Source organism: Microbispora cellulosiformans (assembly GCF_008728085.1).
Lineage (GTDB): Bacteria > Actinomycetota > Actinomycetes > Streptosporangiales > Streptosporangiaceae > Microbispora > Microbispora amethystogenes.
Map to the genome: position 1 here is coordinate 57,672 of NZ_VYTZ01000018.1, position 56,068 is coordinate 113,739.

Consider the following 56,068-nt stretch of genomic DNA (forward strand, 5'->3'; position numbering starts at 1 on the left):
CCCTGGCGGTCGACGACCACCGCGAAGACGCCCGTGACATCCTCGTACGGCGGGTCCACCGCCATGTGCCCCCGCTGGGCGTCGATCCACAGGACCTCCCCCCGGCAGTTCACGGCGTTCCACGCGTGGCTGCCGCCCCCGGCCCACCGGGTGATGAGGACGGCGGCCGCGCCGTGCCCGCCGAAGATCAGCCGCTGGGCGACGGCCACGTACGCCCGGCGGCCGTGGCCCACGTACTCGAAGCGGTGCCCGAGCCACTTCTCGGCCCGCGCGACGCCCCCGGTCTCCCCGGTCAGCAGCGGCCGGCCGGACGGGTCGTACTCGGGATGCCTGCGCGCCGCCACCACGGGCTCGCCGTGCCAGGTCGACATCACCGACAGCGCGCAGTCGACGGCGTTGTTGGACCTGAACGCGTCCTCCGTGGGACCTTCGGCGTTGATGAGGCGGATCCAGGTGCCGCGCGGGTCCGGGAAGCGCCCGTTCACCGCCTGCGCCAGACTCGCCTGCCCCTCTTGGTCCGCCTCGGCCAGGCCACCCGGCCGGCCGTACGTGCGGGTCTCCTCCAGCCGCCGGGGACGATCCGGGCCGTCCAGCCAGTCGCGCTCCGTCTCGTCCCGCAACACGGCCGACCAGAAGTCGTCGCCGGACGCCCCGTCCTGACGGGATTCCGCGGTCTCGCCGGAGTGCCCGAGATGGTGGGCCTCCGGGACGGCCTCGTCCGGCCACCCGCATTCGGCCGAAGCGACCACGTCCGTTTCCCCGGGGACCGGCCGCTCACCGTCGCCCGCGTCCGTCGCACTGCCGTCCATCACGCGGTCCGTCGCACCGCCGTCCACTGGGCCGTGCGGTGACCCCGAGGCGCCGGCGGACGGGTAGCCACCGGGCACGGCCGGTGCCGCGCCGCCGTCCCCCTCGCCCTGGTTCGCCTCGCTGTCCTCGGCGTACGGAAGCGCGTCCTCGGCGTACGGAAGGGCCTCCTCGGCATCGGGGAGAGCGGTCCCGCCGCAGGTGCCCTGGCCGTCGTCCGCGGGCGGGAGCGCGCCGGTGTGCTCCGCGCCAGGTGCCGGGCCATCGGGAACGACGTCGGCGGCGGTCCCCCCGGCCGCCGCCTCCGCCGTCGTCCCGATGATCGCCTCAGTGATCGCCTCACTGATCGCCTCGTTGATCGCCTCACTGATCGCCTCGTTGATCGCCTCGGTGGTCGCCTCGGTGGTCGCCTCGGTGGTCACGGCGGCCTGAGGATCGCCGTCGTCCTCCGCGATCCCGGTCTCCTCGGCGGGTGTCGTGGCGGGGACGGCGTCCCGGATCACCGGCGGCCCGCCGCGGCGGCCGATCGACATGCTCAGGCCGTGGCCCGCGTTGTCGCCGTTCCTGGCGGCGGGGACGACCGGCACGGCCCCGGCCTGCACGCCCAGCGGCAGTGCCGCGATCCGCACCTCCAGGCGGCGGTCCCCCAGCGAGGGAGCAGGCGCCTCGGCGGCCTGCTCGTAGTCCCGCCATCGCCGGCCGTCGGCCGCGACGACCGGGTTGTACACACCCGACGGCAGCCGCCACCTCGCATGCCGGCGCGCCTTCTCCTGGTTCACGCGTTTGGCCCCCCTCTTCGCGCCCCATCAGGGTGCCGATGGTAGGGGCGGGCCGTACGAGGCGCGGCGGGTTTTCCCAACTCCAGACCCAGCCGGTTGTGAGCGCCCGTGGCGTGTCTCAGCGGGCCGTGACGGTGACGGAGTGATACCCGGTCGCGCCGTCCGGCGCGGGCGGCGCCTCGTCCGCGGTCTGGGTGTAGCCGGTGGCGTCGGTGGCCCGCACCGCGATCGTGTGTCTGCCCGGCGTCAGGTCCACCTCGAGCGACCACTGCCGCCAGGTGTCGGGCCCTGTCGTGCCGGCCAGCCTGGCCTGCTGCCATCCGGCGCCGTCCACCCGCACCTCCACCGCGTCGATGCCCCGGTGCTGGGCCCACGCCACCCCCGCCACGGTCGTGCGGCCCGCCCGGACCTTGTCCCCGCCGCGCGGCAGGTCGATCCTCGACTGGGTCTTGATCGGGCCCTTCGCGGCCCATCCACGAGGCGTCCAGTAGGCCTCGTCCCGGTCGAACCGGGTGACCTTGATCTCGGTCACCCACTTGGTCGCCGAGACGTACCCGTACAGTCCGGGGACGACCTGGCGGACCGGGAAGCCGTGCTCCTCGGGCAGCACCTCGCCGTTCATCGCGACGGCCAGCAGCGCGTCCCGGCCGTCCATGACCACGTCGACGGGTGTGCCGCAGGTCCAGCCGTCCTCGGAGACGCTGAGCAGCATGTCGGCCTCGCGCCGGATCCCGGCGTCGCGCAGCACGTCGGCCAGGCGCGCGCCGAGCCAGCGCGCGTTGCCGGCGTACGACCCGCCGACCTCGTTGGACACACAGGTCAGCGTGACGTCGGCCTCCGTCAGGGGCCGTTTGAGCAGGTCGGCGAAGGTCAGCTCGACCGGCCGGTCCACCAGTCCGTGGATCTTCAGCGTCCAGCGGGCCGGGTCGACCGTCGGCACCACGAGAGCGGTGTCCACCCGGTAGAAGTCCGCGTTCGGGGTCACGAACGGGGTGAGGCCCGGGATGCGCAGGTCCGCCCCGGCCGGGATGGGCGCGGCCGGCCGCGCCGCTCGCGGGAGGACCTTCGCCACGCCGCGCCTGGCCAGTTCGCCGTTCTTGCGCCCGGACAGCAGCCATCCGCCGAGCCCGCCGGCTCCCGCCACCACGACACCCGCCGTCACCCCGTTCAGCAGCCTGCGCCGGTCGAACGCGTACGCCTCCGCGGCCGGCGCGGTGAACGGCGCGGACGCGGAGGACACGGTTCCCGGCCGCATCACGGCGGGCTTGGCCGGGCCGGCCGGGCTGCTGACCGGGACGACGTCGCTCACCGGCTGGGCCGGGGTGCGGCTTCGGGCATCGGCGGCCCTGCTGGCGGCGACGTAGTCGTCCTCGTCGCTCCGCGTGGCACGCCGCCACAGCCGCGACAGGGCGTACGCCCCGGCCGCGGCCCCCGCGAGCGAGGGCAGCACGTGCGCCGCTCCCGCGTCCGGCCGGGACAGCGCCGCGGCGGCGCCGACGAGCCCGAAGACGGCCAGCCCCGCCATGCCGTACGCGGTCCGGCGGCGGGCGAGCAGTCCGAGCCCGGCGGCGATGAGCGCGAGCACCACGACGATCCCGGTCAGCAGCACCGGCTTGTCGCCGGAGCCGAAGGTGCGGATCGCCCACTCCTTCAGACCGGCGGGCGTGGCGTCGATCACGGCGCCGCCCACCGCGACGACCGGCGCCGCGGCGGGATCGACCAGACCGGCGACGAGCTGGGCCGTCCCCAGCGCCACCGCGGCGGCGACGAGGCCGGTCAGAACGGCGGCCCAGGTGGGCACGCCGGTGCTCTCGCGGGTGCCTTCGCGGATGCCTTCTGCGTTCACGGTCCGAACGCTACGCCCGCCCCCGCCCCGGCGGTCTTACGGCCCGATTACGAGACGACTTGGCCGATCACCGGAGCCAGCGCGCGGAAGGCCCGGCCCCGGTGGCTGATGGCGTCCTTCTCCTCGGCCGACATCTCGGAGGTCGTCCGGGTGTCGCCGTCCGGCACGAAGATCGGGTCGTAGCCGAAGCCGCCCGTGCCGCGCCGCTCGCGGATCAGGAAGCCGTGCATGGCCCCCTCCACCACGTGTTCCTCCCCGCCCGGCAGCGCGAGCGCCGCGCAGCAGGCGAAGTGGGCCTGGCGGCGGCCGTCCGGCACGTCGCCGATCTGCGCCAGCAGCAGGTCGAGGTTGGCGTCGTCGTCACCGTGGCGGCCCGACCAGCGGGCGGAGAAGATGCCCGGCATGCCGTTCAGAGCCTCCACACAGAGGCCGGAGTCGTCGGCGACGGCGGGCAGGCCGCTCTGCGAGGCCACCGCGTGCGCCTTGAGCAGCGCGTTCTCGGCGAAGGTGAGGCCGGTCTCGGCCACGTCGCCGATGTGCGGGAAGGCCTCCAGGCCCAGCAGTTCGACCGGCACCCCGGCGTCGGCGAGGATCCGGCGCAGCTCGACGATCTTCCCGGCGTTCCGGGTGGCCAGGACCACCTTGTTCATGCTCTCGTCCTCGGTGCTCGTCGGGAGAGGGGTCAGGAGAGGGCCTCGGTCTGCAGGCGGGTGAGCTCGGCGCAGCCGCTCGCGGCGAGGTCGAGCAGGCCGTTCAGCGTCGTGCGGTCGAAGGGCGTGCCCTCGGCCGTGCCCTGGACCTCCACATAGTCGCCCCTGCCGGTCATCACCACGTTCATGTCGGTCTCGGCCTTGACGTCCTCGCTGTAGTCGAGGTCGAGCATGGGCTCGGTGCCGACGATCCCGACCGAGACGGCGGCGACCGAGTTCACCAGGGGGTCGCCGGGGCACATCCGGCGCTGCCGCATCCAGGTGATCGCGTCGGCCAGCGCGACGTACGCGCCGGTGATGGCGGCGGTGCGGGTGCCGCCGTCGGCCTGCAGCACGTCGCAGTCGAGCAGCACGGAGTTCTCGCCCAGGGCCTTGTAGTCGACGCAGGCGCGCAGGGAGCGGCCGATCAGCCGGGAGATCTCGTGGGTACGCCCGCCGATCTTGCCGCGGACCGACTCGCGGTCGGTGCGGGTGTTGGTCGACCGGGGCAGCATGGCGTACTCGGCCGTCACCCAGCCCAGCCCGCTGCCCTTGCGCCAGCGGGGCACGCCGCTCTCGACCGTCGCGGCGCACAGCACCTTGGTGCCCCCGAACTCCACCAGTACGGAGCCCTCCGCGTGGGCGAGCCAGTTCCGGGTGATGGTCACGGGACGTAGCTGGTCGGATCGACGACCGTGTGAACGAGCCATACGGGTCACCCTAGGTCATACACGGCGCCGCTCCGCGCCAACTCCATCGGCCCGTCGAAACCGCCGCGTGAGGCGTCCTCCAGGACGCGGGCCTTGTCGTACCACGGCACGAGGTGGGTGAGGACGAGCGTGCCCGCCCCGGCCCGCGCGGCGTGCTCGGCCGCCTGCCTGCCGCTGAGGTGCAGGCCGGGCACGAGGCCCGGCTCGTCGAGGAAGGAGGCCTCGCACAGCAGCACGTCGGCGTCGTGGGCGAGCTTGACCAGTTCGGCCGACTCCCCGGTGTCCGCCGAGTACGCCACCGAACGGCCCCTGTGGGAAACGCGGAAGCCGTACGTCTCCACCGGGTGGTTCATGGGAGCGGCCGTCACCTCGAACGGGCCGACGTGCCGCGTGCCGGGCGACAGCCGCAGGAAGTCGAAGGAGTTCTCCAGCACCGGCTCGTCCGGCATCGCGTACGCCGCGTTGAGCCGCTTGGAGGCTCCGGCGGGGGCGTGCACCGGGATCTTCGGCAGGGGGCCGTCCGGGGTGTAGGTGCGGACGACGTGGTAGGCGCACAGGTCGAGGCAGTGGTCGGCGTGCAGGTGGGACAGCAGGACGGCGTCGACGTCGTAGAGCCCGGCATGCCGCTGGAGGGCGCCCAGCGACCCGCTGCCGAAGTCGACGAGCATCCGGAAGCCCTCGGCTTCGAGGAGATAGCAGGAGGACGGGCTGTCGGGGCCGGGGAAGCTGCCCGAGCACCCGACGACGGTCAGCTTCATCGCGGGCTCCCCACGCCGGTCGCCTCGCCGAGCCCGGGGGCGGTCCGCTCCACCGACTGAAGCTCCGGGCCGAGGAACCGCTGCCCGAGCCGTTCGAACAGCTCCGTGTCGCCGGTCGCCCGGAAGCGGTGCCCCGGCACGCCCGCGCCGTTGGACAGCCCCCGGTCGTGCAGGATCCGGTAGACGTCCTTGGCGGTCTCCTCGGCGCTCGACACGAGCGTGACCCCGTCCCCGGCGACGTACGACAGCGCGCCGGTGAGCAGCGGATAGTGGGTGCAGCCGAGGATCAGCGTGTCGCAGCCGGCGTCCTGGATCGGCTTGAGGTAGCCCCGGACCACCTCGATGAGGTCGTCGCTCATGGTCTCGCCGCGCTCGACGAACTCGACCAGCAGGGGGGCGGCCACCGCGACCAGTTCGACGTCGGGGGCGGCGGCGAAGGCGTCGTGGTAGGCCATCGACTCGATGGTCGCCCGCGTGGCGATCACGCCGACCCTGCCGTTCCTGGTGGCCCGCACGGCCCGCCGCGCGGCGGGCTGGATCACCTCGACGACGGGGACGTCGTAGCGCTCCCTGGCGTCCCTGAGCACGGCGGAGCTGGCGCTGTTGCACGCGATCACCAGCATCTTCACCCCGTGCTCGACCAGGTGGTCCATCACCTCCAGCGCGTAGGCGCGGAGCTCGGCGATGCGCTTGGGCCCGTACGGCTGGTTGGCCGTGTCGGCCACGTAGAAGATCGATTCGTGGGGCAGCTGGTCGATGATCGCCCGGGCGACGGTCAGGCCGCCCACCCCGCTGTCAAAGATCCCGATCGCCCTGCTGTTGTCCTCCGGCACGCTTCCCAAGGTTAGGGGACCCGTCCCCGCCGCCGACGGTAAGAAACCTCACAACGCGCGGGCCGCGAGGGGCGCGGCCGTGCTCTGGACTGAGGAGCGCCCGGAGCGAGGCACGAGCGAGGACGCGACGAGAGCCCTGCCCATCGCGCGCCTCCGGCACGACCCACGGCCTGGAGCGCCCCGAGCCGCCTTGCCGAAGGCACGGCAGTCGGACACGGCTCAGCCGCGGCCGAGCCGGGCGAGCTGGCGCGACTGGGCGACCAGCCGGCCCGCCGAGTCCCACACCTCGACCTCCTCGTCGAACCAGCCGTCGCTGATCAGCCGCCCGCCGCCGATGAGGGTGAGCCACCCGGGCGCGGGCAGGGCGCGCAGGTGCCAGGTCAGCTCGACCGTGGGAGCCCAGCCCCGCGCCCCCGCCGAGAACACGACCGGCGGCAGGGCGTCCACCGCCATCGCGAGCACGAACGGGTCGGGGTCCTGCGGCTCGGCCAGCCGGAAGTAGGCCCGCGACTCGGGTCGTCCGGTGGGCTCCCCGGTCAGCCACCCGATCGTGGGCGGGTCGAACAGCATCTCCATCCGCGCGCTGAAGTTCATGGCCGACGCGGCCTTGGGATCGGGCAGGCGCACGCAGCCGTCCAGGCCGGGCATGTCCGCCGACGGGCCGTCCGACCAGTCCGGGGCCGCCGATCCGTCCAGCGTGGCGGTCGTGACGAGCATCTCGACGGACGTCTCGCCGTCCCGCACGAGCCGCGCCCGGGTCATCGCGGCGGTACGGCCCGACTTGAGCCGGTCGAGCACGACCTGGGCCGGGCCCGGCCGGGCCACCCGCAGGAACTGGGCGCTGGTGGAAACCGGATGCGGGTGCGGTGAGGCGTCCGTCACCGCGCGCAGCACGGTGGCCATGAGATAACCGCCGTTCAGCGGCCCGCCCATGGAGTATCCGTCGTCGAGACACACGTCGTAGGTGGTGTCGTCGACCCGGATCGCCCGCGTGGCCTCGTCGAACTTGGTCATGCGCCCCTCGCCGCTCTACCGAATGATGTTCTGCTCGTTACTGTAGCGTGGCGCTCTTCGCCGTCGCGGGCGGGGATCACCCGAGACCCCCCGACATGGGCATCACGGTCAAGCGGGCTGCAAGCGCCCTTCTAGCGGCCGCTTCTAACCTCCGGGCTACGACGCCTCCGGGCGTACGACCCCGACGACGCTTGTGAGTGAGCCAATGCCCGCCGACCGCTCCCCCCGGCAGCCGGATTCCCGGACTCCGCACCCGCGACACCCCGAACCGGCACCGGGCCCCTGGGGCCCCCGTGACGAGAGCGAACTCGACCGCACCATCTCCTACCGGTTCCCCCGTCCCCCGGGCCGGGAGGCGCACACCGTACGCCTGCCCGCGTGGGGCGAGCAGGAGGAGATCGGCTTCACCACCGTGGCCGAACCGCCGCCGTCCGCGTCGGCGCCGGCTCCGGGGGGCCGGCGGGGGGCGCGCGGCTGGATCCTCGCGCTCGTCGCCGCCGTGCTCGTCGGGGTGGTCGGCGGAGGTGGCGTGTGGGCGGCCTCGAAGCTCAGCGGCGGCGGCACGCAGCCGCAGGACGTGCTGCCCGCGAGCGCGATCGCCTACGTCCGGCTCGACCTCGATCCCTCCGCCGACCAGAAGCTCGCGTTGTTCGGCATCGCCCGCAGGTTCTCCGCGACCCGGGACGCCTTCGGCGGCGACGACCCGCGCGAGGCGCTGGTCAACGCAGTGGGGAAGGCACAGGGGAACGACGGCACGGGCCTCGCGAAGGTCGACTACGCCAGGGACGTCGAGCCGTGGCTGGGCGACCGCGCCGGCCTCGCCGTGCTCCCCTCGGCGGACGGCGGCGACCCCGTCGGGGCGATCGCCGTACAGGTGAGGGACGAGGCGGCGGCCAGAGCGGGCATCGCCCGGCTGGGCCTGCGCGACGGGAAGGGCGGCCTCGCGTTCCGCGACGGATACGCCGTCATCGCTCCGAGCCAGAAGCTGGCCGACCAGTACGTCACGGCGGCGCCGCTGTCCGGCGAGCCCCGCTTCGCCGGCGATCTGCAGGCGCTGGGCGAGCCGGGCGTGCTGTCGTTCTGGGCCGACGTGGAGAAGGCCGTCGAGGCCGCGTACCCCAGGCGGGACGGCGCGGAGCCGCTGTTCGACCGCGTGAAGGGCATGCGCGTCGCCGGCGCCCTGCGGTTCTCCGGCGACTACGCGGAACTGGCCGGGCTCGCCCGCGGTGGGAAGACGGCGCCGGGCCGTCCCGAGCCGGCGCGGATCGGCGACCTGCCCGCGACCACGGTCGCCGCGGCGTCGTTCTCCGGTCTCGGCGACCTGCTGCGCGAGCAGTGGCCCTCGATCGAGCGGGCGGCGGACGGCGCGGACGGCGGGCCGTACGCGGAGACGCTCGACGCGGCGCGGCAGTACGGCCTGTCCCTGCCGGACGACCTCGTGACGCTGCTGGGCAGGAACCTCACGCTCGCCCTGGACGAGCACGGCCTGGACGGCTCCCAGCCCGACTTCGGCGCGGTGCTCACGACCGACGCCGACAGGGCGCGGGACGTGGTGGACAGGGTGAAGATCTATCTCGACGGCATCGAGCGGCCGGCGGACTTCGGCACCGCGAGCGGCGACGGCCGGTTCGTGATCGCGACGACGCCGGAGTACGCCGGCGCTCTCAACGGCGGCGGCGCGCTCGCCGAGTCGGAGACGTTCCGCCTGGCCGTCCCGGACGCCGGGAACGCCACCTACGCGGTGTACGCCGACCTCGACCGGCTGGAGAAGCTGTACCTGAGCGGCGCCGGGGACGCCGAGCGGCGGGACCTGGAGAAGCTGCGGGCGGTCGGGCTGAGCGGCACCTCCGGCGAGGCCGGATCGAGCTTCACCCTCAGAGTCGTCTTCGGCTGAGCTGCCCGCCCTGAGCTCCCGGCCCGCACGGCCGCGCCGCGGAAGGGTGGCGCGGCGGGCGGGCGGGAGTCAGGCCCAGAGCTGGCCTTCCAGGCGGTCTTCGGCCTCGTCGAGGGTGCCCTCGTAGGCGCCGGTGGACAGGTACTTCCACCCGCCGTCGGCCACGATGAACACGATGTCGGCCCGCTCCCCCGCCTCCACGGCCTTGCGGGCCATGCCGAGGGCGGCGTGCAGGGCGCAGCCGGTCGAGATGCCGGCGAAGATGCCCTCCGACGCCAGCAGCTCACGGGTGCGCCGCAACGCGTCGGCCGAGGTCACCGAGTAGCGGGTGGTCAGCACGGACGCGTCGTACAGCTCGGGGACGAACCCCTCGTCCACGTTGCGCAGGCCGTAGACCAGCTCGCCGTACCGCGGCTCGGCGGCCACGATCCGCACGTCCGGCACGTGCTCGCGCAGGTAGCGCCCGACACCCATGAGCGTGCCGGTCGTGCCGAGCCCGGCGACGAAGTGGGTCACGCCGGGCAGGTCCGCGAGGATCTCCGGCCCGGTGGACTCGTAGTGGGAGCGCCAGTTCGCCGGATTGCCGTACTGGTAGAGCATCACCCAGTCGGGGTGCTCGGCCGCGAGGCCCTTGGCCACCCGTACGGCCTCGTTGGAGCCGCCCGCGGCCGGCGAGGAGATGATCTCCGCGCCCCACATGCGCAGCAGCTGGCGGCGCTCCTCGGAGGTGTTCTCGGGCATGACGCAGATCAGCCGGTAGCCCTTGAGCCTCGCCGACATGGCCAGCGAGATGCCGGTGTTGCCGGAGGTCGGCTCCAGGATCGTGCAGCCCGGCGTGAGCAGGCCATCCTTCTCGGCCTGCTCGATCATCCACAGCGCGGGCCTGTCCTTGACCGACCCGGTCGGGTTGCGGTCCTCCAGCTTCGCCCAGATCCGCACGTCGGCGGACGGCGAGAGCCGGGGCAGCCCCACCAGCGGGGTGTGCCCGACCGAGTCGATCAGCGAGTCGAAGCGCATCTAGCGCGCTCCGCCCGCGACGGCCGGGAGCACGGTCACGGTGTCGCCGTCGGCGACCGGGGTGCCGAGCCCGCCGAGGAAGCGCACGTCCTCGTCGTTGAGGTAGACGTTGACGAAGCGGCGCAGCCCCGAGTCGTCCACCAGCCGGTCCTTCAGGCCGGGGTGACGCGACTCCAGGTCGCCGAACAGCTCTTCGAGGGTCGATCCCTTGGCGTTGACCGCCTTGGCGCCATCGGTGTAGCTGCGGAGGATGGTAGGAATGCGGACCTCGATGGCCATCTCGGCTCAATCTCCTTGATCTGTGGTCGTCATTGGGGTGGGCGTCCGTTCACTCACGTCCGCCCGCGCGCGTCCGTGCGGAGCGCGCGTCCGTTCATCTGGATGGAACATGGCCGGGCGGGCGCCGATTCCAGCCGGGATCCGGCCGGGGTCGGCCGGGCGGCGGCAGGCGGCCGGGACTCAGCGACAGTCGTAGACGACGACGGACGGCGTGTGCGCGAAGAGGAACGCCTGAACAGGAGATTCCGGGCGTACCCGGCGCATCAGGACAGCCGGTGACGACACAGGACGGGCGTCATCGTAGGGCATGGCTCAAGTTTAACCGTACGCCTCGACGATCTTTACGTCCTCCTCCGTAACGACGCCGTCATTGATCCGGAACGACCGGAACGGCGTCTCCTCCTCGGAGGCGGTCGAGACCAGCACGTAGTGGGCGTCGGGCTCGGAGGCGTACCCGATGTCCGTGCGGGAGGGGTACGCCTCGGTGGCGGTGTGGGAATGGTAGATCACGACGGGCACCTCGTCCCTGTCGTCCATCTCCCGCCACACGCGGAACTGCTCCATGGAGTCGAAGCGGTAGAACGTCGGGGACCGCTCCGCGTTCTCCATGGGGACGAAGCGCTCGGGACGGTCCGACCCGGCCGGCCCGGCCACGATGCCGCACGCCTCGTCCGGGTGATCGGCCCGCGCATGGGCCACGATCTTGTCGACCAGCTCGCGTGAGATCGTCAGCATGCCGGAAAACCTACCAAAGCGCCCTGACGAGGGTGTCCTGCAGGTAGGTCAGCCAGTCGTAGGTCACGAACGCGGGATAGCGCGGGTCGTCCTCGGACATCGAGGCGATCTCCTCGTGGACCTCCTCGGTCACCTCCAGGCGCACGCCCAGCGCGAGGCGGACGTCGTTGAGCGCCCGCAGCCACGCCTGCCCCTGCTCCGAGGTCAGCGTCAGCCGCCCCGGCGCCGCCGTCTCCAGCAGGGTGGTCGCGTCGGCCCGCTTGCCGTCGCGCAGCGTCGCCTCCGTGTACCGCCGGAACTCCCCCGCCGCCTCGTCGTCCTCGGCGTACGCGGAGGGGAACAGCCGTGCGAGCACGGGGTCGTCCGGCGGGGTGGCCGAGCCGATGCCGAGCGCGCGCTCCAGCGGGTCGTCCCCCGTGGCGCCCGGCTCCACCAGGCCCAGCACCTGCGACACCAGCGAGCGCAGGATCGACACCTCGCCCGCGTCGAGGTGGACCGAGACGCCGTCGCGCGCCGCCCTGAATCCCGCGCTCATCACTTGTCCTGCTGGACGGTCGCCCACAGGCCGTAGGAGTGGAGTATCTGCACGTCCCGCTCCATCTCCTCCCGGGTGCCGTTGGAAACGACGGCCCTGCCCTTGTGATGGACGTCCATCATCAGTTTCTCGGCCTTCTGCCGGGGATAGCCGAACACGGTCTGGAAGACGTACGTGACGTACGACATGAGGTTGACCGGGTCGTTCCACACGATCGTGAGCCACGGCAGATCGGGACGCACGTCCGACGACGGACGCTCGACCTCGGCTGGAGCTGTGCTACCCACGTAACCATCCTGCACCACGACCGTCGTAGTCTTCGACACGTGCGCATGACCACGGGCACGGCCCTGCTGACCGACCAGTACGAACTGACGATGCTCCAGGCCGCGCTGGCGGGCGGCGCGGCGCACCGGCGGGCGGTCTTCGAGGTGTTCGCGCGGCGGCTGCCCGGAGGACGGCGCTACGGCGTGGTGGCCGGCACCGGGCGGTTCCTCGACGCGCTGGAGGACTTCCGCTTCGACGAGCAGGACATCGAGTTCCTGTGCTCCGCCGGGATCGTGGACGGGCCGACGGGCGACTTCCTCGCGGGCTACCGCTTCTCCGGCAACGTGTACGGCTACCGCGAGGGCGAGGCGTTCTTCCCCGGCTCCCCGATCATGGTGGTGGAGGGGACCTTCGCCGAGGCCGTGCTGCTGGAGACGCTGATCCTGTCGATCCTCAACCACGACTGCGCGATCGCCGCCGCGGCGTCCCGCATGGCGCAGGCGGCCGGCGACCGGCCGCTGATCGAGATGGGCTCGCGCCGCACCCACGAGTACGCCGCGGTCGCCGCCGCCAGGGCCGCCTACCTGTGCGGCTTCGCCTCCACCTCCAACCTCATGGCCGGTCACCTGTACGGCGTGCCGACCGCGGGCACCGCCGCCCACGCGTTCACCCTGCTGCACGACTCGGAGGCGGAGGCCTTCCGGATCCAGCTCGAGTCGCTCGGGCTCGGCACCACCCTGCTCGTGGACACCTACGACGTGGAGAGGGCCGTACGGACGGCGGTGGAGCTGGCCGGGCCGGACCTCGGCGCGGTCCGCATCGACTCCGGCGACCTCGCCGTGGTGGCCGTCGAGGTGCGCCGCCTGCTCGACGACCTGGGCGCGGACCGGACCCGGATCGTCGTCACCAGCGACCTGGACGAGTTCGCGATCGCCGCGCTGGCGGCCGCGCCCGTCGACGCGTACGGCGTCGGCACCGCCCTGTCCACGGGCTCGGGCCATCCGACGGCCAGCCTCGTCTACAAGCTGGTCGCCCGCGAGGACGGCTCGGGAGGCCTCCAGGCGGTCGCCAAGGCGTCGGTGGGCAAGCCGAGCATCGGCGGGCGCAAGTGGGCCTACCGCAGGACCGGCGGCGGCGCCGCCACCGCCGAGGTTCTCACCCGCGAGCCGGTGGAGTCCGGCGACCGCCCACTGCTGGCCGAACTCGTCCGGGACGGCAAGGTCGTGGGCCGCGAGAGCCTCCTGACCGCCCGCGAGCGCCACCGGGCGACTTTGGCGGAGTTGCCACTCGAAGCCCGCAGCCTCTCCCCTGGAGACCCCGCAGTCCCTACTATCTTCAAGTGATCGCGGAGGACCGGCGCATGAGGACGACGCCGGTCCTCCGTGATCGCGCCGGAGGGTGATCGGATGAAGACCGCGCTCATCGTGGTGGACGTGCAGAACGACTTCTGCGAGGGCGGCAGCCTGCCGGTCGGCGGCGGCGCCGGGGTGGCCGCCGCGATCAGCCGCCACGTCGACGACCACGGGTACGACCACGTGGTGGCCACCCGCGACTATCACATCGACCCCGGGCCGCACTTCGCCGCCGAGCCCGACTACGTCGACACCTGGCCGCCGCACTGCGTGGCCGGGACTTCGGGGGCGGCCTTCCATCCGGCCTTCGACACGGCGAAGGTCGAGGAAATCTTCAGCAAGGGCGCGCGGCAGGCGGCCTACAGCGGGTTCGAGGGCGCCACCGCCGACGGCGTCGGGCTGGCCGCATGGTTGCGCGAGCGGGGGGTGGAGGCCGTCGACGTGGTCGGCATCGCCACCGACCACTGCGTCCGGGCCACCGCCCTCGACGCCGCGGCCGGCGGCTTCGCCGTACGGGTCCTGCTGGACCTGACCGCCGGGGTCGCCAGGGAGACGACCGAGTCGGCGCTCGCCCGCCTGGCCGAGGCCGGCGTGGAACTCACCGGGGAGCCCGTCCTCCAGTCGTGATCCGCCGGTCCTGATCCGCCGGCCTGATCCGCCGGTCCCGATCCACGCCGCGCCGGACGTCAATGCCCGCACCACGAAGTGTCATGGGTGTATTACCTGGAGTGACGACCCTTCGTGGATTGGCGGCCCGATGATCGCGTTCTCGCTCGGCCTGTGCTGGCTCGTCCTCACTCCGGTCTCCGTCTGGCTGATCTTCGGCCGGGGTCACCGGAGTGCGCTTCGCGCCGCGGGCGCGCTGACCCTGGCGGCGCTGCAGACGGCCACGATCGCCCTGGGGTTCGCCCAGAGGCCCGGCGCCGTGCCCGCACAGACGGTCGCCGTACGGGACCCCGGCGCCGCCACACCCGGGGGACGCGCGCCGGCCGCGCCCGGGCAGGACGAACCGGGCGAGCAGAGCGGCCAGGAGACACCGGGCGGCCCTGCGGGCCCCACCCCCTCGCCGGCGTCACCCCCGCCCGCGTTGAGCGGCGGGCCCGCCTGCGACCAGCGCGTCGCCACCCCCGACGCCGTACGGCTGTCGTTCCGCGGCCGGGCCCTCCACGGTCTCACCCTCTACTGGCCCGCCACCACGGGACAGTGCGACACCGCGACCGTGGCGGTGCACCAGGCCGGTCACCGTTTGCGCATCTGGGTGCAGGAGGGCGCGGAGGGTGAGAGCCAGGAGGGGACACACCACGTCCCGATCCGCGTGGAGGGCGGCGTCGCCTCCCTCAGCCTCCGGCTGAGCCCTGTCACCCGGACTGTCACCCGGCACCATCGCCGCTACGTCGCCATCGACGGCCACACCGGCGACCGAATTCCCCTTCGGTCGCCCATGTCATAGTGAATGGCGATTCGCGTTTCTCGGCTTTCCGGTGCCGGTGGAAAAAACACAGGTGCCGCTCCCGCTTCCGGTGGCCATTCATACACCGGTAAGGACAACCCTTATCCCGTGCGGGACGTCCCGCGACTTTCCCGAATCCTCGCCCTCCCATGACGGTTCGAAGCTGATAGCAATGTCCTCCGCGCATCCCGCTCTCGCAGCGCGCCCCCGCTGCGCTGCCCTACAGTTGGAGGACGCCCTATGGCCATGCCCACCCTCAGACAACGCGTCAAGCGCTTGGAGAACGACTTCATGGAACTCAGCGTTTATTGCCGTAAGCAGGCGGCAGAGCACGCGTACGACGCGACGCAGATGGCTTGGGACAAAATCGATGAGATGAGCGACCGCCTGCTCCGGGTGGAGCAGGTCGCCACGGAGACGAGAGCGGACGTCGGCATCCTCAAGCGGCAGATGGGCGTCGTCACCATCCGGCTCGACCGCATCGACGGCGAGATCAGCCGCCTGGACGGCAACGTCGAGGCTCTCAACGTCCGGGTCGACCACCTCACCGACCGCGTCGACAGCCTCCACGGCCGGGTCGACCACCTCAGCAAGCGCGTCGACACCCTCCACGACCGCGTCGACGGACTGACCGAACGCGTTGACGCCCTCACCAAGCGCGTCGACAGCCTCCACGACCGGGTCGACCACCTCACCGACCGCGTCGACAGCCTCCACGACCGCGTCGACCACCTCACCGAGCGCGTCGACACCCTCCACGACCGGATGGACAAGATGGCGGAGTCCAACGCGACGATGTTCGAGGCCGTTCTCCAACGGCTGGACGACCTGTCCGCCCAGGTCCGCATGAACCAGCACGCCTCGCGAAGTGGGGCTCCGCGCGGCGGAGAGTGACGGCGTCCCTCGGTTCGCCGCCCTGTCAGGGGCGGCGGACCGAGGGCCGAGGTCGGGTCACCTGCGCTGGGTGGCCCATTTGCGGATCATCGCGATCCGCTCACGCACCTGCTCGGCGGTGGCCTGGGCGATCGCGGGGCCGCCGCAGGCTCGGCGCAGCTCCGCGTGGATGACGCCGTGCGGCTGGCCGGTGCGGTGGTTCCACGCCCCGACGAGGCCGTTGAGCTCCTTGCGGAGCTCCGCGAGCTGCTCGTGCGGCGCGAGGGCCGGCGCCTGCTCCTCGCTCTTGCGGGTCTTGCGCATCGCCGCCTGCTGGTCGGCCTGACGCTTACGCAGCAGGGACGCCACCTGGTCGGGCTCCAGCAGGCCGGGAAGGCCGATGAAGTCCTCCTCCTCGGGTGAGCCGGGGGCGGCGGCGGTGCCGAACTCGCCGCCGTCGAACAGCACCCGGTCGAAGGTCGCGGACGCCTCCAGCGTCTGGAAGGGCAGCTCGTCGCCGAGCGCGTCGGGCTGCTTCTTCTCCTGCTGCGCCTGCTCCAGCAGCATGTCGTCGAGGCCGTCCTCGTCGCGGCGGCCCAGCACGTGGTCTCGCTCGGTCTCCATCTCCCCCGCCAGGCCCATCAGGACGGGCACCGACGGCAGGAACACCGAGGCCGTCTCGCCGCGCTTGCGGGCGCGGACGAAACGCCCGACGGCCTGGGCGAAGAACAGCGGGGTGGAGGTGCTCGTGGCGTACACGCCGACGCAGAGCCGGGGGATGTCGACGCCTTCGGAGACCATCCGGACCGCGACCAGCCAGCGCCGCTCGGAGGTGGCGAAGTCCTTGATCTTCTTGGACGCGCCGGGGTCGTCGGACAGGACGATCTCCGCGCCCTCGCCGGCCACGGCGCGGATGTGCCGGGCGTACGCGCGGGCGGACTCGTGGTCGGAGGCGATGACCAGGCCGCCGGCGTCGGGGACGCCGCGCCGGACCTCGGTGAGCCGGCGGTCGGCGGCGTGGATGACCTGGCGGATCCAGTCGCCCTTCGGGTCGAGCGCGGCGCGCCACGCCTGGGAGAGCTGGTCCTTGGTCAGCGGCGTGCCGAGCGTGGCGGCGATCTCGTCCCCGGCCCGCGTGCGCCACTTCATCTCCCCCGAGTAGGCGAGGAAGATGACCGGCCGGACGACGCCGTCGCCCAGGGCCGGGCCGTACCCGTAGGAGTAGTCGGCGACGCTGCGCAGGGCACCCTCGCCGTCCTCGACATAGGTGACGAACGGGATCGGGCTCTCGTCGGACCGGAACGGCGTGCCGGTCAGCGCCAGCCGCCGGGTCGCCGGCTCGAACGCCTCACGGACACCGTCGCCCCACGACTTGGCGTCGCCGGCGTGGTGGATCTCATCGAAGATCACCAGGGTTTTGCGCGCCTCGGTGCGGGCGCGGTGCAGCGCCGGGTGCATCGCGATCTGCGCGTAGGTGACCGCGACGCCGGTGTAGTCGCGGGAGGTGGCGCCCTGGCTGTTCTTGAACTCGGGGTCGATGCCGATCCCGACCCGCGCCGCCGCGTCGGCCCACTGCCGCTTGAGGTGCTCGGTCGGCGTGACGATCGTCAGTGCGCGCACGACGCCGCGGCTGAGCAGTTCGCTGGCGATCCGCAGCGCGTACGTCGTCTTGCCGGCGCCGGGGGTGGCGACCGTCAGGAAGTCTCTCGGCTCGTGCCGGAAGTAGAGGTCGAAGGCCTCCTGCTGCCAGGCACGCAGCTTGGGGGCGGTGCCCCAGGCGGCTCTGTCGGGGTAGGACGGGGAGAGGTGGGACGCGGCCGAAACGCTCAACGACGCCTCCCCGAACTCATCGGAACACTGGTGTCTCTATCGGTTCGCTCCCTCACAGTGCCATCAGAGTAGCCCGCCACACCGACAGAACGCGCCGACCACACGCATGGTGGTCCGAAATCGCATGGTGTGGGAATCGCCACAGCCACCGATCGGGACGCCGCCGGACGTGGCCCGATCCGTACCGGCCGGCGCCGCTCGCCGGTACGGATCGCGGCCCCGGCCGGTATGGCGGAGACGCGAAGGGCGGGTGGCCCGCGGAGCTTCCACGCGTCCGCGGGCCACCCGCCCTGTCGTCTAGCCGGCTTCGCCCGTCGTCACAGACGCGTCGGCGTGGTGCAGTCCGCGGCCGTCAGCGGCAGCGTCGAGGCGCCGCTCGTGGTCGCGACGCTGCAGTCGGAGGCGAAGATGCTGCCGTCGGCCTTGCGCACGGTGACCCTGAGCCGCCCCACGGGAATGCCGCTGGTGGTGAGGCTGGTCAGAACGCCGCCGGTGCCCGCCAGAGCGGTGCTCGGCGACGGCGACAGGGTCACGTCGTACAGGAAGCCCGGGGAGAACACCGAGGTGAGGTCCGCCCAGGCCGTGCCGTCGTTGACGAACACGTGGCCCCTGCGCGCCGACCCGGTGAAGGTCTGCGAGGTGAGCGGCTCCACGCTCGTGGTGGCGCCCACCGCCGGCAGCACGCTGAAGGTTGTGATGATGTTGGTCGAGTCGAGGCGCGGAAGGGGAATGAAGCTCTTCTCCCCGCCCTGCGGACTCGTCGCCTCTTGCGTGACCGGGGTGGTCTTGGTCGAGGTGGCGCTCGCCGCGATCGAGCCCGACAGCCCCACGGTCGCGCAGGTCACCGCCACCGCGGCGGACCAGGTCAGCAGGCGACCGGCGCCACGCGAACCAGAGGCAGAGCTGCTCTTACGAGAAATCAATTTGATTTCCCCCCATGGTGAGAATTGGTCTTTCCGGGTCACCGCGTTTTTCGTGCGATGCGACCTCGAAGATACCCGTCCGGAGAAACGCGGGCAGCGAGCCACTTATCGGATACCGGCAAACAGATGTTACGCCTATCTCAAAGCCGTTCCGGCGATTGTCGCGATCCCCTACATCACACGACGGAACCGCCGACTGGGAACTCGGCCATTCATATGCCGATGCGTCCGGGCATAGAGGACAGCACGCTCGGCCGTTATGACGCCCCGTTTTCCGCTTGAGCCGATATATCGGGTAGAACGCCGTCAAGAAGCCATTTTCCTGGCATCCCATGTGCCGGCTCCGCCGTACGAAGAAGGCCCGGCGGAACGTGCCACAGCCGTCAGCGGGCGCCCCACATGAGGCCCTCGATCTCGGCGCGGGACCGCGGCTGGTCGGGATGCGCGAGCCCGAGCAGGACGGTGCTGCCGCCGTCGGACCGGGTCAGCAGGGTCACCCGCATGAAGGCGGGCTCGTTCACGACGTCGCTGTACTCGGCCCGTACGGCCCGCGTGTGGCCCGGCCGCCCGCCGACGGTCACCGCGCGGTCGTCGAGCACCTCGACCTTGTCGCCGTGCAGCAGCAGGCGGGCGTAGAGATCGCTCAGGTCGATGACCTCCGAGCGGAGGCCGGGCGGATCGACCGGGTCCCCCGGCCGTGCCATGACCGTGGCGCTGTCCCCGCGCGCGGCGACGGTGGTGAAGCCGCTCACCGGGGCGACCACCCCCTCCCGCCACTCGGGCGGGAGGGTGTAAGCGACTCCGGCCACCTGGTCGTGGATCACGGTGGGCGGCACGCGCTCGGCCCGGTTCAGGACCGTGACCACCACCGCGCCGATGACCGCCGCCGAGCACGCCAGCGCGAGGCCGCCCACCAGGAGCCGCCACAACCACCGGGGCATGCGCCGGGGCGGTGCGGCGGGCGCGCCGTACCGGCGGGCGGCGGGCGGAAGCTCGTCCTCCTCCTCGGCGGGCGACGTCAGCGGCCACACGGAGGGCTCGGCCGTCGCCCGTCCGGGGACCGGCGCGCCGTACGGGGCCGTGCGGTCGCGTCCTCCGGCGCCACGCGCCGTGCGGGGCCGGCCGGAGGCGCTCCCGGCGTCCTCCGCACCCGTGTCCCCGCCCGTTCCCGGGATGCCGTACGGACGCGTGAGGCCCCTGCCGGTGGTCTCACGGCCCGCCTCGCCCGGTCCCGGGGGCTGTTCGGCGGGCGGCCAGACCCGGCGGGTCCACTCGTCATCCACAAAGCCTCCCGGGCGACCTGGCCGGGCGTGCGTGGGACGGAACCGGCGAGTGACGAAGCGATCAGGGCCACCCGCGGAGCCCTGTGACCATGAACGCTGCTGTGGAGTTACTCACACACGCGCCGCCGCGTCAACGCTTCCCAGCGGATTCGTCATCGGACCGCTCGGCGAGAGCGCCCGGCGTCGCCTCCGGGTCGGCGCCCTGCGGAGCCGGGCGACGGTAGACGTCCCACATCTGCCTGATCCGTACGGCCTGGCCCGGCGTGAACTCGCGCATGCACCGGTCCTGGGAGTAGTCCATGAAGTTGTGCATCGGGTCGTCCCCCGGCGCGGGACAGGTGTCCTTCCGCGGCGGGCAGCCGTTGGTCGGGCGGGCCTCGGCGGGGGTGTCGTCCACCGCGTCTCCTGAGGAGGCGCAGCCGTTCTCGAAGGTGTGCAGCAGGCCGAGCCAGTGGCCGATCTCGTGGACGGCGGTGAAGCCCCTGGCGAAGTCGCGCAGCGGGCCGCCGGGCACGCTCCGCCAGTCGATGACCACCCCGTCGAGGCCGGGGTCGTCCTTGTACCAGTAGGGATAGGTCGAGTATCCGAGTACGAGCCGGCTCATCTGGGCGATGAACAGGTTGAGCGTCTCGGGGCCGCCGGTCCGCAGTTTCTCCTTCAGCGGCTCCTCGAATCCCAGCGGGTCGCGGAACCAGGCGCGGTTGTCGGTGTGGGTGACGCCCTCGAGCTCGAACCTGACCCCGGTGTCGGCGCCGCCGTACCCGCCGGAGTAGGCGGTGTTGAGCACGGCGATCTGCCTGGCCACGGCGGCGTCGGGCAGGCCGAGCGCGCCGTCCCTGACGATGTGCACCCACACCGGCACGGTGATCCGTTCGACGGCGCCCGGGTCGCGCCGGGCCGGGCCCGCGCCGCCGCTCGCCTCCGCCGCCTGGAGCCTGCGGCCGAGATCGGCCGACATGCGGGCGACCTCGTCCGGCCCGGGGTCGCGCGGCTCCAGCGCGTGCGTGAGCCCCCGGGGAAGCGCGGCCCTCGAGCCCCGGCGCGGGGCGACGCCGGGCCGGGCCGGGCAGTCACCCGGCCGGGAAGCAGGCACACGTGCGGCAGGCACGCGGGCAGCACTCCCACGGGCGGCGGCGGGCACACGGGCAGCGGACGGCCCGCGCGTCGTGGTCGCGGCGTGGCGGTCCGGCGGGAGGCCCGTGACCGGCCCGCGCGTCCCCCCGTGACGGGGCGGCGGAGAGGCGGCGGACGCCGGGACGGCGAGGACGCCGCCCAGCGCGTAAAGGCATGCGAGGACGACGGCGATCGGTCGCCGAACCATTCTTTCCCCCGATACGGCTGGTCAGAAGGCTGACGTTAGCCGTCGGGGGAATGGTCATCCCGTACCGACACTCACTCGCTCGGCGGCTCGCCCTTCGGCAGCCCTTCGTAGATCTCCTTGCACTCCGGGCAGACCGGATACTTCTTCGGGTCGCGGCTGGGCACCCAGACCTTGCCGCACAGGGCCCGCACCGGCGCACCGGTCACGTAGCTTTCAGTGATCTTGTTCTTGTCGGCGAAGTGCGAGAAGCGCTCGTGGTCACCGTCGCCGTGCGAGAGCCGGGGTGTTACGTCGCTCTCGGGAAGAATCTTCGTGCCGCTCACGAGCACCAAGTCTATTGCAGCGGGCGCGCTCCCCCCGGCCCGCGAACCGGTCGCCTTGACACGCGTACGGCCCCCGCGTGGTGGCGGGGGCCGTACGAGGAACGGGTGGCCGTGCCGTCAGCCCAGGTGGACCGGGGCTCCCTCGGTCTTGCGGCCGGCCCGGACGAACAGGGCCAGGCCCGCGGCGAGCAGGGCGACCGCCGTGCTCACGAGGAAGCCGAGGTTAAGTCCGTCCATGAAGGACAGGTGCGAGGCGTCCGCCAGCACCTTCGCGATGGGGCCGGTCCCCGGCGGGGCCGCGCCGACCGACGCGGCGGCCTCCAGCAGGCCCATCTGCTCAGGCGGCACGGCCGCCGCGGCCGGGCCGAGGTGGCCGGGCAGCACGTCGGCCACCCGGGCGGACACGATCGCGCCCAGGATGGCGGTGCCGAGCGCGCCGCCGACCTGCATGGCGGAGTTCTGCACGCCGCCGGCGACGCCGCTCAGCTCCTCCGGCGCGTTGCCGACGATGATCTCGGTGGCACCGACGAACACCGGCGAGAGGCCGAACGCGAGCAGCACGAACGGGATCGCGGTGTCGGCGAAGGCGGCGTCCACGGTGAGCCGCGACATGAGGAACATCGCGACCGCGCTGATCACCATGCCGCCCGCGATGGTGATCCTGGGGCCGAGCTTGCCGATGAGGACGCCCGCGATGGGAGAGGCGACGATCATGCCGGCGCTCATGGGCAGCATGCGCAGACCGGAGTCGAGCGGCGTGAGCCCGTGCACGCCCTGGAAGAAGAACGTCAGGAAGAACATCGCGCCGAACATCGAGAACGCCATCAGGATCATCAGCACGGTGCCGATCGAGACCGACGCGTTGCGGAACAGGCTGAGCGGCAGCAGCGGCTCGCGGGCCCGGGACTGCCAGAGCACGAACAGCGCTCCGATCAGCACGGCGGCGGCGAGGAACGCGAGGGTGCGGATGTCGCCCCAGCCCCACATGGGCGCCTTGATGATGGCCCACACCAGGTCGAACATCGCGAACGACAGCAGCAGCACGCCGAGCCAGTCGACCCTGGACAGCGCCCGCGCCCTGCTCTCCCTCAGCGCCCACAGCCCGAACGCCAGGGCGGCCGCGCCGACCGGCACGTTGATGAAGAACACCGACTGCCAGCTCACGTTCTCCACCAGGAGGCCGCCGATGATCGGGCCGCCCGCGCTCGACAGGCCGATGATCGCGCCCCACGCGCCCATGGCCATGTTCAGCCTCTCGGCGGGGAACGCCGACCTGAGCAACGCGAGCGCGGCGGGCTGGAGCAGCGCGCCGAACAGTCCCTGCAGCACCCGCAGCGCGATCAGCATGCCCACCGAGGACGACAGGCCGATCGCCAGCGAGGTCAGCGCGAAGCCGGCCACGCCGACCAGGAAGACCCGCTTGTGCCCGAAGAGGTCACCGAGCTTGCCCGCCGTGATCAGGAAGACCGCGAGGGCGAGCAGATAACCGCTGGTCACCCATTGCAGGTCCGACAGCGTCGCCTTGAGCTCCACCTGGATCACGGGGTTGGCGATGGCCACGACCGTGCCGTCCAGCATGACCATGATGACGCCGAGCGAGACGGCGAGCAGCGTGAGCCACGGACGTCCCTGGCCCCGTCCTGGAGGCGCGTCCGCGCCCACCGATACGGCTTGTGTCATCGAGGTTCCCCCTTAGCGCCACTGAGCAGACCCCTAGCAATTTAATGTCAGTCGATGACAGATGACAAATCCTTTTATCCGACATACGGTGACATCTGAGGGTTGCTACCGGCAGTTTTCGAAGGAGGTGACGCCGTGGGGCTCCGCGAGCGTAAGAAGCAACGCACCCGGGACGCTCTGTTCGACGCGGCTCTCGACCTCTTCCTCACCAGGGGGTACGAGGCGACCACGGTCGAGCAGATCGCCGCCGAGGTGGACGTGTCGGCGAGGACGTTCTTCCGCTACTTCGCCTCGAAGGAGGACGTGGCGCTCTCGCTGACCGCCGAGGAACAGGACATGTTCCTCGCCGAACTGGTCACCCGCCCGGAGTCGGAGCCGCCGTTCACGGCGCTGAGTCAGTCGATGCGGGCCATGCTGGGCATCCTACGGGGGCTCGACGAGGCCGGGACGACCAGGATCCTCAAGGCCCGCCGCCTCATCCACTCCACTCCGTCCCTGCTCGCCGGTGGCATGCGGCTGGTCCGGGAGAATGAGCGCAGGCTCGTCGCCGAGGTGGCCCGCCGGATGGGAGTCCCGCCCGACGACCTCCAGCCGCAGTTCGTCGTGTCGCTGTTCGTCGGCATCGGCCTCCTCTGCCTCAACGGACCGACCGAGGATCTGGGCGACATGGCACGGCGGTACGAGGACCTGCTCACGCTCGCCGAGCGCTCCCTCCAGCCCGGCTGGGACCTGCCCGTACGCCCCGGGACGACCGGGGCCGTTCCTCCTCAGCGCTGAGCGCCCCTCACAGGGGGAGACTCACAGGAGGACGACGCAGCCGCGCTCGCGCAGCGGCCCGACGCAGGCGGGCACCTCGCCGAGCTTGAGCCAGCGCAGGTCGAGCTTCTCCAGCAGGGGCAGCTCCGCCAGCCCGGCGGGCAGCGCGGTGAGGCGGGTGGCCCGCAGGTCGAGGTGGGTCAGCCGCGTCAGCCGTACGACGGACTCGGGCAGCCGTTCCAGGGGGTTGCCCCGCAGGTCCAGGTGCCGCAGCCCGCGCAGCCCCCCGATCGACTCGGGCAGCGCGGTGAGGCGGTTGTTCCTGAGGTGCAGCTCGCGCAGCCCGGCCAGGCGGCCGATCGTCTCCGGCAGCTCCGTGAGCCGGTTGTCGTGCGCGCGCAACTCGTGCAGGGCCGCCATGCCGCCGATCGACGCGGGCAGCGCCGTCAGCCGGTTCTCGGCGAGGCTGAGATAACCGAGGCGGTCGAGCCGTCCGATCGAGGCGGGCACCGTCGTGAGCCCGTTGTCGCCCAGGTAGAGGTAGTCGGTCAGGCCGGGGAGATCTCCGACCTCCGCCGGCACCTCCCTGAGCCGGTTGTGCGCCAGGTCGAGCATGCGCAACGCGCCCAGACGGGCCAGGCCGGGAGGCAGATCGGTGATCTCGTTCTCGGCGAGGACGAGCGTCCGCAGCCGCCTCAGCCGCCACAGCGCGGCGGGCACCGAGGTCAGCGCGTTGCGTCCGAGGCCGAGGTGTTCGAGGGCGGCCAGCTCTCCCAGCTCCGGCGGGACGGCCGTGAGCCGGTTGCCGTAGAGCGACAGGACGCGCAGGCGTCCGAGCCGCGCGACCCATCCGGGCAGCGACGTGAGCGCGTTCCCGTCGAGGTCGATGTGCTCGATCGTCTCCGGGCCCCGGACGGCGGCGGGAAGCGACGACAGCCCGGCGTCCGGCGCCACCAGGGCGACCGGGACGTCACCGGCGACTCTCACGGCGTCCTCGGGCAGCCGGCTGGGTTCGGGCACGCGCCGACCCTATCGGCGCGAGGGCCGGTGAACGTTTCATCGGGTCGCGGAGGCCCAGGTGAAGGGTGGCGGGGAACGATCGCGCTGGTCCGGTGGCCCATCTTGCCGAACCGGTTCAGTTGAGGCGGATCCGCGCGGCGGCCCCGCCGCTCCGTCTCCTGTACGGTGCCGGGCCGCGCCGCCTATGGTGCCGGAGGCGCTCCCAACGGCGTCGCTCCCCCACCCGAGGTACAGAATGAAAACACGTCTCATCGCCGTGGGCGCGGCACTGCTCGCCCTCCTGCTGTCGGTGGTCGCGATGAACCAGACCGCGCAGGCCGCGACCGGCCTCCACGTCAGCGGCACGAAGATCGTCGAAGCCAACGGGAACAACTTCGTGATGCGCGGCACCAGCCACGCGCACACCTGGTACGCGAGCCAGACGAGCTCGTTCGCGAACATCAAGTCGCTGGGCGCGAACACCGTGCGCGTCGTGCTGAGCGGCGGCCGCTGGACGGCCAACACGGCGAGCGACGTCGCCAACGTCATCTCGCTGTGCAAGCAGAACCGGTTAATCTGCGTGCTGGAGAACCACGACACCACCGGGTACGCCGAGCAGGGCGGGGCGTACACGCTCGACCAGGCCGTCGACTACTGGGTAGGCCTGAAGAGCGTGCTGACCGGCCAGGAGAACTACGTCGTCATCAACATCGGCAACGAGCCGTACGGCAACAACAACCCGTCCGCCTGGACCACCGCGACCAAGAACGCGATCGTCCGGATGCGCGCCGCCGGCTTCCAGCACCTGCTCATGGTGGACGCGCCGAACTGGGGCCAGGACTGGCAGTTCGTCATGCGTGACAACGCCGCCTCCGTCTTCGCGAGCGACACCCAGAAGAACACCGTCTTCTCGATCCACATGTACGGCGTCTTCGACACCGCGGCCGAGATCACGAACTATCTGCAGGCGTTCCAGACCGCGGGCCTTCCGCTGGTCATCGGCGAGTTCGGCAACATGCACTCCGACGGCGACCCGGACGAGGACACGATCATGTCCCAGGCCCAGTCGCGGGGCGTCGGCTACCTCGGCTGGTCGTGGAGCGGCAACGGCGGCGGCGTCGAGTATCTGGACCAGGTCACGAACTTCAACGTCAACCAGCTCACCTCCTGGGGCCAGCGGCTGTTCAACGGCGCGAACGGCATCAAGCCGACCGCCAAGGAGGCCACGATCTACAGCGGCCAGCCGCCGGTGAGCCCGTCGGCCAGCCCGTCCGGCTCGCCCAGCACGTCGCCCAGCGCGTCTCCGAGCCCGCCCCGCAGCCCGTCCGCGTCCCCCAGTGCGTCCCCCAGTGCGTCGCCCAGTGCGTCCCCCAGTGCGTCTCCGAGCGGCAACGGCCGGGGCTGCTCCGCGACGTACCAGGTGACGAACCAGTGGGGCGGCGGCTTCCAGGCCGAGGTCACCGTCAAGGCCGGTTCCGGCGCGATCTCCGGCTGGACCGTCACCTGGACGTACGCCAACGGCCAGACGGTCACCCAGGCGTGGAACGCCACGCTGACGTCGAGCGGCTCGTCGGTCACGGCCAAGAACGTGAGCTACAACGGCGGCCTCGGCGCCGGAGCGTCCACGTCGTTCGGCTTCCTCGGCTCCTGGAACGGCGCCAACCCGGTGCCCGCGGTGACCTGCACCGCGAGCTGAGACACCGCGAGCTGAGAGACCGCGATCCCCAGCACACGGCCGGGCGCGCACCGCGCCCGGCCGTCCGCCATACGGGCCCTGAGAAGGCCGGTGATTCAGTTGAGCATCGGGTCGTCCGGGAACGTGGCGACCAGGGCGAGATCGCCCTTCTGCCGGCGCAGGACGGTGCGCCACAACGCGGAGGGGTCGGGATCGAAGGTGTCCCCCTGCTCCGAGTCGACGACGTACCAGGCGCCCTCCTTCAGCTCGTTCTCCAGCTGCCCCGCCGTCCAGCCCGCGTAGCCCGCGAAGATCCGCATCTGGGAGATCTCCCCCGCCAGGATCTCCGGGGGCGCGTCGAGGTCGACCGTGCCGAGGCGCGACACCGCGGCCCTGCCCTGCAGCCGGCGCCAGCCCAGCGGCTCCTCCCCGCTCAGCACGACGGCGAGCGCGAGCGCGCTGTCCGTCTGCACCGGACCCCCCTCGAACAGCACCGGAGGACCGGTGACCAGAGGGTCCCACGAGGGCAGGACCTGGGTCACCGCGATCTCGCTGGGCCGGTTGAGCACCACGCCCAGGGTGCCGCCGTCCTCGTCGTGCTCCAGGACGAGCACGACGCTACGCCGGAAGTTGGGGTCGTCGAGCAGTGGCGTCGCCACAAGCAAACCGCCGACGTAGATCGCCTCCGCCATACATCCCATCATGAGGGAGGAATGCGAATTCGTGTACGTCGCCCCCGGTTTGCCGCGGCATGTGACCCACCGCGACCGGAGCGTCGCCGTCGGTTCCGGGCGCCGGTCAGGCCTCCGTGAAGCCGCGCGGCCTGCCCCCGGCCGACTCCCGTACGGCGGCCGCCACCGCGTTGGCCACGTCGGGGTGGAAGACGCTGGGGATGATGTAGTTGGGCCCGAGTTCCTCGGGGCTCACCACCGCGGCCAGCGCGCGGGCCGCCGCGAGCAGCATCTCCGGAGTCACGCCGTCCGCCTGCGCGTCGAGCAGCCCGCGGAACACGCCCGGGAACGCCAGCACGTTGTTGATCTGGTTGGGGTAGTCGGACCGGCCGGTCGCCACGACCGCCGCGTGCTCGCGGGCGTCGTCCGGGGAGACCTCGGGCTCGGGGTTGGCCAGCGCGAACACCACGGCGTCCCGGGCCATCGCCGCGACGTCGTCCCCGGTGAGGATCCCGGGGGCGGAGACGCCGATGAAGACGTCGGCGCCCTTGACCGCGCCGCGCAGGTCGCCGCCGTACCCGTCGGCGTTGGTGTGCTCGGCGATCCACCGGAGCGAGTCGTCGAGGTCGTCGCGCCCGAGGTGGACCGCGCCCCGGTAGTCGCAGACGACGACGTTGCGCGCTCCGGCGTCCAGCAGCAGGCGCAGCACCGCGGTGCCCGCCGCGCCCGCCCCGGCCATCGCGATCCGCACCTCGGAGATCTCCTTGCGGACCACCTTCAGCGCGTTCGTCAGCGCGGCGAGCACGCAGATGGCGGTGCCGTGCTGGTCGTCGTGGAAGACCGGGATGTCGAGCAGTTCGCGCAGCCGCCGCTCGACCTCGAAACAGCGCGGCGCGGAGATGTCCTCCAGGTTGATGCCGCCGAACCCCGGCGCGATGGCCCGCACGGCCGCGACGATCTCGTCCACGTCCTGGGTGTCGAGGCAGATGGGCCAGGCGTCGATGCCGGCGAACCGTTTGAACAGGGCGGCCTTGCCCTCCATCACCGGCAACGCGGCGGCGGGGCCGATGTTGCCGAGCCCGAGGACGGCGGAGCCGTCGGTGACGACCGCGACCGAGTTGCGCTTGATGGTGAGGCGGCGGGCGTCCTCCGGATTGCGCGCGATCGCCAGGCTGACCCGCGCCACACCGGGGGTGTAGGCCATCGACAGCTCGTCGCGGTTGCGCAGGGGGACCTTGGACTGCATCTCGATCTTCCCGCCGAGGTGCATGAGGAAGGTGCGGTCGGAGACCTTGTGGATGGCCACGTCCTCGACCGCGCCGAGGCTGTCCACGATCGCCTGGACGTGGTCGGCGTCCTTGGCCGCGCACGTCACGTCGATGCGGAGTTTCTCGTGCCCGGCGTTGGTCACGTCGAGGGCGGTCACCACGCCGCCCGCGTTCTCCACCGCGTGGGTCAGCAGGCTGACGGCCTTGCCTCCCGCGGGCACCTCGAGGCGCACAGTGATCGAGTAGGAAACGCTGGGCACGGTGGCCACGTCTATCCGCTCCTTTGCGGGGTGGTGCCTGGCCGCGCCCGCCCGGCTGCTCGCGTACGCGCGGCCTCCGCGTGGCGGTCACGCTCTCGCACCCCGGCGTGGCGGCACATGAGTGTTTCCATCGTGCCATCTCCGGCCGGGTGTTTCAGCCCACGGCCGGGGCGCCGCTCGGCGCCGCCTCAAGTCCGCACGCGGCGAGAACGGGACGGCGCCGTGACGCCGTCCCGCCGGGCTCCGGAACGGCTCCCGGAACGGCTCTCAGAACAGGGCGTTGGCGAGGGCCCTGCGCGACCGTACGACCGAGGGGTCGTCGCCGGGCAGCGCGTCGAACAGCCCGAGCAGGTGCACCCGGACCCGGTCCCTGTCGCCGCCGCGCGTACGCCGCACGAGCCCGATGAGCCGGTCGTACGCCTCGTCCACCCGCCCGCTCACCATTTCGAGGTCGGCGGCCTGGAGCTGGAGGTCGATGTCGTCGGAGGCGTCCGCGGCCCGCCGGAGCACGTCGGCCTCGTCGAGGTCCTGGGTGCGGCGCAGCAGGCCGACCCCGGCGAGCCCGATCTTCGCGCCCTCGTCCGAGGGCGACCTGGCCAGCAGGCGCTGGTAGGCGGCGGCCGCCGCGTCCAGGTCGCCCTTCTCCACGGCCTGCTCCGCCGCCAGAAGCTCGGGGTCGACCGGCGGCTCGTCCGCCGCGTCCGCGTCCGCGGGCGCGCCCGCCTCGACGCCGAGCTGCTCGAACACCTGCGAGAGCGCCTGCCGGAGCTGCGCCTCCGGCAGCGGGCCCTCGAACAGGGGCATGAGCTGCCCCTGGAAGGCCAGGTAGACGGTGGGCACCGCGCGCATCCGCAGGGCCTGGGCGAGCTGCGGCTCGGCCTCCACGTCGACGCGGGCCAGCAGCCACGCGCCCGCCGCCTCGGCGGCCAGCTTGTCCATCACCCCGCTGAACTGCTGGACCTGCTCGGCCCGGCGCATCGTCGCCTCGACGATCACGGGCACGCTCAGCGAGCGCTCCACCACGTCGGCGTTGAAGGTGGCCGAGGTCACCTCGATGACGGCCGCCGAGGAGGCGGCTCCGGACGGTCCGGCGGCCTCACGCCGCGCCTGGGCGTCGAGTGCCTGCTTGCGCGCGCCGAGGTCCACGGCGCCGTAGAGCGATCCAGGTCGAGAGAACTCCGCTGCCATACCCCCAATCCTGCCGTACTCTTCCGCGTGATCCGTGCCATCCCCGCCGCCTTCCTCGCGATCGGGTGGACCCGGCGCCCGCCATAGGGTGAACGGCGCACGACCGCCGCATCGGAGGGAGCAGGAAATGGCAGTGGAACGCATCGGCCCGCCGAGCGTCGCCGGCGAGCGGGAGATGCTGCGCGCGTTCCTCGACTACCACAGGGCCACGCTCGCGCTGAAGTGCGAGGGCCTGTCCGACGAGGAGCTGCGCCGCAGGTCGATGCCGCCTTCGACGCTCTCGCTGCTCGGCCTGGTCAGGCACATGGCCGAGGTCGAGCGCACATGGTTCCGCCGGGTGATCGGCGGGGAGGACGTGCCGCTCGTCTGGTCGGAGGAAGGCGACTACCAGGCGGCGTACGACGCGAGCGGGTCCACCGGCGCGGAGGCGTTCGCCGCCTGGCAGGCGGAGGTCGAGCACTCCCGCCGGATCGAGCGGGCGGCCGAGTCGCTCGACGTCACCGCCTACCAGCCCCGATGGGACGAGGAGGTGTCGCTGCGGCTGGTGATGCTGCACATGATGCACGAGTACGCCCGGCACAACGGCCACGCCGACTTCCTGCGCGAGGGCGTCGACGGGACCGTGGGCGTCTGAGACCGGGCCGCCGCACTCAGGCGGGCCGGAAGCGTCTAGAAGGCGGCCGGCTCGGAGTAGGTGCCCCACTCCTCGCGCAGAACGTCGCAGATCTCGCCCAGGGTGGCCTCGGCCCTGGCCGCCTCCAGCATCGGCACGATCATGTTCTCGGTCGTCCTCGACGCGCTCCGCAGGGCGGCCAGCGCCGCGTCCACCGCCTTGCGGTCGCGCGCCGCGCGCCGCTCGGCGAGCACCCGGCGCTGCTCGGCCTCGACCTCGTGGCTGATCCGGAGGATCTCCAGCGGCTCCTCCACCGTCGAGGTGTGGCAGTTGACGCCGACGATCCGCTTGTCGCCCTTCTCCAGCTTGCGCTGGTAGTCGAAGGCCGACTCGGCGATCTCCGACATGAACCAGCCGTCCTCGATGCCCCGCAGGATGCCGGCGGTCATCGTGCCGCCGCCGCCCATCTCGCGGATCCTGGCGAAGATCTCCTCCGCCTCGGCCTCCAGCCGGTCGGTCAGCGCCTCCACGTACCAGGATCCGCCGAGCGGGTCGACCACGTTGACGACCTCGGTCTCCTCCATGATCACCTGCTGGGTGCGCAGCGCGATCTCGGCGGCCTTCTCCGACGGCAGCGCGAGCACCTCGTCCAGCGCGTTGGTGTGCAGCGAGTTGGTGCCGCCGAGCACGGCCGCCAGCGCCTCGACGGCGGTACGCACGATGTTGTTGTCCGGCTGCTGCGCGGTCAGCGACACCCCGGCCGTCTGGGTGTGGAAGCGCAGCCACTGCGCCTTCTCCGTACGGGCGCCGTACACGTCGCGCATCCAGCGGGCCCAGATGCGGCGCGCGGCGCGGAACTTGGCGATCTCCTCGAAGAAGTCGATGTGCGCGTCGAAGAAGAACGAGAGCCCCGGGGCGAAGACGTCCACGTCGAGTCCGCGCGACAGGCCGAGCTCGACGTAGCCGAACCCGTCGGCGAGCGTGAAGGCCAGCTCCTGCGCGGCCGTGGACCCGGCCTCGCGGATGTGGTAGCCCGACACCGACAGCGGCTTGTACGCGGGGATCTCGGCGGCGCAGAACTCCATGAGGTCGCCGATCAGCCGCAGATGCGGCTCCGGGGCGAAGAGCCACTCCTTCTGCGCGATGTACTCCTTGAAGATGTCCGTCTGGAGCGTGCCGTTGAGCTTCCCCACCGGCACGCCCTGCCGTTCGGCCGCGACCACGTACATGCAGAAGATCGGCACGGCCGGCCCGCTGATGGTCATCGACGTGGTCACGTCGCCGAGCGGGATGCCGTCGAACAGCAGGTCCATGTCGAGGGCGGAGTCGACCGCGACGCCGCAGTGGCCCACCTCGCCGAGGGAGCGCGGGTCGTCGGAGTCGCGGCCCATCAGCGTCGGCATGTCGAACGCCACCGACAGGCCGCCGCCCCCGGCGCCGAGGATCATCTTGTAGCGCTCGTTGGTCTGCCGGGCGTTGCCGAACCCGGCGAACTGCCGGATCGTCCAGGGACGGCCGCGGTAGCCGGTGGCGTACAGGCCGCGGGTGAAGGGGAACTCCCCCGGCCAGCCGATGCGCCCGAACCTGGGGTCGGTGCCGGGCGGGCCGTAGACGGGGTCCACCTCCAGCCCCGACAGGGTCCGGAACTCGCGGTCGCGCTTGAAGGCGGCGTCGTACCGCGCCTGCCAGCGGGCCCGGCCCGCCTCGATCGGCTCATCCGGCTGCATGCGTCCTCCCCGGTCGTGACTCCTCTCCGAATACTAGGACGTCCTAGTAATCTCGGCCACCATCGTCCGACTCCCCGGTTCCACCAAGGTCACGTCACACGTTGGTCGCGAAATCCAACAGGTCTTTGACAGCGCGCGGAAATCTCCAAATATGGTCACCGCCCTTGAAGGTCCACACGGAGGTGGATGTGAACCGCTTGACAGTCGTCGCCGCGACCGCGGCGATGGTGGCGGCAACCCTCGCCGTACCCGCGCAGGCCGCACCGACGGCCGCCGGATCGGCGACGCAGACCGAATACGTGGTGTTGTACAAGGAAGGCACGTCCGCGGCGGACGCCCAAAAGGCGATCGAGGCCGCGGGCGGCACCGTGGTGAAGGTGAACACCGAGGTCGGCGTGGCCACGGTCAGCAGCACGAACGCCGGCTTCGCCAACGCCCTCGCCGGGGCGGCGGCCATCGAGGGCGTCGCGCCCAACCGGGTGATCGGCAGCGCGCCCGACGACGCCAAGGCGTCCGCCGCGCGGAAGGCCCCCTCGCGGGCGGCCAGGAACCGGGGCGTCGAGAGGGAGGGCCGGGGCGGCAAGGGTCCCAAGTGGGGGCGCAACGTCAAGGACGAGCCGCTCGCCGACCTGCAGTGGGACATGAAGCAGATCCACGCGGACGAGGCGCACAAGTACGAGCAGGGTGACAAGCGCGTCCTCGTCGGCATCCTCGACACCGGCGTCGACGGCTCGCACCCCGACATCGCGCCCAACTTCGACCGGCGGCTGAGCCGGAACTTCACCGTCGACCTGCCCGCGGACGCCAACGGCGACAACATCGACGGGAAGTGCGAGGACGACCCCGACGGGTCCTGCACCGACCCGAACGACGTGGACGAGGACGGCCACGGCACCCACGTCGCCTCGTCGATCGCCTCCCCCATCAACAAGCTGGGCATCTCGGGCGTCGCGCCCAAGGTGACGATCGTGAACCTGCGGGCCGGCCAGGACTCGGGCTACTTCTTCCTCCAGCCGACCGTCGACGCCCTCACGTACGCGGGCGACATCGGCGTCGACGTGGTCAACATGAGCTACTACATCGACCCGTGGCTGTTCAACTGCGCCGACAACCCTGCCGACAGCCCCGAGGAGCAGGCGCAGCAGCGGCTCTACATCGCCGCCACCCAGCGGGCGATCGACTACGCGCACGCGCACGGGGTGACGCTGGTCGCCGCGGCCGGCAACGAGGCGATCGACTACACCAAGACCAACGTCGACGCGGTCAGCCCCGACTACGCCAGCTTCCCGGGTCAGGCGGCCAGGACCCGGACCATCCCCGCGTCCTGCGTCTCGCTGCCGGCCGAGGCCGAGCACGTGATCTCGGTGTCCTCCACCGGCATCAGCAAGCGAAAGGCCTACTACTCCAGCTACGGCAACGGCTACATCGACGTGGCCTCGCCCGGCGGCGACGTCTACGACACCCCCGGCAACACGCGGGACGTCAGCAAGGCCACCCTGTCCGCGTACCCCAAGGCGCTCGCCGTGGCCAACGGCGAGATCGACGCGAACGGCGACCCCACCGTCGACTACGTGGTGAAGGACTGCAAGGGCTCGACCTGCGCCTACTACCAGTACCTGCAGGGCACCTCGATGGCCTCGCCGCGCGCGGCCGGCGTCGCGGCGCTGATCGTCAGCCGGTACGGCCGGCATGACCGGGCCCACGGCGGCCTGACCCTGGACCCGGACAGGGTCGAGGCGATCCTCAAGGGCACGGCGACCAGGACGGCCTGCCCGAGCCCGCCCGCCTTCACCTACACCCGCAACCTGCCGAGCGGCACCACGGTGACCGCCACGCACGTCTGCGAGGGCACCGCGGGCAGCAACGGCTTCTACGGCAAGGGCATCGTCGACGCCCTCCACGCCGTCGGCCGCTGACTACCGCGGAGCGGTGGCGCACCTGTGACGCGCGGGCGCGCCGCCGCTCCACCTTCGGGCCCCGGCCGCGCGACAGCGGCCGGGGCCCGCTCACGCCGGGGGGCCCGGCCAGGGGCCGCGGTCAGGGACTGAAGTCGCCCGCGGCGACCCGGAGCGTCCGGAGCAGGCCGAACATCTCGCCCAGTTCGGCGTCGTCGTACATGCCCAGGCAGAAACCGGCGTTCATCAGGTCGTCCGTGGCCCGCCGTACGAGGTCCCGGCCCTCGCCGGTGATCTCGGCGAGCACCCCGCGGCCGTCGCGCGGGTTGCGCATGCGCCGCACCAGCCCGGCGCGCTCAAGCCGGTCGACCGTGTTGGTGACGCTCGTGGGATGCACCATCAGCCGCTCGCCGATCTTCGACAACGGCAGCGCTCCCGACCGGCTGAACGTCAGCAGCACGAGCGCCTCGTACCTGGCGAAGGTCAGGTCGTACGGCTTGAGCAGCGTGTCCAGTTGCGCCAGCAGGATCTGATGGGCTCTCATGATCGAAGTCACGGCGGCCATGGCGGACGACGGCCCGAAGGTCGCGCGCCAGGTCTCGGCGGCCCGCTCGATCGGGTCGAACGGGAGCTTGAGCGGCCGGGGACCGGTCACGGACGGTGGCTCTGAGCTGGGCGGAACGGACACAGCGATATACGGTAGCGCGGCTCCGGCCATGATCGTCCGGGGCACCCAGCGTAACCGGATCGAGTCCTTGACCCCAGAACTCCCCCCGGCAGGGTCACGCTCCGTTATGGTTGCCATCGTCGAAAGGTGAGGCGGCGGCAAACCCGGCGGCACGGGGAACCCCGTCTGCTACCGGGTGTCACAGGATCTCGCCGCAGGGGAAGCGGCCGGCTGTCGGCCGGCCGCGGCGGACGACGGGATCCGGGGACACCCGCACGGAGCAGGCGAGGCGAGGCCGGCCGGAGGACCAGCGCCACGGGGAACGGCGCGGGTTCGCACACCGCTCACGCAGACACGGGGGAGATTCTCAATGGGCAGCACTGCTGTCCCGGCGCCGCATGCGCGCCGGACTTCGACGGCGTGGCCGGTGGCCGCGCCCGGCTGTGGGTGAGCACAGGGGCGGTTCACGCGGAGAGCTGAAACACGGCGCGCTGGTCGCGGGGACCGTGCTGCTCGTGCTCGGGCTCGTCGCCGCGTGGAGCGTCCTGATTCCCGGTTTCATGGACTGGGACGAGATAGTGGCGGCCGTCATCGGCTCGCTGCGGCTGACAGGGCCGGTCGGCGCCGCGTTCGCGGCGTGGGTGGCGCTGCGCAGGCGCCGCGCCGAGCACGGCCGTGTCCTGACGCCCTGGCGGGCCGCCAGGGCGCCGTTGTCGATCATCGCGGTCGTGACCGGGTCCTTCGGGGCGACCGTCCTGCTGCTCGGCCTGCGCGCCGCGCTGACCGGGCAGGGCGGCGCGCTGCTGCCCGGCGGCCTCGCCATGTCCGTCGCGGGCCTGGGGTTGTACGTGATGGTCGGCTGGATACTGGGCTGGCTCCTGCCGGTCACCGTCGTCCCGCTGCTCGCGGGAGCGGGCACGTACGGCGTCTTCACCCTGCTGGCGACCGGGCCCAACTGGGCCGGCCGGCTCATCCCCGCCGCCCGGCAGCCGTACGAGCTGCTCACGGTCGGCGCGACCTCCTACGCGGACCAGGCGCTCTGGCTGGTGGGGCTCAGCGCCGCGCTGTTCCTCGGGTGGGTCGCCCTGGTGACCGGACGGACGCTGGCGCTGGCCGCCGCGGCGATCGCCGTCCTGGCGGCGGGGACGGGCGCGGCCCGGCTGGTGAGCGAGCCGCGGACCACGCTGGCGAGCGAGCGCTACGCCTGCCAGGAGTGGCCCATCACCGTGTGCGTGCGTCCGGCGCTGCGCGCGGGGCTGACCGACCTCGCGGGCATGTTCACGATGCTCGCGGCGCGGCTGGCCGGGACCCCGGCCGCCTTCAAACGGGTCGAGCAGCGCGCGCCCGGCGAGGGCGGGCCGGTGGCTCCGGGGGTCGTGGTCGTCCACCTGGGCGATCTCGGCGCAGGGTACGCCCAGCGGGCCGCCACCGAGTTCCTCGACGGGCTGGCCCGCCCCTGCTCCGGGGTGGCCGCGGAGGGCTACCGGGCGATCGTCGTCGCCTGGCTGCGCAACGATCCGCTGCCTCCCGGAGCGATTCCAGAGCAGCACGCCGCCGCCCTGTGGTTCTCGGAACTGACCGACGCCCAGCGGCACGACTGGCTGCGGCTGTTCTACTCCGACTTCGTCTCCTGCGGCCTGCAGGCCAGGCACTTCGGTGGGGGTACCCGGCCCGTGAACCCCGCGGTGACTCCTTATCCCGTCAATCCCACCCCGGCGGATCCGGCCGGGCACCCCGGGGCGACGCCGTCCGCCGGCGCGCCCGTCCCCACCGGTGAACCCGGAGCCTCAGGCACAGGCCCGGTCGGTGCGGGCCCCGCGGACGGCGCCGGCCAGGGCGGTGCCGGTTCGGCGGGTCCGGGCGGTGCCGCCGATGCCGCCGGCGCCGGCGGTTCCGGCGGGCAAGTGCCGCCCGGCGAGCCCGCCGGCCCCGGTGAAGGCCCTCCGCCCGGCACCGCCGGATCTCCCCGCCTGCGGCCCGGCCCCTGGAACGGAGGCTCCGCCGCCGAAGGCGCACAACCAGGCCTCCCCGGGGACACCGCCTCCGGGCGGCAGGGCCGGACGCACGACGGAATACGGAACGAGAGGGGTCCCGGCGGGCGGCGAACCGACGTCGGCGGGACCGGCGGACGCGGAACCGACGGTCAGGGAGCAAATGGGCAGGGAGCAAATGGGCAGGGAGCAGGTGGACACGGAACGGGCGACGCGCCGGGCCGCGCTCCAGGGCACGCCGAGCGACGCGGCGTGGTGGAACACGTCCCCGGCCCCGGCCGTGACGACCGGCGCACGGGCGACGACTCCGGCCGCGGCGGCACCGGCACCGGCACCCGTGACACAGGCAGCCGCGACACCGGCAGTCACGACACCGGCCAGGACGCTCCCCAGGTGACGGACGTGCCCGCCGCCCTCCTCGCACCCTCCTGAGTCAGGCCGGGTCCGGCCCGGGTCCGGCCTGGCTCCTGGACGAAGCCGCCTGACCGCCGCACGGTCAGGCGGCTCGTTCTGGTTGGGGCGGGCCGAAGACGGGGTTTCGGAGAGCCGAAGACCGGTGAAAAGAGGAATCGATCTTGCCGGGCGTGAGATCGCCGAAATACCGGGAAGATTCCACCCGTGGACCGACAGACACGTCCCTCCTTCGCGCCGGCCGACACCGGCCCCGGGGCAGACGCCGCGACCGACGCCACGACGGGCGCCGGGACACCCGTTCGCCGCCGGGGGCGCGGCTGGCGGGTGCTCGCCGGTCTGCTCCTCGTAATCGTCCTGCTGGTCGTCGGCGCCCGCCTGACCTGGTCCTGGATCGACCCGCTGGGCGACCAGACCATCGACAGGAGCGGGCCCGCTCTGCTGCGGTCGGTGCAGAACCTGAGCCGCTTCGAGGCCGCGACCGGCGAGTTCCAGGTCATCGTCGACCTGGAGAAGGACGCGAAGTTCCTCCCCGACGCCATCAAGGGCAGCCGGACGCTGTTCGTCGGAGCCGGCAGCGTCGACGCGTACGTGGAGTTCTCGGGCCTGCCGAAGGACGCGCTCACGGTCTCCCCCGACCGCAAGGCGGTGACCGTACGGCTGCCGCACGCGGAACTGGAGAAGCCGAACCTCGACAACAAGCGGTCGTACGTGTTCGCGCAGGAGCGGGGCATCTTCGACCGCATCTCCGACCTGCTGTCGTCGTCGCCGCAGAACCAGCAGGAGCTGTACGTCCTGGCCGAACGCAAGATCGGTGACGCCGCCGCCGCCAGCGACCTGCGCTCCAGGGCCGACCAGAACACCAAGGCCATGCTGGAGGGCATGCTGAAGTCGCTCGGCTTCACCACCGTCACGATCAAGTACACCGGCGAGCCCTGACCCGTACGGCCCGCCTGTCAGCGCAGCGCGGCGAGGAGGTCGTCGGCGGCGGTGTAGGGGTCGGTCCCCGCGTCGAGCAGCCGCGCGGCCAGCGCGTCCAGGCGGTCGCCGTGCAGCCCGGCGAAGCGGGAGCGGAGCCTGGCGAGCGCGATGGCCTCGATCTCGTCGCGGGCGCGGGCCAGCCGCCGCCTGCGCCCCTCACCCGACTCGTCCAGGTACGCCTGGTGCTTGTCGAGCGCGGCCGTCAGATCGTCGGCGCCCTCTGCTCTGGACGCGACCGTCGTGACGATCGGGGGACGCCACGGCGGCTCGGCGAGCCCCGTCATGTTCCGCAGCTCGCGCACCGTCGCCTGGACGCCGTCCCGGTCGGCCTTGTTCACGACCAGCACGTCGGCGACCTCCAGGATGCCCGCCTTCGCGGCCTGCACGCCGTCACCCATGCCGGGGGCGAGAATGACGACGGTGGTGTCCGCCAGCCGGGCGACGTCCACCTCGGCCTGGCCGACGCCGACCGTCTCGACGAGGATCACGTCGCAGCCGGCGGCCTCCAGCACCCGCAGCGCCTGCGGCGTGGCCCACGCGAGCCCGCCCAGGTGGCCCCGGCTGGACATGCTGCGGATGAAGACCTCCGGATCGGTCGCGTGCTCCTGCATCCGCACGCGGTCGCCGAGCAGCGCGCCGCCGGTGAACGGGCTGGACGGATCGACCGCCAGCACCCCCACCCTGCTGCCCCGTCTGCGGAACGCCCGGATGAGCATGCCGGTGGAGGTCGACTTGCCGACGCCGGGGGCGCCGGTCAGGCCGATCACCCGGGCGGTGTACGGCCGGGCCGCGCCGGTGGCGAGGTCGGCCATGACCTCGCGCAGGACACGGTTCGCTCCCTGCGGCTCCGCTTCGCCTTCACCACCGGCACGCGCGGCGTTCCCAGCGGCGTTCCCTGTGGAGTACTCCGCGATGTTCTCCGCGGCGTTCTCGACGAGCGAGATCAGCCGGGCCACCGCCCTCGGCCGTCCCAGCCGCACCTGGGCGGCCAGCTCCCGGACGTCCACGTTCGCTCCGTTCCCCGGTCAGGCCCCGGGCGCGGGCACCCGGATGATCAGCGCGTCGCCCTGGCCGCCGCCGCCGCACAGCCCGGCCGCGCCGAGGCCGCCGCCGCGCCTGCGCAGCTCGTGGGCCAGGGTCAGCACGATGCGGGCGCCGGACGCGCCGATCGGGTGGCCGAGCGCGATGCCGCCGCCGTTGACGTTGACCTTGTCGAGCGGGACGCCGAGCTCCTTCACCGACTGCAGCACGACCTGGGCGAACGCCTCGTTGATCTCCAGCAGGTCGAGGTCGTCCACGCCGATCCCCTGCTTGGCCAGCGCCTGGCCGATCGCGTTGGCGGGCTGCGACTGGAGCGAGTTGTCCGGCCCGGCCACATTGCCGTGCGCGCCGATCTCGGCCAGCCACTCGAGGCCCAGCTCCTCGGCCTTGGCTCGCGACATCACGACGACGGCGACGGCGCCGTCGGAGATCTGCGAGGCGGACCCGGCCGTGATCGTGCCGTCCTCGGTGAACGCCGGCCGCAGCTTCGCCAGGGACTCCGCCGTGGTGTCCCCGCGGATGCCCTCGTCGGCCGAGAACAGGACCGGCTCCCCCTTCCGCTGCGGCAGCGTCACCGGGACGATCTCATCGTCGAACAGGCCCTTCTCGGTGGCCTCGGCGGCGCGCTGGTGCGAGCGCGCGGAGAAGGCGTCCTGCTCCTCGCGGGTCAGGCCGAGCCTCGCGTTGTGGCGCTCGGTGGACTCCCCCATCGCGACCTGGTCGAACGCGTCGGTCAGGCCGTCGTACGCCGTCGAGTCCAGGATCCCGGCGCCGCCGTACTTCACGCCCTTGCGCAGGCCGGGCAGCAGGTGCGGGGCGTTCGTCATCGACTCCATGCCGCCCGCGACCACGACGTCGAACTCGCCCGCACGGATGAGCTGGTCGGCCAGCGCGATCGCGTCCAGCCCGGAGAGGCAGACCTTGTTGATGGTGAGGGAGGGCACGGTCATGGGGATTCCGGCCTTCACCGCGGCCTGGCGGGAGGGGAGCTGCCCGGAGCCCGCCTGGAGCACCTGACCCATGATCACGTACTGGACCTGGTCCGGGGAGACGCCCGCTCGCTCCAGCGCCGCTTTTATCGCGATTCCGCCCAGCTCGACGGCCGACAGGCCGGACAGTGAGCCGAGTAGGCGTCCGATGGGCGTGCGTGCTCCGGCGACGATGACGGAACCAGACATTTCGAGACCCTCCACTGCGAGATCAGGGCAACGGTGTCACCATACCCAGGAGTAGTTGGGTCGCCCGGATGCGGGCGCGGCGAAGGGACCTGCGATGCTCCTGCGAATCGACCACGTGGGCGTGGCCTGCCACAACCTCGAAGAGAAGATCGAGTTCTACGAGTCGGTCTTCGGGCTGACCGTCGTCAGCCGGGAGGTGAACGAGGAGCAGGGCGTCCGGGAGGCGATGCTGCACGTCGCCGACGGCGACCAGGGCGCGTCGTACGTCCAGCTCCTCGAACCGCTGCACCCCGACACAGCCGTGGGCAAGTTCCTCGCCAAGCGGGGCGAGGGCGTGCATCATATCGGGTACGGCGTGGCGGACGTCACCAAAGCCCTGGAGGAAATAGGAGCGAAGGGCGTACGCCTGGTCGACGAGCGGCCCAGGCACGGCTCGATGGGAGCTTCGATCGCGTTTCTGCATCCCAAGGACGTGGGAGGGGTTCTCACCGAGCTTGTCGAGTCGTCCAAGCGTTAAGTAAACGCAAGAAACGTTCATACGTAACAAGTCGCGCAGAAAGTCGGAGGGGGCCGCCAACGCGGCAGTACCGGAGTACGCTGGCGTTCATCACCGGACGTGGATGCCAATGCCGGCTCCTCGCCTCGGAACCGACCCCCCCGTCCGGCCCCTGTAGCCGTCTCGACAACCAGGATCGAGCCTCATGCAGTCCGACATCGACGCCCAGCTCAACAACTTCTTCGAGGATGCCCCTTCCCGCGAATTCGACGTGGTGCTCCGGGGTTATGACCGGCACCAGGTCCACGACCACCTGAAGACGCTCGACACCGAACTGCGTCAGGCCAAGGAGCAGGTCAGCGGGCTTCAGCGGGAGCTCTCCGACTCCCAGCGCCAGCTCCAGGAGCAGGAGCGCCCCACCTACTCGGGTCTCGGCGCCCGCATCGAGCAGCTGCTGCGGCTGGCGGAGGAGCAGGCCACCGAGCTGGTGCAGGCGGCCAGGTCGGAGGCGAACGAGATCCGCGCCGCCGCCAAGGTGGACGCCGCAGACCTGCGGGCGGCGGCGGAGAACGAGGCGGCGGAGAAGCGGGCGCTGGCCACTCGCGAGGCCGAGGAGATGCGCAGCACCGCCGACCGCGACGCCGAGGAGATCCGCTCCACCGCGCGGCGCGAGTCCGACGAGCTGACCGCGACGACCGAGCGCGAGGTCGCGAAGATCCGCGCCACCGCCGACCACGAGGTCGCCGAGAAGCGGGCCGACGCCGAGCGGGAGATCGCCAAGCTGCGCACCACGACCGAGCGCGAGGTCGCCCAGCTGCGGGCGTCGACCAAGCGCGAGCGCGACGAGGTGCTCACCACGGCCAAGCGCCAGGCGGACGAGATGCGGGCGCAGGCGCAGCGGATCCTCGAGGAGTCGGAGGCCAAGCGGGCCCAGGACGAGGCGGAGTTCGAGATCCAGCTCGCCGCCCGGCGCGAGGACGCCGAGCGCCAGGAGGCCGAGCGGCACGCCACAGCCCAGGCCAACACCCAGAAGCTGGTCGCCGAGGCCGAGCAGCGCGCCGCCACCGCCGAGCAGCGGGCCGCCAAGGCCACGCAGCAGGCCGAGCAGACCCGCCGCGAGGCCGACACCCACGCCAAGCAGCTGCTGGCCAACGCGCGCAAGAACGCCGACCAGCTCGTGGCGGAGGCCAAGACCAGCGCCGACACGATAGTGACCGACGCCAAGAACGAGGCCGAGCGCACCCGTACGGCGATGCAGCGCCAGGTGGACGAGCTCACCCGCCAGCGCGACAGCATCACCAGCCACCTCGCCCAGCTCCGTCAGCTGCTCGGCGGCGCCCCGCTGCCGGGCATGGAGGCGGAGCCGGCCCCGGTCACCGCGGCCCCGGCGAAGCCCGCCCTGTCGGCCGCTCCACCCATCGCGGACAAGCCGGTCGTGTCCGCCGCGCCGGCGGAGCCGATCAGCTCGACCAAGAGCGACGACGACTCGGAGTGGTGGCAGGAGTAGATCACCGGCACATTCGGGGAGTCCGCCGAGGCCGTGCGACGGCCGGGCGACAGTGACGGCTAGGAGCGGGGCCCGGCGATCATCGCCGGGCCCCGCTCCGCGTCACCAGGGCGTCACGCGATGGGAGTCACGCGCGGGCCGGGCTCTCACCGGGGCGGACGGCGATCAGGGCGCGAGGGATTTGACGAACTCGGCGACGACGCGGTTGAACGCCTCGGGCTGCTCGATGGCGGACAGGTGGCCCGCCTTCTCGATGACGGCGAGCCGCGCCTCAGGGACGGCCTCCGCCATCGCCCGCGCGTCCGCGAGCGGCGAGATCTCGTCCTCGTCGCCCACGACCACCAGCGCGGGCACCGTCAGGGACCGGAGCGTGCCGAACGCGTCGGGCCGGGCTCCCATCGCCCGCTGGGCCCAGGCGACCGCCGCGGGGGGCGCCGCCTGCATGAGCCCGCGGACCCTCCCGAGGACCATTCCCCTGCGCTCCCTGGTGGTCGCGCCGACCAGCGTGGGCAGCCCGTCGAGCAGGACGCCGGTGTCGCCCGCCAGGACGGCTTCGGCGATCCGCTCCCGGTTGGCCCGCACCGGCTCCGGGTCGGCCTGCGCCTTGGTGTCGGCGAGGATCACCCCGAGCACCCGCTCGGGATGGCGGCGGCACAGCGCCATGGTCACGTAGCCGCCCATCGACTGGCCGCCGACCACCGCGCGGTCGACGCCCTCCTCGTCGAGCAGCCGCACGACGTCGTCGGCCATCGCGTCGACCGAGGGCTCGTCGTCGCCGAGGAGCGTGCCGCCGAAGCCGCGCAGGTCAGGAGTGATCACGCGGCAGAAGGGCGCGAGTCCCTCCCGCTGGGCGAGCCACATCGCCGAGGACAGCGGAAACGCGTGGAGCAGGACGACAGGCAGGCCGCTTCCTGCGGATCGCGAGTAGAGCTGCATCAGCTCACGGTAACGCGCGGCACACCTCCGGCCGCCCTTCGTCACCGATTCGCGACCTGGCGCGACCACACGCCGCGGCGCACGCGCGGGCGGCGGGTCACACGGTGGTGGGCAGGGGCGCGGCGGCGGGGTTCAGGCGCTTGACGACCTCGTCGAGCACGACGCGCACGTACGGCTCGCCGACCCACAGGTGCTTGGCCCCCTCGACGCCGATGACCTCGGCCTGCGGCGCCGCGGCGAACCGCCGTGCGGCCTCCTCTGGGCGCAGGTAGTCGTCCAGCTCGGGAACCAGGGCCACCAGCGGGCGGCCGAACTCGCCCCAGGCGGCGACGTCCTCGTCCCCGGCCCGCTTCAGCGGCGGCGACAGCAGGATCGCGCCCCGTACGAGCGGGTCGCGGCCCCACCGCAACGCGAGCTCGGTGCCGAACGACCAGCCGAGCAGCCACGGGTTCGGCAGGTCGTGGAAGTCGGCGTACTCCAGGGCGGCGGCCACGTCCCACCGCTCCCCCTCGCCCTCGTCGAACGCCCCCTGCGAGGTGCCCCGGTCGGAGGTCGTGCCGCGCGTGTTGAAGCGCAGCACGGCGATGCCGGCGAGCGCGGGCAGCCGGTACGACGCCTTGCGCAGCACGTGGCTGTCCATCATGCCGCCGTGGGTGGGCAGGGGGTGCAGGCAGACCAGCGTGGCGGCGGGCGGCCCGGTCTCGGGCAGCGCCAGCTCGCCGACGAGGGTCAGCCCGTCCGCCGTGTGCAGCTCGATGTCCTCGCGCCGGGCAGGCAGCACCGTGGAGGCCCTGATGTCCATTCCCACCTCGTATACGTCGTGTCAGTAGCGGCTGCGGCCCGGGCCCCGGTTGACCCGGTTGCGCCAGCACGCGGTGTGCCAGTGCCGCCGCTCGTCCTCTCCCCCGGACCACGCCGGCCAGCTCACCACGTGCGGGAGCCCCGGCGTGATCTCCTGCTCGCAGCCCGGGCACCGGTACGCCTTGCCCTGGGTGGCCCCGGAGACGTTGCGCACGACCCATTCCCCGTCCGGCGCGCTCTCCACGCGGTCCACACCCGAGACCGAGGCGCCGACCGGGCGTGCCGCACGGCCGTCCGGGCGTTCGAACGGGCCGCGGCGGCGGGCACGGCGGGGGCTCACGACGGACGTCCTTCCGGGGAGTTCATGTCAGGCGGAACGGGAGATCCCGCACCATTCTTCCAGCACCGGTTCACCTTCGTACGCCGGGATGCTCGTCACACCGGTCAAGCCCGGCGGCGGGGCGGTCACGCGAACACGTCGCGCGCCGGCGGACAGTGCCGCAGAACGGCTCCGGCTCTCCGGAAGCCCGATAGGGTTGACGCTCATGCGGCTGGTCATCGCGCGGTGCAGCGTCGATTACGTGGGACGGCTGACGGCTCACCTTCCCATGGCGCCCCGGCTCATCCTGATGAAGGCGGACGGCAGCGTGTCCATCCACGCCGACGACCGGGCGTTCAAGCCACTCAACTGGATGAACCCGCCCTGCAAGGTCCGCGAGGAGACGATCGACGGCGTCCTCACCTGGTCGGTGGTGCACGGCAAGACCGGCGAGAAGCTGGTGCTGACCATCGAGGAGGTCCTGCACGACTCCAGCCACGAGCTCGGCGTCGATCCGGGGCTGCGCAAGGACGGCGTCGAGGCGCACCTGCAGGAGCTGCTGGCCGAGCACATCACCACGCTCGGGGACGGCTGGACGCTGGTGCGCCGGGAGTACATGACCGCCATCGGGCCGGTGGACATCCTCTGCCGCGACCATCTCGGCGGTGCTGTGGCGGTGGAGATCAAGCGGCGCGGCGACATCGACGGCGTGGAGCAGCTCACCCGCTATCTCGAACTGCTCAACCGCGACCCGCGCCTGGCGCCCGTGAAGGGAATCTTCGCCGCCCAGGAGATCAAGCCGCAGGCGCGCGTGCTCGCCGCCGACCGCGGCATCGACTGCGTCACGCTCGACTACGACGGCCTGCGCGGCATCGAGCCGGAGAACCCCACGCTTTTCTAGACTCTTTCTAGAGCCTCCCTAGACTCTTTCCAGCGAACCGGGGAGACCGGTGCCAGGATCCTCCGCGCGCACACCCCGGCTCGCCCCGGGCCTGGTCGGCCCAGGTAGGAGGGGTGAAGGGCGTGCGAAGGGCCCGGTCTCGGAACGCATCCCCGCGCGGTACGCGGCGGGCCTCGGCCGCCGTTCGCCGCCGTGCTGACGACCGCCTCGCCCCCGCGCGGCCCGAAATCGCAGATGCAATTGCATCTGTACCGGTTCACACCTATTGCTAATAGTCGTGATGATTGATGCTTATGTCAAGCCATTCGGCCGGTTTAGCATGTTCCTAAATCAGCTAATTCCCAGCACTTCCACTAAAAGGATCTTGCGTTCATAATGGGGAGTTCTGGGGGACTATGAGAGCGCGAGGTGAAGAGTGGCGGGACGGGACTATCGGGGGATGTCGGCTGCCGAAAGGCTGGCAGACAGGCGGGAACGGCTCATAACAGCCGCCTACTCCTTGTTCGCTCACCCCGGCTTCCACTCCACCACCATCGAGCGGCTCTGCGCGACCGCGCGTATCTCCAACCGCGCCTTCTACGAATGCTTCTCCAGCCGCGAGGACCTGATGCGGGCGGTTTATGACCGGTGCATCGAGGAGACTCTGGCCTCGGTGGGCGAGGCCATCGAGAAGGCCCCGCCCACACTCGACGACCGCATCGTCGCGGGTATCGCCGAGTATGTCCGCTTCGTCACCGCGGACACGCGGCGCGCCCGGGTGATGCACCTGGAGGTACGGCGAGCCGGCAACGTCTTGAGCGGGGCCCGGCAGCAGGCCGTGGCCGCCTTCACCAAAATCATCGAGAGCTCGGCGCGGGCCGCACGCCTCCCCTTGACCTCCACCTGCTGGCGCTCGGGCTGATCGGCGCGATCACCGAGTTGCTGATCGAGTGGGTGCTGAGCGACCCCACCCCGCCCACCGACGAACTCGTGGAGGCCTGCGTGTTCATCTTCCGCCGCACCTTCGCGGCGGACGGAACCCAGACGGCCTCCGCTTACTGAGTCGGCGGACGGCGGCTACGCTGAGCGGCATGACCCGAGCCGACAACGACAGTCCGGTCGTACTGTCCAAGATCTACACCCGTACGGGGGACGACGGCACGACCTCCCTCGGCGACATGAGCCGCACCCGCAAGACCGATGCCCGCCTGGCCGCGTACGCCGACGTCGAGGAGGCCAACGCGGCGATCGGGGTCGCCCTGTCCACCGGCGGCCTGCCGCAGGACGTGGTGGCGGTGCTGGGCAGGGTGCAGAACGAGTTGTTCGACGTGGGCGCGGACCTGTGCAATCCCGTCGCGGACGATCCCGCGGGGATGGAGTACGTCCCGCTGCGGGTGGAGGAGTCCTACATCGCCTGGCTCGAAGAGCAGTGCGACCGCTTCAACGCGACCCTCAAGCCGCTGCGCAGTTTCATCCTGCCCGGCGGGGCCCCCGCCACGGCCTTCCTCCACCTCGCCCGCACGGTCGTCCGCCGGGCCGAGCGGATGGCCTGGGCGGCGCTGGAGGCGCACGACGACGTCAATCCCCTGACGGCCAAGTATCTGAACCGCCTGTCGGACCTGATGTTCATCCTGTGCCGGGTGGCCTCCGCCGGCGACGACGTCCTCTGGAAGCCCGGCGCCACCCGCTGAGAGCAATCGAGGGGCGCGGCAATTCTAAGCGGCGTCGAGGTGGGCGCTGGGCGGGGCGGATTCGAGCCAGGCGAGGAAGCCGGTCAGGGCGTCCTCGCTCATCGCCAGGCACAGCGGGCCGGCCATGACGGGCCGGGTGGCGCTCGCCGCCGAGCGGTCCGCCGAGCAGACGACGGTCCAGTAGCCGGCGGGCCCCTCCCCCGAGCCGAGCATCCTCCGGCTGGAAACCGTGAGGCCGCGCCTCGCGATCGCGTGGCGCGGCCTCAGGCCGAGTCCCAGGAACGGGATCCAGTGCAGTTCTCCCCCTACGTAGCGGGCGACCCCGCTTTTCCAGCCTCCCCGGCGGTCGCGTACCCGGCACACGATCGTGCCCCGGGCCCGGGCCAGGACGAAGCCCCGGAGGACGAGGAGTGCGAGCACGGCGACAACGCCCGTGAGAACCTCAAGCGCCGCCACTGCCGCCTCCTCTGCCGTATCAGACCTCTTCGCCGGCGGCCCGCAGCCGGGCAGCCGCGCGCCTGGCCTTGTGCCGCGCGTCCGCGTCCTCCTGGTCGGCCTCGATCGAGGCCTGCGCACGCTGCAACGCGTCCTTGGCCCGTGCGACGTCGACCTCGGAGCCGAGCTCGGCCTTCTCCGCCAGGATCGACACGTCGTTGTTGGCGACGGAGATGAACCCGCCGTGCACCGCCGCGACGAGGTCGGCGCCGCCGTCACGCTTGACGCGCAGCACCCCGCCCTCGACGAGGACACCGAGCACAGGAGCGTGTTCCGGCATAATACCGATCTCGCCGTCCACGGTCTTGGCAATGACCATGTCGGCCTCGCCCGTCCAGAGCTCACGTTCCGGCGAGACGACGCCCACGCGAAGCTTTGCCACTTCTCAGCTCCCTTTCGACGGACGCCTGCACGGCCCGGCGGAAGCCGGGCCGTGCAGGCGCCGAAGGTGTCCTAGCGCTCGAGTTCCTTAGCCTTGGCGATGGCCTGCTCGATGCCACCGACCATGAAGAAGGCCTGCTCGGGCAGGTGGTCGTACTCGCCGGCGCACAGCCCCTTGAAGGAGGCGATGGTCTCGTCCAGCGGGACGAACTCGCCCGGCTGGCCGGTGAACGCCTCGGCGGCGTACATCGGGTGGGACAGGAACCGCTCGATGCGGCGCGCCCGCTGAACGGTGACCCTGTCCTCTTCGGAGAGTTCGTCGATGCCCAGGATGGCGATGATGTCCTGCAGTTCCTTGTACTTCTGCAGGATCCGCTTGGTCTCCTGGGCGACCGCGTAGTGCTCGTCACCGATGATCTGCGGGTCGAGGATCCGCGAGGAGGAGTCGAGCGGGTCCACCGCGGGGTAGATGCCCTTCTCCGAGATCGGCCGGGACAGAACGGTCTGCGCGTCGAGGTGCGCGAACGCGTTGTGCGGGGCCGGGTCGGTGATGTCGTCCGCGGGCACGTAGATCGCCTGCATGGAGGTGATCGAGTGACCGCGGGTGGAGGTGATGCGCTCCTGGAGCACGCCCATCTCGTCGGCGAGGGTCGGCTGGTAACCCACGGCGGACGGCATACGGCCGAGCAGCGTGGAGACCTCCGAGCCCGCCTGGGTGAAGCGGAAGATGTTGTCGATGAACAGCAGCACGTCCTGCTTCTGCACGTCGCGGAAGTACTCCGCCATGGTCAGAGCCGACAGCGCCACCCGCAGACGGGTGCCCGGGGGCTCGTCCATCTGGCCGAAGACGAGGGCGGTGTCCTTGAGGACGTCCGCCTCCTCCATCTCCAGCCACAGGTCGTTGCCCTCACGGGTGCGCTCGCCGACGCCCGCGAACACCGAGGTGCCCGAGAACTTCAGCGCGACGCGGCGGATCATCTCCTGGATCAGAACGGTCTTGCCGACGCCCGCGCCGCCGAACAGACCGATCTTGCCGCCCTTCACGTACGGCGTGAGCAGGTCGATGACCTTGATGCCGGTGGGCAGCATCTCCGTACGGGCCTCGAGCTGGTCGAAGGCCGGGGCCGGACGGTGGATCGGCCACCGCTCGCTGATCTGGATGGTGGCCTTGTCCGCGTCGAGCGGCTCGCCGAGGGCGTTCCACACGTGGCCCTTGACGGAGTCGCCGACCGGCACCGAGATCGCGACGCCCGTGTCGGTGACGGCCGCGCCGCGGACCAGACCGTCGGTGGGCTGCATGGAGATGGCCCGGACGATGTTGTCGCCGAGGTGCTGGGCGACCTCCAGCGTCAGGGTCTTGGTCTCGCCGGCGAGAGCGACGTCGACGGTGAGGGCGTTGTAGATGTCCGGCATGGCCTCGACGGGGAACTCCACGTCGACGACCGGACCGGTGACGCGGGCGACACGGCCCACGGTGGTCTCAACAGTCTGTGCGGTCATTTCACTCTTTCCCCGCTGCGGCGTCAGCCAGCGCGTTCGCGCCACCGACGATCTCGCTGATTTCCTGGGTGATCTCGGCCTGGCGCGCCTGGTTCATCTGCTGGGTGAACACGCGGATGAGTTCGTTGGCGTTGTCGGTGGCCGACTTCATCGCACGGCGCCGGGCGGCGTGCTCGGACGCGGCCGACTGGAGCAGCGCGTTGTAGATACGCGACTCGATGTACCGCGGCAGCAGCGTGTCGAGCACATCACCGGCCGTCGGCTCGAACTCGTAGTACGGCGGGATGCCCTCCGAGGGCGTCTCCGTCTCCTCGACCTCGAGCGGCAGGATCCGCTTGACGATCACGTTCTGCGTCAGCATCGAGACGAACCCGGTGTAGACGACGTGGATCTCGTCGATCCCGTCCTCCACCTTGAACGACTGGATGAGCGCGTCGGCGATCTCCTTGGCGTTGGCGTACGACGGGTTGTCGGAGAAGCCGTCCCACTCGCCGAACATCTCCCGGCTGCGGAAACGGTGCCAGGTGAGGCCCTTGCGGCCCACGACGTACGGCTTCACGGTCAGGCCGCGTCCGGTCAGGTGGCCCTTCAGCGCCTCGGCCTCACGGAGGATGTTGGCGTTGTAGCCGCCCGCGAAGCCGCGGTCGCTGGTGACGATCAGGACGCCCGCGCTGGCGGGCTGCTCCTTGGCCACCGTGAGCGGGTGGTCGACGCCCGCGGTGTGCGTCAGGACCGCCGACACCGCGTGCGTGATCTCCCGCTCGTACGGCACGGCGGCCTGCATCCGCTGCTGCGCCTTGACGATGCGCGACGAGGCGATCAGCTCCTGCGCGCGGGTGATCTTCGCGGTGGACTTGACCGACCTGATCCGCCGCCGCAGCTGTCGAAGCTGGGCACCCATGGGTTACTTCGCCTCGGCCTTGCGGACGTGCCTGACGACCTTCTCCTGGCCGACCTGGCTGGCGTCCAGCGCCTCCACCGGCTCGTCCCTGACGAGCAGCTCGCCGCTGGAGGTGGTGAAGCCCTTCTTGAACTCCGTGATGGCGTCCTTGAGAGCGGTCACCGTGTCGTCCGCCAGCTCCCGGGTCTCCCGGATGCTGTCGAAGACACCCTTCTGGGCGGACCCGAGGTAGTCGAGGAACTCGGCCTCGAAGCGGCGGATGTCCTCGATCGGCACGTCGTCCAGCTCGCCGGTGGTGCCGGCCCAGACCGAGACGACCTGCTTCTCGACCGGGAACGGGCTGTACTGCGGCTGCTTCAGCAGCTCGACCAGGCGGGCGCCACGCTCCAGCTGGGCGCGGGAGGCCGCGTCCAGGTCGGAGGCGAAGGCCGCGAAGGCCTCCAGGTCGCGGTACTGCGACAGCGACAGACGGAGCGTGCCGGCCACCTTGCGCATGGCCTTGACCTGGGCGGAGCCGCCGACTCGGGAGACCGAGACACCGACGTTGATCGCCGGGCGGACACCGGCGTTGAACAGGTCGGTCTCCAGGAAGCACTGGCCGTCGGTGATGGAGATGACGTTGGTCGGGATGAACGCCGACACGTCGTTGCCCTTGGTCTCGATGATCGGCAGACCGGTCATCGAGCCGCCGCCCATGTCGGCAGAGAGCTTGGCGCAGCGCTCCAGCAGACGCGAGTGGAGGTAGAAGACGTCGCCGGGGAACGCCTCACGGCCCGGCGGACGGCGCAGCAGCAGCGACACGGCGCGGTAGGCGTCGGCCTGCTTGGTCAGGTCGTCGAAGACGATCAGGACGTGCTTGCCCTGGTACATCCAGTGCTGGCCGATGGCCGAACCGGTGTACGGGGCGATGTACTTGTAGCCCGCCGGGTCGGACGCGGGAGCGGCGACGATGGTGGTGTACTCCATCGCGCCCGCCTCCTCCAGACGCCCGCGGACCTGGGCGATCGTGGAGCCCTTCTGGCCGACGGCGACGTAGATGCAGCGAACCTGGCGGTTCGGGTCGCCGGAGAGCCAGTTCTCCTTCTGGTTGAGGATGGTGTCGACCGCGATCGCGGTCTTGCCGGTGCCACGGTCGCCGATGATCAGCTGGCGCTGGCCGCGGCCGATCGGCGTCATGGCGTCGATCGCCTTGAGGCCGGTCTGCAGCGGCTCCTTCACCGGCTGGCGCTGGACGACCGAGGGGGCCTGCAGCTCCAGGGCGCGGCGCGCCTCGGCCTGGATCGCGCCCTTGCCGTCGAGCGGGTTGCCCAGGGGGTCGACCACCCGGCCGAGGAAGTCGTCGCCGACCGGCACCGACAGGACCTCGCCGGTCCGCCGGACCTGCTGGCCCTCCTCGATGCCGCTGAAGTCGCCCAGGACGACCGTGCCGATCTCGCGCACGTCGAGGTTCAGCGCCAGGCCGCGGGTGCCGTTCTCGAACTCCAGCAGCTCGTTCGCCATCGCCGAGGGCAGACCGGAGACATGGGCGATGCCGTCGCCGGCGTCGACGACGGTCCCGATCTCCTCGCGCGCTGCACCTTCCGGCTCGTACGCCTGGACGAAGCGCTCAAGGGCGTCCCGGATCTCGTCCGGCCGGATCGTAAGCTCCGCCATCTCTTTCTTGTCTCCCTATTCGCCTCAGCCGGCCAACCGGCGGCGGACTTCTTCGATACGTCCGGCGATCGTGGTGTCGATGTAGTCGTCTCCGACCCTCACGGAGAACCCACCGAGCACCTTCGGGTCCACCTCGACGTTCAGGTGGACGTCTCGCCCGTAGGTGACTCGCAGCCAGGCCGCGAGCCGCTGCTTCTGCTGCTGCGTGAGCGGGACCGCGCTGCGGACCACGCCGACGAGGCGCTCGCGCGACCGCGCGACGATCCAGCCGAACTGCTCCAGCGCCGTCTCCAGGCTACGTCCTCGCGGGTGCACAACCGCCTGCGTGACGAGCCGTACGGTGGAGGGCGCGGCCTTTCCGCCGAGCAGCGTGGTGAGCAGGCCGCTCTTGCGCTCGGCCGGGATGGCCGGGTCGCTGAGCGCGCGCCGCAGCTGCGGGTTGGCGGCGAGGATGCGGCCGAAGCGGAACAGCTCGTCCTCGACGTCGTCGAGCCGGCGCTCCGACTCGGCCTCCGCGGCGGCGGACATCACGCCGACGCGCTCCAGGGCGTCCGGCAGGTCGCCGGCCCTGGACCACCTGGCGCTGACCGCGGCGGCCGCGATCTCCGCGGTGGCGTCGCCGACCTTGCCCGCCAGCAGGGAGCGCAGCACGCTCTCCTTCTGCCCCGCCGGGCGGGAGGCGTCCGAAAGCCCCCGCCGCAGCCCGTGCTCACGGTCGAACAGGTCGGCGACGGCGAACAGCTCCTCGGCGAGGGCACCGAGGTCGGCCGCCGCGGCGGCGGTGTTGAACCGCTCCTCGACCTCCGCGAGGGCGGTCCTGCTGAGGCCGCGCATCAGCGGACCGCCTCCGGACGCGCCTCGAGCTCCTCGAGGAACCGGTCGACGACGCGGCGCTGGCGGGCCTCGTCCTCCAGCGACTCGCCGACGATCCGGCTCGCCAGCTCGGTGGACAGGCGCCCGATCTCACCGCGCAGCTGGGTCAGCGCCTGCTGGCGGTCGGCCTCGATCTGCGCGTGAGCGGTCTCGATGATGCGCCGCGCCTCGGCCTGGGCCTCGTCGCGAAGCTCGGCCTTGATAGCGGCGCCCTGCTCCCGGGCCTCCTCGCGCAGGCGGGCCGCCTCCTGGCGGGCCTCCGCGAGCTGGGCCCGGTACTGCTCCAGGGTGCGCTGGGCTTCGGCCTGGGCGTCCTCGGCCTTCTTGATGCCGCCCTCGATCACCTCGGTCCGCTCGGCCAGCGTCTTCTGGATGCGCGGGGTGAGGATCTTTCCGACGACGAGGAAGACGACGAGGAAGGCGAAGCTGCCGACGACCAGCTCGTAAACGTGCGGCTTGAGGGGGTTGTTCGCCTCAGCCGCAAGGATGGTAGCTGCCATAGTCATAGGTGCAGCCTTCCTTCAGAGTGGGTACGTCAGCCGTAGATGAACGGGGCGACGAGGCCGATGAGGGCCAGCGCCTCGGTGAGAACGAAGCCGAGCAGCATGTTCTGGCGGATCAGGCCGTACGCCTCGGGCTGGCGGGCGATCGCCTGCACGCCCTGGCCGAAGATGATGCCCACGCCGATGCCGGGGCCGATGGCCGCGAGGCCGTAACCGATCGCGCCAAGGTTGCCGGAGACTTCAGCGAGAACGCTCATTGCTGTTCTTCCTTTACTGGTCGGCCGATGAGTGCCTCACTCACCGGTCTGGTCTACGTCAGGGGCGGGTCTCAGGTGTCCGTCAGTGGTCCGCGTGCAGGGAGCCGCCGATGTACATGGCGGCGAGCAGCGTGAACAGGAACGCCTGCAGGAACTGGATGAACATCTCGAAGCCGGTCATCGCGATCGTCATGAGGACACCCACGACGCCGAGGCCCGAGCCGAGCGGGGTGAGCTTCTCGAACAGGAACCAGAACCCGACGGCGCTGAAGAAGGCCAGGATCAGGTGACCGGCGAACATGTTCGCGAAGAGCCGGACGGCGTGCGTGAACGGCGCGATGATCAGGTTCGACAGGAACTCGATCGGCGCCAGCAGGACGTAGATCGCCTTGGGCAGCCCGGGCGGGAACATCATGTTCTTGAAGTAGCCGCCGAAGCCCTGGTGCTTGATGCCCAGGTAGATCTTGATGATGTAGATGGTGACCGCGAAGACGATCGGGAACGCGATGTGCGACGCGATCGGGATCTGGATCAGCGGAATGACGCCGAAGAAGTTCCACAGCAGGATCAGGAAGAACAGGCTGAGCAGCAGCGGCATCCACCGCTCGGCGTCCTTGCCCAGGAACGGGCGGGCGACCTGGTCGCGGACGAACTGGTAGCCCATCTCGCCGACGTTCTGCATGCCCCGGGGGACGAGCTTCGGGTTGGCGAAGGCGCTCCACGCCAGGGCGGACACCAGCAGGGCGCCGACGATGGCGAAAAGCACGGGCTTGGTCAGCCACGTGGGCGCGCCTTCATAGAGGGGCGGGAAGTCGAAGATCGACGGCCCCGGCGCCGTGAACGCGTCCTCGGCGACGAGAACGAGGGGGGTCACCTAGTCACCTCGCCTACCCGCTCGGGGCGCAATGCCCGAAGCATGTGCTTGTTCGTCCGTTCGCTACGCTCGCGCACGGGCGTTCCCTTCAACGATTGGATCAACAGAAGAGCGTGGGAAGCGGGCCGGCTGTCAGCGGCCGTACTTCAGATAGACGAGGTAGGAAGCCAGCCCGACCCCGAGAATGACGCCTATGGGGATGAACGCGTGCACGCCGGTCCACCAGCTCAGCAACCAGCCGAGGCCGCCCCACAACAGGATCCCGGATAGCAGATAGCTCGGGACCGACCAGGCGGCGTCGGCGAAGTCGCGGCCGTCGGTCTCGGGCCTGCGCTCCTGTTCGCTCATCGCGGGCACGACGATAGCAGGAGCCATGCGGACTAGTCATATCGGGCTGCCCCGTACGCATGGTCATCCGCGTCCCCGCCCGGGGACCTCGGCGTCCGGCTCGACGTAGAGCATCTTGAGCTTCATGAACCCGCGCATCTCACCGACGGTCCACGCGAGCGTGCAGGCGATGACGCTCAGCGCGAGCACCCGGGAGTCGAACGCGGTCGCGCCGTCGAGAGCGCGCAGGATCGCCATGATCACGAGGACCTTGACGGCGTAACCCACCACGGCCGCGGTCATCATCGCCATGGGCGAGACCCGCCCGGCCCAGGAGACGACGGCGAGGCCGACGGTGAAGAAGGCGGCGACGATGACGAGACCGATGCCGGCGCCCAGAGCACCCTGCGCACCGGTCGCGACCGCCGCGACGACGACGGCGACGAGACCGACGATCAAGGTCGGCACGGCGGCGCCCTTGAGCACGCGCACGTCGTTGGCCTGCATCGGAACTCCAGGATCGGTTGTCAAACGAGCGATTGCTACCTGCCGGGGCGTCGTGTGCCTGGCCCCTTGCTAGTGAAAGCTATCACAAGCCTCGGAGTGCCACCTTTACCTGGCGTTTCTGCTGGTGCGGGCGCGCCGGGCCGGGCTCAGCGGAAGGTTTGCGCGTCCGTACGGGAGGTCGTGGGCGGGATGGCTCCGGCGCCCGAGGGGCCCTGTCCGGGGTAGGGATTCCGGCCGTTCGCCGGGAGCCTCCCGGGGGCGGCCTGCCCCGGCACGACGGGGGACGCCTGGCCCGGGGCCGCCTGACCTGCTCCGCCCTGGTTCGGGCCGGCCTGGTTCGGGCCGGCGGGAGCGGTCTGCCCGAGCGCGCCGGAGGCGTGCCGCCCGGGAGTCAGGGGCGGAGCCGGCGGGGGGACGACGGGGTAGACGAGCGTGTCGTGCTCGGAGGTCGTGGGGCGGGCGGGGCGTGGAGGGCTTATTTGGCCCGTGGGGCCGGTGGGGCCGGACGCGGCCGCGGCGGCGGCCGCGTGCGCGCCGGCCTTCTGGTCGCGCGCCAGGGTGCGGCGCGACCGCCACCGCGGCAGGCCCATGATGACCAGCACCGCCACCGCGAACACGATTGTCAGCGGGAACACGACGACCCCCACG

At 71.6% G+C, this 56,068-nt stretch carries 57 protein-coding genes and 1 pseudogene (2 of these 58 only partly in view); 17 read left to right on the forward strand and 41 right to left on the reverse strand.

The genetic code is table 11. The features are described from left to right. The 7 genes from F5972_RS38545 to F5972_RS32915 all read right to left on the reverse strand — a co-directional run. On the reverse strand, positions 1-1,586 hold the 5' portion of the coding sequence (locus F5972_RS38545) for a toxin glutamine deamidase domain-containing protein (RefSeq protein ID WP_225312105.1). Its footprint begins 13 nt before the window's first position; 1,586 of the gene's 1,599 nt are visible here — the first part of the coding sequence; the start codon lies at positions 1,584-1,586; its stop codon lies beyond the left edge, outside the window. Positions 1,587-1,704: 118 nt separating this feature from the next. Next, positions 1,705-3,432, reverse strand: a complete 1,728-nt coding sequence (locus F5972_RS32890) for a molybdopterin-dependent oxidoreductase (RefSeq protein ID WP_225312106.1) — start codon at positions 3,430-3,432, stop codon at positions 1,705-1,707. A gap of 47 nt (positions 3,433-3,479) precedes the next feature. Further along, a complete protein-coding gene (rdgB, locus tag F5972_RS32895; protein WP_150939363.1) occupies positions 3,480-4,082 on the reverse strand; it encodes an RdgB/HAM1 family non-canonical purine NTP pyrophosphatase in 603 nt (200 codons plus the stop codon). Between the two features lie 32 nt (positions 4,083-4,114). Next, the gene (gene rph / locus F5972_RS32900; RefSeq protein ID WP_150939365.1) at positions 4,115-4,831 is read right to left on the reverse strand and encodes a ribonuclease PH; all 717 of its coding nucleotides are present in this window, start codon (positions 4,829-4,831) and stop codon (positions 4,115-4,117) included. A 5-nt stretch (positions 4,832-4,836) separates the two neighbouring features. Then, positions 4,837-5,589 carry an MBL fold metallo-hydrolase gene (locus F5972_RS32905; protein WP_150939367.1) on the reverse strand — a complete coding sequence of 251 codons (753 nt, stop codon included), beginning with the start codon at positions 5,587-5,589 and terminating at the stop codon, positions 4,837-4,839. After that, a complete protein-coding gene (murI, locus tag F5972_RS32910; RefSeq protein ID WP_373868704.1) occupies positions 5,586-6,422 on the reverse strand; it encodes a glutamate racemase in 837 nt (278 codons plus the stop codon). Before murI ends, F5972_RS32905 begins: the two co-directional genes overlap by 4 nt. Before the next feature lie 219 nt (positions 6,423-6,641). Continuing rightward, positions 6,642-7,436, reverse strand: coding sequence for a thioesterase family protein (locus tag F5972_RS32915; RefSeq protein WP_150939372.1), 795 nt, complete (start codon positions 7,434-7,436; stop codon positions 6,642-6,644). Between the two features lie 205 nt (positions 7,437-7,641). Between F5972_RS32915 and F5972_RS32920 the strand changes: the two genes are divergently transcribed. Next, a complete protein-coding gene (locus F5972_RS32920; RefSeq protein WP_150939374.1) occupies positions 7,642-9,330 on the forward strand; it encodes a DUF3352 domain-containing protein in 1,689 nt (562 codons plus the stop codon). A gap of 69 nt (positions 9,331-9,399) precedes the next feature. On the opposite strand, the gene F5972_RS32925 is transcribed toward F5972_RS32920, so the two are convergent. From F5972_RS32925 to clpS, 5 genes are all read right to left on the reverse strand, one after another. Further along, positions 9,400-10,347, reverse strand: a complete 948-nt coding sequence (locus F5972_RS32925) for a PLP-dependent cysteine synthase family protein (protein WP_150939376.1) — start codon at positions 10,345-10,347, stop codon at positions 9,400-9,402. Beyond that, positions 10,348-10,626 carry a MoaD/ThiS family protein gene (locus F5972_RS32930; RefSeq protein WP_150939378.1) on the reverse strand — a complete coding sequence of 93 codons (279 nt, stop codon included), beginning with the start codon at positions 10,624-10,626 and terminating at the stop codon, positions 10,348-10,350. A 318-nt stretch (positions 10,627-10,944) separates the two neighbouring features. After that, positions 10,945-11,361 carry a Mov34/MPN/PAD-1 family protein gene (locus F5972_RS32935; RefSeq protein ID WP_150939380.1) on the reverse strand — a complete coding sequence of 139 codons (417 nt, stop codon included), beginning with the start codon at positions 11,359-11,361 and terminating at the stop codon, positions 10,945-10,947. A gap of 10 nt (positions 11,362-11,371) precedes the next feature. Beyond that, positions 11,372-11,896, reverse strand: a complete 525-nt coding sequence (locus F5972_RS32940) for a DUF2017 domain-containing protein (RefSeq protein ID WP_150939382.1) — start codon at positions 11,894-11,896, stop codon at positions 11,372-11,374. Next, positions 11,896-12,183, reverse strand: a complete 288-nt coding sequence (clpS, locus tag F5972_RS32945; protein WP_150939384.1) for an ATP-dependent Clp protease adapter ClpS — start codon at positions 12,181-12,183, stop codon at positions 11,896-11,898. The genes F5972_RS32940 and clpS overlap by 1 nt, the downstream gene beginning before the upstream one ends. A 45-nt stretch (positions 12,184-12,228) precedes the next feature. Between clpS and F5972_RS32950 the strand changes: the two genes are divergently transcribed. The 4 genes from F5972_RS32950 (at position 12,229) to F5972_RS32965 (ending at position 15,859) form a co-directional block, all read left to right on the forward strand. After that, entirely contained in the window at positions 12,229-13,506 is a 1,278-nt protein-coding gene (locus F5972_RS32950; RefSeq protein ID WP_191910438.1) for a nicotinate phosphoribosyltransferase, read from the forward strand. A gap of 63 nt (positions 13,507-13,569) precedes the next feature. After that, positions 13,570-14,142: an isochorismatase family protein gene (locus F5972_RS32955; RefSeq protein WP_150939388.1), complete on the forward strand. Its 573-nt coding sequence runs from the start codon at positions 13,570-13,572 to the stop codon at positions 14,140-14,142. Positions 14,143-14,272: 130 nt separating this feature from the next. Next, positions 14,273-14,965 carry a hypothetical protein gene (locus F5972_RS32960; RefSeq protein ID WP_150939390.1) on the forward strand — a complete coding sequence of 231 codons (693 nt, stop codon included), beginning with the start codon at positions 14,273-14,275 and terminating at the stop codon, positions 14,963-14,965. A gap of 240 nt (positions 14,966-15,205) precedes the next feature. Further along, positions 15,206-15,859 carry a hypothetical protein gene (locus tag F5972_RS32965; RefSeq protein WP_150939392.1) on the forward strand — a complete coding sequence of 218 codons (654 nt, stop codon included), beginning with the start codon at positions 15,206-15,208 and terminating at the stop codon, positions 15,857-15,859. 57 nt (positions 15,860-15,916) lie between these two features. On the opposite strand, the gene F5972_RS32970 is transcribed toward F5972_RS32965, so the two are convergent. From F5972_RS32970 to F5972_RS32995, 6 genes are all read right to left on the reverse strand, one after another. Next, the gene (locus F5972_RS32970) at positions 15,917-17,668 is read right to left on the reverse strand and encodes a DEAD/DEAH box helicase (protein ID WP_150939394.1); all 1,752 of its coding nucleotides are present in this window, start codon (positions 17,666-17,668) and stop codon (positions 15,917-15,919) included. A gap of 317 nt (positions 17,669-17,985) precedes the next feature. Further along, entirely contained in the window at positions 17,986-18,591 is a 606-nt protein-coding gene (locus F5972_RS32975; protein ID WP_150939395.1) for a hypothetical protein, read from the reverse strand. Between the two features lie 383 nt (positions 18,592-18,974). Then, complete coding sequence (locus tag F5972_RS32980; protein WP_150939397.1) at positions 18,975-19,874, reverse strand: hypothetical protein; 900 nt, start codon at positions 19,872-19,874, stop codon at positions 18,975-18,977. A 130-nt stretch (positions 19,875-20,004) separates the two neighbouring features. Then, complete coding sequence (locus F5972_RS32985; protein WP_225312107.1) at positions 20,005-20,982, reverse strand: zinc metalloprotease; 978 nt, start codon at positions 20,980-20,982, stop codon at positions 20,005-20,007. 284 nt (positions 20,983-21,266) lie between these two features. Beyond that, on the reverse strand, positions 21,267-21,518 hold the full coding sequence (locus F5972_RS32990; protein WP_404803095.1) for a DUF3039 domain-containing protein: 252 nt from the start codon (positions 21,516-21,518) through the stop codon (positions 21,267-21,269). Between the two features lie 117 nt (positions 21,519-21,635). After that, complete coding sequence (locus tag F5972_RS32995; RefSeq protein WP_150939401.1) at positions 21,636-23,198, reverse strand: DHA2 family efflux MFS transporter permease subunit; 1,563 nt, start codon at positions 23,196-23,198, stop codon at positions 21,636-21,638. Between the two features lie 135 nt (positions 23,199-23,333). Here F5972_RS32995 and F5972_RS33000 point away from each other — a divergent pair, with 135 nt between their 5' ends. Continuing rightward, positions 23,334-23,975 (forward strand): TetR family transcriptional regulator, encoded by a 642-nt coding sequence (locus F5972_RS33000; protein WP_191910432.1) that lies wholly within the window; start codon positions 23,334-23,336, stop codon positions 23,973-23,975. A gap of 21 nt (positions 23,976-23,996) precedes the next feature. Here the strand turns inward: F5972_RS33000 and F5972_RS33005 are convergent, their stop codons facing one another. Further along, entirely contained in the window at positions 23,997-24,974 is a 978-nt protein-coding gene (locus tag F5972_RS33005) for a leucine-rich repeat domain-containing protein (RefSeq protein ID WP_225312108.1), read from the reverse strand. Positions 24,975-25,209: 235 nt separating this feature from the next. Between F5972_RS33005 and F5972_RS33010 the strand changes: the two genes are divergently transcribed. After that, positions 25,210-26,649, forward strand: coding sequence for a cellulase family glycosylhydrolase (locus tag F5972_RS33010; protein WP_150939405.1), 1,440 nt, complete (start codon positions 25,210-25,212; stop codon positions 26,647-26,649). A gap of 95 nt (positions 26,650-26,744) precedes the next feature. Here F5972_RS33010 and F5972_RS33015 read toward each other — a convergent pair whose 3' ends face one another. The 3 genes from F5972_RS33015 to F5972_RS33025 all read right to left on the reverse strand — a co-directional run bounded on the left by F5972_RS33015 (position 26,745) and on the right by F5972_RS33025 (position 30,015). Continuing rightward, positions 26,745-27,320, reverse strand: coding sequence for a YqgE/AlgH family protein (locus F5972_RS33015; RefSeq protein ID WP_150939407.1), 576 nt, complete (start codon positions 27,318-27,320; stop codon positions 26,745-26,747). A gap of 106 nt (positions 27,321-27,426) precedes the next feature. Further along, positions 27,427-28,836, reverse strand: a complete 1,410-nt coding sequence (locus F5972_RS33020; protein ID WP_150939409.1) for an NAD-dependent malic enzyme — start codon at positions 28,834-28,836, stop codon at positions 27,427-27,429. Between the two features lie 258 nt (positions 28,837-29,094). Next, complete coding sequence (locus F5972_RS33025; RefSeq protein WP_150939411.1) at positions 29,095-30,015, reverse strand: tetratricopeptide repeat protein; 921 nt, start codon at positions 30,013-30,015, stop codon at positions 29,095-29,097. Between the two features lie 127 nt (positions 30,016-30,142). Here F5972_RS33025 and F5972_RS33030 point away from each other — a divergent pair, with 127 nt between their 5' ends. After that, on the forward strand, positions 30,143-30,649 hold the full coding sequence (locus tag F5972_RS33030) for a DinB family protein (RefSeq protein WP_150939413.1): 507 nt from the start codon (positions 30,143-30,145) through the stop codon (positions 30,647-30,649). Positions 30,650-30,684: 35 nt separating this feature from the next. Here F5972_RS33030 and F5972_RS33035 read toward each other — a convergent pair whose 3' ends face one another. Continuing rightward, positions 30,685-32,355 carry an acyl-CoA mutase large subunit family protein gene (locus F5972_RS33035; RefSeq protein ID WP_150939415.1) on the reverse strand — a complete coding sequence of 557 codons (1,671 nt, stop codon included), beginning with the start codon at positions 32,353-32,355 and terminating at the stop codon, positions 30,685-30,687. Positions 32,356-32,543: 188 nt separating this feature from the next. On the opposite strand from F5972_RS33035, the gene F5972_RS33040 reads away from it, so the two are divergent. After that, positions 32,544-34,271 (forward strand): S8 family serine peptidase, encoded by a 1,728-nt coding sequence (locus tag F5972_RS33040; protein ID WP_225312109.1) that lies wholly within the window; start codon positions 32,544-32,546, stop codon positions 34,269-34,271. Between the two features lie 121 nt (positions 34,272-34,392). Here the strand turns inward: F5972_RS33040 and F5972_RS33045 are convergent, their stop codons facing one another. Then, on the reverse strand, positions 34,393-34,905 hold the full coding sequence (locus tag F5972_RS33045; protein ID WP_225312110.1) for a MarR family transcriptional regulator: 513 nt from the start codon (positions 34,903-34,905) through the stop codon (positions 34,393-34,395). Between the two features lie 455 nt (positions 34,906-35,360). Here F5972_RS33045 and F5972_RS33050 point away from each other — a divergent pair, with 455 nt between their 5' ends. Continuing rightward, positions 35,361-37,340 carry a hypothetical protein gene (locus tag F5972_RS33050; protein ID WP_150939416.1) on the forward strand — a complete coding sequence of 660 codons (1,980 nt, stop codon included), beginning with the start codon at positions 35,361-35,363 and terminating at the stop codon, positions 37,338-37,340. Between the two features lie 186 nt (positions 37,341-37,526). After that, positions 37,527-38,258, forward strand: a complete 732-nt coding sequence (locus tag F5972_RS33055) for a DUF4230 domain-containing protein (RefSeq protein WP_225312111.1) — start codon at positions 37,527-37,529, stop codon at positions 38,256-38,258. Positions 38,259-38,275: 17 nt separating this feature from the next. On the opposite strand, the gene meaB is transcribed toward F5972_RS33055, so the two are convergent. Next, a complete protein-coding gene (gene meaB, locus F5972_RS33060) occupies positions 38,276-39,307 on the reverse strand; it encodes a methylmalonyl Co-A mutase-associated GTPase MeaB (RefSeq protein ID WP_150939418.1) in 1,032 nt (343 codons plus the stop codon). Between the two features lie 18 nt (positions 39,308-39,325). Next, positions 39,326-40,519, reverse strand: a complete 1,194-nt coding sequence (locus F5972_RS33065; RefSeq protein WP_150939420.1) for an acetyl-CoA C-acetyltransferase — start codon at positions 40,517-40,519, stop codon at positions 39,326-39,328. A gap of 94 nt (positions 40,520-40,613) precedes the next feature. Between F5972_RS33065 and mce the strand changes: the two genes are divergently transcribed. Together mce and F5972_RS33075 are read left to right on the forward strand one after the other, a co-directional pair. Beyond that, complete coding sequence (gene mce / locus F5972_RS33070) at positions 40,614-41,036, forward strand: methylmalonyl-CoA epimerase (RefSeq protein WP_150939422.1); 423 nt, start codon at positions 40,614-40,616, stop codon at positions 41,034-41,036. Between the two features lie 184 nt (positions 41,037-41,220). Next, positions 41,221-42,522 carry a DivIVA domain-containing protein gene (locus tag F5972_RS33075; protein ID WP_150939424.1) on the forward strand — a complete coding sequence of 434 codons (1,302 nt, stop codon included), beginning with the start codon at positions 41,221-41,223 and terminating at the stop codon, positions 42,520-42,522. 165 nt (positions 42,523-42,687) lie between these two features. Here F5972_RS33075 and F5972_RS33080 read toward each other — a convergent pair whose 3' ends face one another. The 3 genes from F5972_RS33080 to F5972_RS33090 all read right to left on the reverse strand — a co-directional run bounded on the left by F5972_RS33080 (position 42,688) and on the right by F5972_RS33090 (position 44,599). Then, positions 42,688-43,458, reverse strand: coding sequence for an alpha/beta fold hydrolase (locus F5972_RS33080; protein WP_150939425.1), 771 nt, complete (start codon positions 43,456-43,458; stop codon positions 42,688-42,690). 97 nt (positions 43,459-43,555) lie between these two features. After that, positions 43,556-44,260, reverse strand: coding sequence for an alpha/beta hydrolase (locus F5972_RS33085; protein ID WP_150939427.1), 705 nt, complete (start codon positions 44,258-44,260; stop codon positions 43,556-43,558). Between the two features lie 21 nt (positions 44,261-44,281). Next, a complete protein-coding gene (locus F5972_RS33090) occupies positions 44,282-44,599 on the reverse strand; it encodes an ATP/GTP-binding protein (RefSeq protein ID WP_191910433.1) in 318 nt (105 codons plus the stop codon). 205 nt (positions 44,600-44,804) lie between these two features. Between F5972_RS33090 and nucS the strand changes: the two genes are divergently transcribed. From nucS to F5972_RS33105, 4 genes are all read left to right on the forward strand, one after another. Continuing rightward, positions 44,805-45,479, forward strand: a complete 675-nt coding sequence (gene nucS, locus F5972_RS33095) for an endonuclease NucS (protein WP_150939429.1) — start codon at positions 44,805-44,807, stop codon at positions 45,477-45,479. A gap of 439 nt (positions 45,480-45,918) precedes the next feature. Further along, positions 45,919-46,380, forward strand: coding sequence for a TetR/AcrR family transcriptional regulator (locus tag F5972_RS33100; RefSeq protein ID WP_225312112.1), 462 nt, complete (start codon positions 45,919-45,921; stop codon positions 46,378-46,380). A 17-nt stretch (positions 46,381-46,397) separates the two neighbouring features. Then, on the forward strand, positions 46,398-46,520 hold the full coding sequence (locus tag F5972_RS39075; RefSeq protein WP_263641881.1) for a hypothetical protein: 123 nt from the start codon (positions 46,398-46,400) through the stop codon (positions 46,518-46,520). Between the two features lie 29 nt (positions 46,521-46,549). Then, entirely contained in the window at positions 46,550-47,149 is a 600-nt protein-coding gene (locus tag F5972_RS33105; RefSeq protein WP_150939430.1) for a cob(I)yrinic acid a,c-diamide adenosyltransferase, read from the forward strand. Between the two features lie 24 nt (positions 47,150-47,173). On the opposite strand, the gene F5972_RS33110 is transcribed toward F5972_RS33105, so the two are convergent. From F5972_RS33110 to F5972_RS33165, 12 genes and pseudogenes are all read right to left on the reverse strand, one after another. Beyond that, complete coding sequence (locus F5972_RS33110; RefSeq protein WP_150939432.1) at positions 47,174-47,605, reverse strand: DUF2550 family protein; 432 nt, start codon at positions 47,603-47,605, stop codon at positions 47,174-47,176. 19 nt (positions 47,606-47,624) lie between these two features. Continuing rightward, positions 47,625-48,026: a F0F1 ATP synthase subunit epsilon gene (locus tag F5972_RS33115; RefSeq protein ID WP_150939435.1), complete on the reverse strand. Its 402-nt coding sequence runs from the start codon at positions 48,024-48,026 to the stop codon at positions 47,625-47,627. A gap of 71 nt (positions 48,027-48,097) precedes the next feature. Next, a complete protein-coding gene (gene atpD, locus F5972_RS33120; RefSeq protein WP_150939437.1) occupies positions 48,098-49,525 on the reverse strand; it encodes a F0F1 ATP synthase subunit beta in 1,428 nt (475 codons plus the stop codon). 1 nt (position 49,526) lies between these two features. After that, positions 49,527-50,426, reverse strand: coding sequence for a F0F1 ATP synthase subunit gamma (locus F5972_RS33125; RefSeq protein ID WP_150939439.1), 900 nt, complete (start codon positions 50,424-50,426; stop codon positions 49,527-49,529). A gap of 3 nt (positions 50,427-50,429) precedes the next feature. Continuing rightward, on the reverse strand, positions 50,430-52,079 hold the full coding sequence (gene atpA / locus F5972_RS33130) for a F0F1 ATP synthase subunit alpha (RefSeq protein ID WP_150939441.1): 1,650 nt from the start codon (positions 52,077-52,079) through the stop codon (positions 50,430-50,432). 24 nt (positions 52,080-52,103) lie between these two features. Next, the gene (locus F5972_RS33135) at positions 52,104-52,913 is read right to left on the reverse strand and encodes a F0F1 ATP synthase subunit delta (protein ID WP_150939444.1); all 810 of its coding nucleotides are present in this window, start codon (positions 52,911-52,913) and stop codon (positions 52,104-52,106) included. Beyond that, on the reverse strand, positions 52,913-53,458 hold the full coding sequence (locus tag F5972_RS33140) for a F0F1 ATP synthase subunit B (RefSeq protein ID WP_191910434.1): 546 nt from the start codon (positions 53,456-53,458) through the stop codon (positions 52,913-52,915). Before F5972_RS33140 ends, F5972_RS33135 begins: the two co-directional genes overlap by 1 nt. A gap of 29 nt (positions 53,459-53,487) precedes the next feature. Beyond that, entirely contained in the window at positions 53,488-53,712 is a 225-nt protein-coding gene (gene atpE, locus F5972_RS33145; protein WP_150939446.1) for an ATP synthase F0 subunit C, read from the reverse strand. An 82-nt stretch (positions 53,713-53,794) separates the two neighbouring features. Further along, positions 53,795-54,586, reverse strand: coding sequence for a F0F1 ATP synthase subunit A (gene atpB, locus F5972_RS33150; protein ID WP_150939448.1), 792 nt, complete (start codon positions 54,584-54,586; stop codon positions 53,795-53,797). 132 nt (positions 54,587-54,718) lie between these two features. Next, positions 54,719-54,934, reverse strand: coding sequence for a hypothetical protein (locus F5972_RS33155; RefSeq protein ID WP_225312113.1), 216 nt, complete (start codon positions 54,932-54,934; stop codon positions 54,719-54,721). 63 nt (positions 54,935-54,997) lie between these two features. Continuing rightward, positions 54,998-55,420, reverse strand: a complete 423-nt coding sequence (locus F5972_RS33160; RefSeq protein WP_150939450.1) for a hypothetical protein — start codon at positions 55,418-55,420, stop codon at positions 54,998-55,000. Between the two features lie 530 nt (positions 55,421-55,950). Beyond that, positions 55,951-56,068: pseudogene (locus F5972_RS33165) on the reverse strand (MraY family glycosyltransferase); its annotated part runs 1,025 nt beyond the window's last position; the annotation flags it as partial.

Excerpts from the sequence above, each read along its gene's own strand:
- rdgB (WP_150939363.1), bottom strand. The coding sequence starts at position 4,082 with ATGAACAAGGTGGTCCTGGCCACCCGGAACGCCGGGAAGATCGTCGAG.
- rph (WP_150939365.1), bottom strand. The coding sequence starts at position 4,831 with ATGGCTCGTTCACACGGTCGTCGATCCGACCAGCTACGTCCCGTGACC.
- F5972_RS32905 (WP_150939367.1), bottom strand. The coding sequence starts at position 5,589 with ATGAAGCTGACCGTCGTCGGGTGCTCGGGCAGCTTCCCCGGCCCCGAC.
- F5972_RS32915 (WP_150939372.1), bottom strand. The coding sequence starts at position 7,436 with ATGACCAAGTTCGACGAGGCCACGCGGGCGATCCGGGTCGACGACACC.
- F5972_RS32920 (WP_150939374.1), top strand. The coding sequence starts at position 7,642 with ATGCCCGCCGACCGCTCCCCCCGGCAGCCGGATTCCCGGACTCCGCAC.
- F5972_RS32925 (WP_150939376.1), bottom strand. The coding sequence starts at position 10,347 with ATGCGCTTCGACTCGCTGATCGACTCGGTCGGGCACACCCCGCTGGTG.
- F5972_RS32930 (WP_150939378.1), bottom strand. The coding sequence starts at position 10,626 with ATGGCCATCGAGGTCCGCATTCCTACCATCCTCCGCAGCTACACCGAT.
- F5972_RS32935 (WP_150939380.1), bottom strand. The coding sequence starts at position 11,361 with ATGCTGACGATCTCACGCGAGCTGGTCGACAAGATCGTGGCCCATGCG.
- F5972_RS32940 (WP_150939382.1), bottom strand. The coding sequence starts at position 11,896 with ATGAGCGCGGGATTCAGGGCGGCGCGCGACGGCGTCTCGGTCCACCTC.
- F5972_RS32950 (WP_191910438.1), top strand. The coding sequence starts at position 12,229 with ATGACCACGGGCACGGCCCTGCTGACCGACCAGTACGAACTGACGATG.
- F5972_RS32955 (WP_150939388.1), top strand. The coding sequence starts at position 13,570 with ATGAAGACCGCGCTCATCGTGGTGGACGTGCAGAACGACTTCTGCGAG.
- F5972_RS32960 (WP_150939390.1), top strand. The coding sequence starts at position 14,273 with ATGATCGCGTTCTCGCTCGGCCTGTGCTGGCTCGTCCTCACTCCGGTC.
- F5972_RS32965 (WP_150939392.1), top strand. The coding sequence starts at position 15,206 with ATGGCCATGCCCACCCTCAGACAACGCGTCAAGCGCTTGGAGAACGAC.
- F5972_RS32995 (WP_150939401.1), bottom strand. The coding sequence starts at position 23,198 with ATGACACAAGCCGTATCGGTGGGCGCGGACGCGCCTCCAGGACGGGGC.
- F5972_RS33010 (WP_150939405.1), top strand. The coding sequence starts at position 25,210 with ATGAAAACACGTCTCATCGCCGTGGGCGCGGCACTGCTCGCCCTCCTG.
- F5972_RS33015 (WP_150939407.1), bottom strand. The coding sequence starts at position 27,320 with ATGGCGGAGGCGATCTACGTCGGCGGTTTGCTTGTGGCGACGCCACTG.
- F5972_RS33025 (WP_150939411.1), bottom strand. The coding sequence starts at position 30,015 with ATGGCAGCGGAGTTCTCTCGACCTGGATCGCTCTACGGCGCCGTGGAC.
- F5972_RS33030 (WP_150939413.1), top strand. The coding sequence starts at position 30,143 with ATGGCAGTGGAACGCATCGGCCCGCCGAGCGTCGCCGGCGAGCGGGAG.
- F5972_RS33035 (WP_150939415.1), bottom strand. The coding sequence starts at position 32,355 with ATGCAGCCGGATGAGCCGATCGAGGCGGGCCGGGCCCGCTGGCAGGCG.
- F5972_RS33065 (WP_150939420.1), bottom strand. The coding sequence starts at position 40,519 with ATGTCTGGTTCCGTCATCGTCGCCGGAGCACGCACGCCCATCGGACGC.
- mce (WP_150939422.1), top strand. The coding sequence starts at position 40,614 with ATGCTCCTGCGAATCGACCACGTGGGCGTGGCCTGCCACAACCTCGAA.
- F5972_RS33075 (WP_150939424.1), top strand. The coding sequence starts at position 41,221 with ATGCAGTCCGACATCGACGCCCAGCTCAACAACTTCTTCGAGGATGCC.
- F5972_RS33080 (WP_150939425.1), bottom strand. The coding sequence starts at position 43,458 with ATGCAGCTCTACTCGCGATCCGCAGGAAGCGGCCTGCCTGTCGTCCTG.
- F5972_RS33085 (WP_150939427.1), bottom strand. The coding sequence starts at position 44,260 with ATGGACATCAGGGCCTCCACGGTGCTGCCTGCCCGGCGCGAGGACATC.
- nucS (WP_150939429.1), top strand. The coding sequence starts at position 44,805 with ATGCGGCTGGTCATCGCGCGGTGCAGCGTCGATTACGTGGGACGGCTG.
- F5972_RS33100 (WP_225312112.1), top strand. The coding sequence starts at position 45,919 with ATGTCGGCTGCCGAAAGGCTGGCAGACAGGCGGGAACGGCTCATAACA.
- F5972_RS33105 (WP_150939430.1), top strand. The coding sequence starts at position 46,550 with ATGACCCGAGCCGACAACGACAGTCCGGTCGTACTGTCCAAGATCTAC.
- atpD (WP_150939437.1), bottom strand. The coding sequence starts at position 49,525 with ATGACCGCACAGACTGTTGAGACCACCGTGGGCCGTGTCGCCCGCGTC.
- F5972_RS33125 (WP_150939439.1), bottom strand. The coding sequence starts at position 50,426 with ATGGGTGCCCAGCTTCGACAGCTGCGGCGGCGGATCAGGTCGGTCAAG.
- atpA (WP_150939441.1), bottom strand. The coding sequence starts at position 52,079 with ATGGCGGAGCTTACGATCCGGCCGGACGAGATCCGGGACGCCCTTGAG.
- F5972_RS33135 (WP_150939444.1), bottom strand. The coding sequence starts at position 52,913 with ATGCGCGGCCTCAGCAGGACCGCCCTCGCGGAGGTCGAGGAGCGGTTC.
- F5972_RS33140 (WP_191910434.1), bottom strand. The coding sequence starts at position 53,458 with ATGACTATGGCAGCTACCATCCTTGCGGCTGAGGCGAACAACCCCCTC.
- atpE (WP_150939446.1), bottom strand. The coding sequence starts at position 53,712 with ATGAGCGTTCTCGCTGAAGTCTCCGGCAACCTTGGCGCGATCGGTTAC.
- F5972_RS33155 (WP_225312113.1), bottom strand. The coding sequence starts at position 54,934 with ATGAGCGAACAGGAGCGCAGGCCCGAGACCGACGGCCGCGACTTCGCC.
- F5972_RS33160 (WP_150939450.1), bottom strand. The coding sequence starts at position 55,420 with ATGCAGGCCAACGACGTGCGCGTGCTCAAGGGCGCCGCCGTGCCGACC.